This window comes from Leifsonia sp. EB41 (assembly GCF_041262565.1).
Classification (GTDB): Bacteria; Actinomycetota; Actinomycetes; order Actinomycetales; family Microbacteriaceae; genus Leifsonia.
In genome coordinates, this window is sequence record NZ_JBGCCJ010000001.1 from 677,216 (window position 1) to 734,628 (window position 57,413).

Here is a 57,413-nt window from a genome sequence, read left to right on the forward strand (position 1 = left end):
CGTATGACGCTCGCGCTCATCTGGGCGCAGGCCCACGAACGCGTGATCGGCGCCGGCGGCGTCATGCCCTGGCACCTGCCGGAGGACCTCAAGCACTTCCGCGCGCTGACCGACGGCGACCCGGTGGTCATGGGCCGCCGCACCTGGGAGTCCCTGCCCGAGCGCTTCCGGCCCCTCCCCGGCCGGGCGAACATCGTCGTGACACGCGATCCGCACTATGCGGCGACGGGCGCGACGGTCGTCCACTCCCTCGACGACGCGCTGAGCACCGCCGGGGCCGGCATCGTGTGGATCATGGGCGGCGCCCAGCTCTACACGCAGGCTCTGCCGCTCGCGGACCGCGTCGAGGTGACCGAGATCGACCTGACCGTCGCAGGCGACACGTTCGCGCCCGCTCTCGGCCCGGAGTGGCATGGCGACGCCGGCCCGTGGCTGGAGGCCGCGAGCGGGATGCGCTACCGCTTCGTCCGCTACGAGCGCTAGGTCAGCCCCGCCACCAGGTTCACGGTCGCCGCGACGATGACGGTGCCGAACACGTACGACAGGAGCGTGTGCCGCAGGATGGTCCGGCGGATGTACGAGGTGGTGATGTTCGTGTCGGAGACCTGGAACGTCATCCCGAGCGTGAACGAGAGGTACGCGAAGTCGCTGTACTGCGGCGGCTCGTCCTGGTTGAAGTCGACGCCGCCGTTCTTGCGGTAGTAGATCCGCGCGTACCGCAGCGTGTAGAGGGTGTGGACGAGCAGCCAGGACAGCGCGACGCTCACGATGGCGAGCAGCGCGACCGCGAGCTGGGCGCCGCCCTTCAGGCTCCGCGCCTCCACGAGGACCCACACGACCGCGAACAGGCTGGCCAGGGCCGTGAGGGTCAGGACCAGGTCCACCGTCCGCCGTCCCGGGTCCTCCAGCGTCGCGTGGCTGCGCGTGTCGTGCGCGTCCATGCGCCAGACCGTCGTCCAGATCCACACAACGTACACCAGGCAGGCCGCGGCCCAGCCGGTCAGGATCGCGTGGTGCACCACCTCGAAGAACGACAGGACGACCGCCACGACCACGCCCACCGCCAGGGCGATGTACAGCTTGATCCGGGTGTGCCCGCGTCCGCGCTTCAGTTCGTCCGTCACACAACGGATGTTCGCACGTCGCGCCAGGGCGTCAAGGCCAGCGCGCCGCTACGATCGGATTGTGACCACCGCTCCCGCACCTCTCGCCGATCTCGACACCGAAGCGCTCCGTGCCGCACACGCGGACTTCGCGCGCGCCTACGACGAGCTGAAGGCCGCCGGCCTCGCACTCGACATCACGCGCGGCAAGCCGTCCGCCGAGCAGCTCGACCTCTCGAACGACCTCCTGCACCTGCCGGACGGGGCCTACCGCGACGCCGCCGGGACGGACCTCCGCAACTACGGCGGCCCGAACGGCCTCCCCGAGCTGCGCGCGATCTTCGCGGACGCGCTGCGGGTGCCGGTCGCCCAGCTCCTCGCGCTCGGCAACTCCAGCCTCACGGTCATGCACGACACGGTCGCGCAGGCGCTGCTGCACGGCGTCCCCGGCGGAGACCTGCCCTGGGGCCACCAGCCGATCAGCTTCCTCGCCCCCGTGCCGGGCTACGACCGCCACTTCACGATCTGCGAGCGCTTCGGCATCCGCATGATCGCCGTGCCGATGAACGACGACGGTCCCGACATCGCGACCATCGAGACCCTGCTGGCAACCGACGACAGCATCAAGGGCATGTGGTGCGTGCCGGTGTACTCCAACCCGTCCGGCGCGGTCTACAGCGAGGAGGTCGCGCGTGCCCTGGTGTCGCTGCCCGCCGCCGCCGACTTCCGGCTGTTCTGGGACAACGCCTACGTCGTCCACCACCTGAGCGACGAGCGGCCGGAGCCGATCGACATCCTGGCGCTGGCCGCCGAGGCCGGCAACCCGGACCGCCCGCTGATCTTCGCCTCCACCTCCAAGGTCACGTACCCGGGAGCCGGCGTCGCGTTCATCGGCGCGTCGGAGGCCAACATCGCCTGGTTCCAGCACAACTCGGCCGCGCAGAGCATCGGCCCGGACAAGATCAACCAGCTCCGCCACGTGCAGCTCCTCCGGGACGCCGAGGGGCTGGCGGCGCACATGGAGAAGCACCGCGCCATCCTGGAGCCCAAGTTCGCCGCGGTCGACGAGGCCTTCCGGGCACGACTGGAGCCCTGGGGAGCCGGCTCCTGGAACGCACCGCACGGCGGCTACTTCGTCAGCCTGGACGTGCTCGACGGCTGCGCCAAGCGCGCCGTCCAGCTCGCCAAGGAGGCCGGAATCGCGGTGACGCCCGCTGGGGCGACCTTCCCGTACGGCGAGGACCCGCGCGACGCGAACATCCGCATCGCGCCGACGTTCCCGCCGCTCGCCGAGCTGCGCGCGGCTCTCGACGGACTCTGCACGGCCATCCTGCTCGCCGAGACCGAGGCGCTGCTGGCCGAGCGGAACTGACGTGACCGGGGTCGTCCGCCCGACGGGAACCGACGTGACCGGCTGGGTCGTGCGCCCGAGCGTGGAGGCCGACTGGACCGCCTACCGCGCGATCCGCCTGGAGATGCTGGAGGACACGCCCATCGCGTTCCTCGAAACGCTGGCCGCGGCCCGGATGCACCCCGACGAGCACTGGCGGCGGCGCGCGGCGAACACGTCTCCGAGCAGCAGGCTGTTCGCCGCGGTCGCGCCCGACGGCCGCTGGCTGGGGACGATGGGCGGCTTCCACGCCACCGGCTCCCCCGACCCGCACCTGGTCGGCGTCTACGTGACGCCCACCGCGCGCGGCCGGGACCAGGGCGTCACCGACGCGCTCCTCGACGCGGTGATCGACTGGTCACGCGCGCGCTCGGGCCGGCTTCTGCTGGAAGTCCACGAGCACAACGCCGCCGCCATCCGCTACTACCAGCGCCGCGGCTTCGCGTTCACCGGCCGCACGCAGCCCTACCCGCTCGACCGCACCGCCCTCGAACTCGAAATGGCCGCCGACCTCTAGTCGCGAACGGAGGACATCCAGCTCCCGCGCCGGCGCGCCGCCAGCCAACGGAGGAGATCGGGCGTGCGGAGGCCGGGAACTCCTCCGCTAGCAACGGCACCGGAGGCGCCGGGGTGTCGGCAACGGAGGAGTTCGGGCGTGCGGAGCGGCGGATGTCCTCCGTTAGCCGACATTTGGGCGGCCGGAGGGGCGGATGTCCTCCGTTAGCGGCGGAAGCGGAGGGCGAGCTCGGCGAGGAGGCGGGCGCCGTACCCGGTCGCGCCCTTGGAGCGCCAGGCGTCGTCGGCATCGGCGTGCATCGTGCCCGCGATGTCGAGGTGCGCCCACGGCGTCTCGCCGACGAACTCGCGTAGGAACAGCGCGGCCGTCGTCGCGCCCGCGTACGGGCCGCCGACGTTGGCGAGGTCGGCGATGTCGGAGTCCAGCAGCTTGCGGTAGGCGGTCTCCAGCGGGAGCTGCCAGACCTTCTCGTCGGCGCTGCGGGAGGCCGCCACGATCGTGTCGGCCAGCCCCTGCTCGGACGCGAACAGCGCCGCCCTGGCCGGCCCCAGCGCCAGCAGCGCCCCGCCGGTGAGGGTCGCGATGTCCACGACGGCGTCCGGCTCCTCCTCCGTGGCGAGGACGAGGCCGTCCATCAGAACCAGGCGCCCCTCGGCGTCGGTGTTCTTGACCTCCACGGTCGTGCCGCCGCGCGCGGTGAGCACGTCGCCCAGCTTGTACGCCGAGCCGGACGGCATGTTGTCCGTGCACATCAGGAACGCGGTGACCATCGTCGTGCAGCCCAGATCCTGGAGGCTGGACAGCGCACCGAAGATCGCGGCGGCGCCGCCCATGTCCATCTTCATCAGCAGGTGCATCGGGTCGGACGGCTTGAGGCTGATGCCGCCGGAGTCGTACATGATGCCCTTGCCGACGAACGCCAGGTGCCCGGTCGGGTCGCCGTTCGGGACGTAACGGAGCCGGATCATCCGCGGCTCCTCGGCGCTCCCTGCGTTGACGCCGAGCAGGCCGCCGCAGCCCAGGTCCACGAGCTGCTGCCGGTCGAAGACCTCCACTTCCAGCCCGAAGTCGCCGGCCAGCTCCAGGGCGAGCTCGCCGAAGTCGGTGGCGGTCAGGTGGCCGGGCGGGGTGTTGGCAAGGTCGCGGGCGATCGCGGCGCCGCGGGCGGTGACCGCACCGGCGGGGAGGCCGTCGGCCACGGCGGAGGACGGCGCCTCGTCGACGAGCAGTTCGAGCCGGGTGAGCTCCGTGACCGCCGGCGCCGACTTCAGCTCGGAGTACCGGTAGCGGCCGAGCAGCGCGCCCTCCGCCACGACCTGGCCGACGCGCTCGGGAGGGACGGCACCTGTCGCCGGCAGGCGCAGGCCGAGTGCGGCCGACGACGCCGCCGCGCGGGCAAAGTTGGCGGCGAGGTCGCGAACGGCATCCGCCGTCATGTCCTCCGGGTCGCCCGCGCCGACCGCGTAGAGCAGCGGCGCGGCCTCGGTCGGGATCAGGAGGGTCTGCCCGGCCTTGCCCTCGAACCCGGCGCGCGTGAGCGCGTCCCGGTCGAGGCCGAGGTCGGCGTCGACCGGCCCGTCCGTGCCCACCGCGATCCCGATCGCGTCGAGCCCGGGCGCAGTGGGCCCGGCCGCGAAGGAGGTCACGGCCTCGAAGCCGACGACGTGCTCCGGCCGGTACGACGGAACAGGGGTGAACGACGCCGGGATGAGCCTGCGCACCGCCGATGTCATCTCAGACCTCCCGAATCCGCTCTCGACCAGGTCGACCAGGGCGTCCACCGCGGCCTCCCCCTCGCTGTCCGGCGACGCGATGGAGGCCGTCGCGCCCGCGGTGAGCCCGAGCGACATCACGCCGAGGAGGCTCTTCGCGTCCTTGCCGTTCACGGTCACCTTCACCGGGAAGGTGTTGGCGAGCTTGACGAACTCGGCGGCCGGCCGGGCGTGCAGGCCCTGCGGGTTGCGCACGAGCACCTCGCGCGTGTAGCCGTCCGCGCCGCGCACGGCGGCGGTCGCCTGGGACGTGGAGGCCTCGGCGACCGGCGCCGTCTCCGCATCGTCCCACGCCGACCGAGCGCCCTCCACGGCGGCAGCGACCCCCGCGAGGTCGGCTCCGGTCTCCGCGGCGACGGCCGCCGCGACACCGCCCTCCACGAAGGGCCCGTCGACGACGCGCACGCGGGCGCGCTCGTCCTCCGGCAGCATGTCGAGCACGGTCTCCGCGGTCAGCAGCGCCGAGCCCAGGTCGCTGACGACCACGACGCCGGAGCCCTGGTCGGCCTCCCCCACCGCGGTCATCACCTTGCCGAAGCTGGTGCCGATCCCGTCGTCGTCCGTGCCGCCCGCCGCCAGCAGCGTCACCGACGGCGCCATCTGCCCCGCGAGGGCGACGGCGCCGGCGGCGAGCTGCGAGCTGTGCGAGACGAAGACGAGCCCGACGCGCTCATTCGAATCCGCGGTGCCGGTCATCCCGCCGCCTCTGCGGCGGCCCGCAGGATGAGCGCGGTCGACTGGGCGCCGGGGTCGCGGTGGCCGGCCGAGCGCTCGCCCAGGTAGCTCGCGCGGCCCTTGCGGGCCACCAGCGGGATGGTGGCGTCCGAGCCCTGCTCGGCCGCCGTGGCCGCCGCGTCGAGGATCGCGGCGGGGTCGGACCCCGCGGCGAGCGCGGCCGAGGCCGCGTCCACCGCGGGGGTCCAGGCGTCGATCATCGTCTTGTCGCCGGACTGCGCCTTGCCGCGGGACACGATGCCGTCGCGCGCCGCCGTCAGCAGCGCGACCAGGGTCGCCCCGTCGATCGGGTCCGCGTCGCCGACCGGCTCGGCCGCCTTGAGGAAGGCCGTGCCGTACAGCGGGCCGGAGGCGCCGCCGACCGTGGAGATCAGGGTCATCGCCACCGAGCGCAGCGCCGCGGACGGCGTCGTGTCGGCGGGCAGCTTCGACAGCGCGTCCACGGACGCGCGGAGGCCGCGGTCCATGTTCTCGCCGTGGTCGCCGTCGCCGATCTCCCGGTCGAGCGTGTTCAGCTCACCCTTGTGCTCGCCCACGGCCGTCGCCGCGCCCGAGACCCAGGAGGTGACCCAGTTCGTGTCCAGCGCCATCAGCGCATCCTTCCTCGTGTCGTTTCCGTCATCCGGTCAGTGGAGCGTACGCCCCGGCTCACACACCCCAGCGGAGCGCAGCGGTGTGCACCGGCGCGTCCCACAGGGCGGTCAGCTCGTCGTCCAGCTTCAGCACCGTGATCGAGGCGCCCTGCATCTCCAGCGAGGTGACGTAGTTCCCGACCAGCGACCGGCCGAGGACGATGCCCCTCTCGTCGAGGATCTCCGCCGCGCGCCGGAACAGGATGTAGAGCTCGGAGAGCGGCGTACCGCCCATGCCGTTGACGAACAGCAGCACGGTGTCGCCGGAGGAGAACGGCAGGTCGGTGAGGATGGCGTCCATCATCCGGTCCACCAGGCGGTCGGCCGGCTCGAGCTTGATCCGCTCGCGGCCCGGCTCGCCGTGGATGCCGACGCCGAACTCGATCTCGTCCTCCGGGAGCACGAAGCCGGGCTCGCCCGCGTGCGGGACGGTGCCGTCGGTGAGGGCGAGACCGATCGAGCGCACGTTGACGTTGACCTTCTCGGCCACCGCGGTGACGGCGTCGAGGTCGTCGCCCCGGTCGGCCGCCGCTCCGGCGATCTTCTCCACCAGCACCGTGCCGGCGACGCCGCGGCGACCCGCGGTGTAGAGGGAGTCCTGGACCGCGACGTCGTCGTTGGTGACGACGGCGCGCACCGTGATGCCCTCCGCACCCACCAGGTCGGCGGCCGTCTCGAAGTTCAGCACGTCGCCCGTGTAGTTCTTGACGATGTGGAGCACTCCGGCGCCGCCGTCCGCGGCCTTGGTGGCCTCGACGATCGGCATCGGCGTGGGCGAGGTGAAGACCTCACCGGGAACGGCGGCGTCCAGCATGCCCTTCCCCACGAAACCGGCGTGCAGCGGCTCGTGGCCACTGCCTCCACCGCTGACCAGGCCGACCTTGCCGCGCACCGGGCCGTCGGCCCGGGAGACGAAGCGGGGGTCCTGCGACACCGTCACGATGTCCGCGTGAGCCCGTCCGAACCCCGCGAGGGACTCGGTCACGACGTCGGGTACGTCGTTGATGAGCTTCTTCATCGAAAACCCTTCCTTCCACTTGCTGTCAGTGCGTCGCCTCGACCCATTCCTCGAGCTTCGCGGCCGCAGCCCCGGAGTCGATCGCCTGGGCGGCGACCGCCATGTGCGAACGGAACCGATCCAGGATGGACACCTGGACCCTCGACGGGTCGGACGCGAGCTCGAATGACACGAGCCCGGCCGCCGCGTTGAGCAGCACGATGTCGCGCACGGGGCCCTCCTGGCCCGCGAGCACGGCACGCACGACAGCCGCGTTGTACGCGGCGTCCTTCCCGAGCAGGTCCTCGATCCTGGCGCGCGGGATGCCCAGATCGCGCGGATCGATGTCGTGCTCGGTGACGAGGCCCCTGGAGACCTCCCAGACGTGGCTGTGACCGGTGGTCGACAGCTCGTCGAGGCCGTCGTCGCCGCGGAAGACCAGTGCGGTCGCGCCGCGGGTCTGGAACACGCCGACGATCAGCGGGATGCGGTCGAGCGTGGCGACTCCGACCGCGGACGCCTCGGGACGCGCCGGGTTGCACAGCGGCCCGAGGAAGTTGAACACGGTCGGCACGCCGAGCTGCGAGCGCACGGGCCCTGCGTTGGCGAAGCCCGGGTGGAACGCACTGGCGAACGCGAAGGTGATCCCGGTGCTCTTCAGCACCTCGGCCACCCGCTCCGGCGGCAGGGTCAGGTCGATGCCGAGTGCGGCAAGCACATCCGACGATCCGGACGACGAGCTCGCCGCCCGGTTGCCGTGCTTGATGACGGGCACTCCGGCGGCCGCGGCGACGATGGAGGCCGTGGTCGAGACGTTCACGGTGCCGAACCGGTCGCCCCCTGTCCCGACGATGTCGAGCGCCATCGGGTCGACGGGCAGCGGGACCGCGTGGTCGAGGATGGCGTCGCGGAAGCCGACGATCTCGTCCACGGTCTCGCCCTTCGCGCGCAGAGCGATGAGGAAAGCGGCGAGCTGGGCCTCCGTGGCCTCGCCCGACATGACCTGGTCCATCGCCCACGCCGCGTCCGCCACACTCAGGTCCTCGCGGGCCAGAAGGGAGGTGAGCACGGACGACCAGGACTGCTTTTCCGTCATACAGCGATCCTATGGGGAGGCGACACGCCACGGGGAGCCGCCCGTTTGTACCAGGTTCACGGCGGCACTTTCCTGAATCGAGGCATATTCGTGCCTTTCAGGTGAGAAAACCACGGCTTCTTTTCAGCCATAATGGGTTTTGTGACGAGCACCTCCATTTCCCCTGCAACGAGTGCGCCGGCGATCAACCGGCCCAATGTCGTGGCCGTCGGCACGATCGTCTGGCTCGGCTCCGAGGTGATGTTCTTCGCGGGTCTGTTCGCGATCTACTTCACGCTCAAGTCGACGTCGCCCGATCTGTGGGCCGCCGAGACGCAGCACTTGAACATCCCGTACGCGGCCGTGAACACCACGATCCTCGTGCTGAGCTCCGTGACCTGCCAGATGGGTGTGTTCGCCGCCGAGCGCCTCCAGCCGCGGCGCACGGGCGGTGTGCTGCAGTTCTGGAAGTGGGGCCTCGTCGAGTGGTTCGCGCTCTCGTACATCATGGGCGCCATCTTCGTCTCCGGCCAGGTGCTCGAGTACGCCACGCTCGTCTCCGAGGGCATCTCGCTCGACGCCAACGCCTACGGCTCCGCCTTCTATCTGACGACCGGCTTCCACGCCCTCCACGTCACCGGCGGCCTCATCGCCTTCCTGCTCGTCATCGGCCGCGCCTTCGCGGTCAAGACCTTCGGCCACAAAGAGGCCACGAGCGCCATCGTCGTGTCGTACTACTGGCACTTCGTCGACGTCGTGTGGATCGGACTGTTCGCGGTCATCTACATCATCCGATAGATCAACAGGAGCTGACCTCACCTCATGCGTCCCCGCGTCCCCGGCACTCAGAAGTCCCGCGCAGCAGCGCCATCGCGTAACGCGAAGGCCGCGCGCAAGACCGGTCGCCGACACCCGCTCGCCACCGTCGCCCTGCTCGCCATCGGCCTCGGCCTGACCGGCGGAGCCTACGCCGCGTTCACCACCACCACGGCCTCCGCCGACACCCCGCAGGTCCAGACGGCCTCGAAGTCGTCGGTCTCGCAGGGCGAGAAGCTCTTCCAAGCCAACTGCGCCACCTGCCACGGCATGAACGCCCAGGGCACGGTCAACGCGCCGTCCCTCATCGGCGTCGGCGCCGCCGCGGTCGACTTCCAGGTCGGCACCGGCCGCATGCCCATGCAGATGCAGGGCCCGCAGGCCCAGGAGAAGCCGGTCCAGTTCTCGAACGAAGAGGTCGCGGCCCTGGCCGACTACGTCGCCTCCCTCGCTCCCGGACCGTCCATCCCCGAGCAGAAGTACCTCGACGGCAAGGGCGACGCCGCCAACGGCGCCCAGCTCTTCCGGATCAACTGCGCGATGTGCCACAACGTCGCCGGCGCCGGTGGAGCACTCACCGAGGGCAAGTACGCCCCGCCGCTCACCGGTGTGAGCGCCAAGCACATCTACGAGGCCATGGTCACCGGCCCGCAGAACATGCCGGTGTTCAACGACCTGAACATCTCGCCCCAGGGCAAGGCCGACATCATCACGTACCTCAAGTACATCCAGAACAACCCGTCCCCGGGCGGCATCGAGCTCGGCTCGCTCGGCCCGGTGGCCGAGGGACTCTTCCTCTGGATCTTCGGTCTCGGCGCCATCGTGGCACTGACCGTGTGGATCACGGCGAAGTCCAACTGACCGTTCTGTCGTACTTGTAGAAGCACAGCGTAAGAAGGAGAACAATGGCACAGGACGAGAACGGCGGTCACGAGCTGACGCCCAGTTCGTCGGCCGTCGACGTGCACCGGACCGGCGACCCCGGTACGGCGATCGTCATCCGCGATGCCGTGGAGAACCCCGGCTTCCCGCCGCACCGGCAACGGGTGACGGACCTCGACCCCAAGAAGGAGCGGCGCGCCGAGCGCACCGTCTACACGCTGTTCTACCTGTCGATCGCGGGCTCCGTCTGGGCGGTCGCCGCCTACATGGCGTTCCCGATCAACGCCAGCGACCCGGGTTCGGTCCGCCTGAACAACCTGTTCATCGGCATCGGCATCACCCTCGCGCTCCTCGCGATCGGCATCGGCGCGGTGCACTGGGGCAAGGCCCTCATGCACGAGAAGGAGGGCGTCGACCTCCGTCACCCCGTGCGCGGCTCCGAGCAGACCACCGAGCGCGCTGCGGAGATCTTCCGCCAGGCCGACGAGGAGTCCGGCTTCAACCGCCGTGTCCTCATCCGCAACAGCCTCATCGGCGCGCTGATCGCCTTCCCGCTGCCCGGCATCATCCTCTTCCGCGGCCTGGCGCCGCAGGGCGTCGACCCGGCCGAGCTGCTGTCGCAGACCATGTGGGCCAAGGGCATCCGCCTCACCCGCGACCCGTCCGGCACCCCGATCAAGGCCTCCGACGTCACGCTCGGCAGCGCCTTCCACGTCATCCCCGAGGGTCTCAACGACGCCCCCGACATGCTGGAGCAGAAGGCCAAGGCGGCCGTCCTGCTCATGCGCCTCAAGCCCGAGGACCTGCACGTGTCCAAGGGCCGCGAGAACTGGAACTACGACGGCATCGTCGCCTACTCCAAGATCTGCACGCACGTGGGGTGCCCTGTGGCGCTCTACGAGCAGCAGACCCACCACCTGCTGTGCCCGTGCCACCAGTCGCAGTTCGACATCACGCACGAAGCGCAGGTCATCTTCGGACCGGCGAAGCGGCCACTGCCGCAGCTGCCGATCACCGTTGACGCCGAAGGCTATCTGGTCGCCCGCAGCGACTTCCACGAGCCCGTCGGCCCGAGTTTCTGGGAGCGTCATTGAGCACCTCGACCGCCGCAGCCCCTGCGGCACCCACCACGGCCAAGAGCGGCGGCTTCACCGCTGCCGCCGCCAACTACATCGAGGACCGCACCAGCATCTCGGGCGCGGTCAAGGAGTTCGGTCGGAAGATCTTCCCCGACCACTGGTCCTTCCTGCTCGGTGAGGTCGCCCTCTACAGCTTCATCGTCATCCTGCTGACCGGAACGTTCCTGACGTTCTTCTTCCAGGCGTCGATGGCGGAGGTCGTCTACAACGGCTCCTACGTTCCGCTCAAGGGCATCCACATGTCTGCGGCGATGGAGTCCACCCTCAACATCTCGTTCGAGGTGCGCGGCGGCCTGCTCGTGCGCCAGATCCACCACTGGGCGGCGCTGCTGTTCGTGGCCGCGATCGGCCTGCACATGCTCCGCATCTTCTTCACGGGCGCGTTCCGCAAGCCGCGCGAGCTGAACTGGGTGATCGGCTTCACGCTGTTCATCCTGGCGATGGCCGAGGGCTTCACCGGCTACTCGCTCCCCGACGACCTGCTCTCGGGCAACGGCCTCCGGATCATCGACGGCCTGGTCAAGGGCCTCCCCGTCGTCGGCACCTGGATCTCGTTCCTGCTCTTCGGCGGCGAGTTCCCCGGCACCGCGATCGTCGGACGCCTCTACACGCTGCACATCCTGCTGCTGCCCGCTCTGGTCGTGGCGTTCATCGCACTGCACCTCGTGTTCGTGGTCGTCCACAAGCACACGCAGTACGCTGCGCCGGGTCGCACCCAAGGCAACGTGGTCGGCTACCCGGTCCTCCCGGTGTACGCGGCGAAGGCCGGCGGCTTCTTCTTCATCGTGTTCGGTGTCGTCGCGGCCATGGCGTCGTTCTTCACGATCAACCCGATCTGGAACTACGGCCCGTACGACCCCTCCCCCGTGTCCGCCGGCACACAGCCGGACTGGTACATCGGCTTCGCGGACGGCGCGCTGCGTCTGGTCCCGCCGGGCTGGGAGTTCGTCTGGCTGAACCGCACCTGGTCGTTCAACATCATCGTCCCCGTCGCCATCCTCGGTCTCTTCATCGTGACCGTGATGATCTACCCCTTCATCGAGGCGTGGGTCACCGGCGACAAGCGCGAGCACCACATCCTGGACCGTCCGCGCAACGCGGCCACCCGCACGGCCATCGGCGCCGCCGGCGTGACCTTCTACGCGGTGTTCTGGGCTGCAGCCTCGTCGGACATCATCGCGACGCACTTCAAGCTCACGATGGAGGGCGTCATCCACACCCTCCAGGCGCTGCTCTTCGTCGGCCCGGTCGTGGCCTACTTCCTGACCAAGCGCATCTGCATCGCGCTGGCCAAGAAGGATCGCTCCATCGCCCTGCACGGCTACGAGACCGGCCGCATCGTGAAGCTCCCCGGTGGCGAGTTCATCGAGGTGCACGAGCAGCTCAGCGACTACGAGCGCTGGCGCCTGATCAGCTACGAGGCGTATGAGCCGCTGATGGTCCGCCCGAACAAGCGCGGCAAGATCACGGCCGGCACGCGCATGCGCGCCAGCCTCTCCCGCTGGTTCTTCGAGGACCGCCTGATCCCGCCGACCCGCACGGAGCTCGAGTCGGGCCACGGCCACCACTGATCCATCATGAGAGCGCCGGTGCAGTTTCTGCACCGGCGCTTTCGTGTATCCGCGTCCCCTCGTTCCCGACCCTTCCGGAGGCCGCTGTGCCAGACCTGACCCGCCTCGCGTCCTGGCTGCGCTGCCCCGTCTGCGGACAGGACCTGGAGCCGGTCGACCGCCTCACGTTGGGCTGCGCCGCGGGGCACCGTCACGACGTCAACAAACGCGGTTACGTGTCCCTCCTCGGCGGCGGGAGCAAGTTCGTCGGGGACACAGCTGAGATGCTCGACGCGCGCGACACGGTGCTGGAGGGCGGAGCGTACGCGCCGATCGCCCGGGCCTTGACGGCTGCCGTCCCATCGGCGGAGCGCGTGCTGGACGCGGGCGCCGGCACCGGCTACTACCTGCGGGCCGTACTCGCCGACTCCCCCGGCGCCGTCGGCCTGGCGATGGACCTCTCCCCCACAGCCGTCGCCCGGGCCGTGCGCTCGTCGCCGGACGTCGACGGCCTGGTGGCGGACACCTGGCGGCCGCTCCCGGTGCGCTCGCGCAGCGTGGACGCGGTGCTGGACGTGTTCGCGCCCCGCAACCTCCCCGAGTTCCACCGCGCCCTCCGCCCGGGCGGCACACTCACCGTCGTGGTGCCCCGCGCCGACCACCTCGCGTCGCTGCGGGCGGCGGGCACAATGCTCGACATCCCGTCGGACAAGGCGGAGGACGTCATCGTCGCCGCAGAGCCGCTGTACGCCCCGCTGACGCGCGAACACGTGTCCTACGAGCTAGCGCTCGACGACACCCTCCGGGGCGCCCTGGCCGGCATGGGCCCGTCCGCCCGCCACGCCGCGGCGGCTCCCGCAGCGACCGACGCGACCACCGTCTCCGTCGACGTCCTCACCTTCACCCCCCGCTGACCCGCGCCCGCGCGGGGCGCCGCGCGCCGACGAGGGGACGCAACACGCCGCCCTGCCGGCCGCGACGCGGCGTGTTGCGTCCCCTGGACGATCTAGCTGACAGGACATGCCGCCTGACACGCCCTCGAGGCGGCGTGTTCTGTCAGCTAGATGGCGGGGCGTCGAGGCGGGGCGTCGAGGCGGCGCGAAGTGGGGGCCGGAGGCGCGAGGCGGCGGAGAATGCGCCGCCTCGGGGAATGACGAAGGCCGCCTCCCGAGGGGAGACGGCCTGCGTGCAGTGCGCGCTCAGCGCGCGAAGTAGCCGCGGTAGTACTCGTAGACCCAGCCGACCAGGGAGACGATGCTGAAGGCCACACCGATGAAGCAGATCCAGAAGCCGACCGCGAGGCCGAGCATGACCAGTGCGGCGCCGGTCGCGAGGGCCACCGGCCACCAGCTCCACGGGGAGAAGTGGCCGAGCTCGGGGTCGCCGTCGTCGATGTTCGCGTCGAGGCGGTCCTCCGGCAGCTCGCCGCCCTGGGAGGAGTGCGAGCGGCCCACGTAGAACGCGATGAAGGCGGCCAGGATGGCGCTCAGCGTCAGCGCCACGGTGCCGACCCACTCGACCTTCATGTGCATCGGGTCGAGCAGGCTCCACAGCGTGTAGACGATCGCCGAGAGGATGAAGAAGACCGACAGGATCCAGAAGAGGATGGAATTGGCTCTCATGGGTTACTTCACCTTGTTGTCTGCGAGGTCGAACACAGGGGCGTCCGGCGCGTCCTTGCCGCCGCCGATGCCGATCGGGATGCCGGCCTCGGGGTGGTTGAGGTCGAACGCCGGCGACTCGGAGCGGATGCGCGGGATGGACGTGAAGTTGTGCCGCGGCGGCGGGCAGGAGGTCGCCCACTCGAGCGAGCGGCCGTAGCCCCACGGGTCGTTGACCGTGACCTTCGGGGCGTTGCGCGCCGTCAGGTAGACGTTCACGAAGAACGGGATCATCGAGATGGCCAGGATGCCGGCGCCGATCGACGAGACCTGGTTCATCCAGGTGAAGCCGTCGGCGGGCGAGTAGGTCGCGTACCGGCGGGGCATGCCCACGACGCCCAGCCAGTGCTGGATGAGGAACGTCGTGTGGAAGCCGATGAACAGCAGCCAGAAGTGCCACTTGCCGAGACGGTCGTTGAGCATCTTGCCCGTCCACTTCGGCCACCAGAAGTAGAAGCCGGCGAACATGGCGAACACGACCGTGCCGAACACGACGTAGTGGAAGTGCGCCACAACGAAGTAGGTGTCGGACACATGGAAGTCGAGCGGCGGCGACGCGAGGATGACGCCGGTGAGGCCACCGAAGGTGAAGGTGATCAGGAAGCCGATCGACCACAGCATCGGCGACTCGAAGGTCAGCGAGCCGCGCCACATCGTGCCGATCCAGTTGAAGATCTTCACGCCGGTCGGGACCGCGATGAGCATCGTCATCAGCGAGAACCAGGGCAGCAGCACCGAGCCGGTCACGTACATGTGGTGCGCCCACACGGTGACGGACAGGGCCGCGATGGAGATCGTCGCGTAGATGAGGGTCTTGTACCCGAAGATCGGCTTGCGGCTGAACACCGGGAAGATCTCGGACACGATGCCGAAGAACGGCAGCGCGATGATGTACACCTCGGGATGGCCGAAGAACCAGAACAGGTGCTGCCAGAGCAGCGCTCCGCCGTTCGCGGCGTCGTAGATGTGCGCGTCGAACACGCGGTCGGCAGCGAGGGCGAAGAGCGCGGCGGCGAGCACCGGGAAGGCCATCAGCACGAGGATCGAGGTGACCATCGCGTTCCAGGTGAAGATCGGCATGCGGAACATCGTCATGCCGGGCGCGCGCATCGTGATGATGGTCGTGATGAAGTTGACCGCGCCGAGGATGGTGCCGAAGCCGGAGAGGCCGAGGCCGAGCACCCAGAGGTTGCCGCCGATGCCTGGCGAGAACGTCGTGCTCGAGAGCGGCGCGTACGCGAACCAGCCGAACGACGCCGCACCCTGCGGGGTGAGGAAGCCGGCGACCGCGATCAGCGAGCCGAACGAGTAGAACCAGTACGCCAGCGCGTTCAGACGCGGGAAGGCCACGTCGGGGGCGCCGATCTGCAGCGGCATCAGCACGTTCACGAAGCCGGCGAAGAGCGGCGTCGCGAACATCAGCAGCATGATCGTGCCGTGCATCGTGAAGAGCTGGTTGTACTGCTCCTTGGTCTGCACCACCTCGAGTCCCGGCTCGAAGAGCTGGGCGCGGATGATGAGGGCCATCACGCCGCCGATGAGGAAGTAGATGAACGACGAGATCAGGTACATGTACCCGATCGTCTTGTGGTCCGTCGACGTGATGTAGTTCACGAGGATGTTGCCCTTGCGCTCCACACCGTTGGCGGTGAGGAGGGTGGGCTTCGGAGCGGGCGCGGTGGTCGCTCCGGGCGCCGGTGCTGTCGTCGTCATGCGTCTGTCCTACTCGTTGCCGGAATCACTCGTTGCCCGTGGTGGGGGCGCCCGTGCCGGGCAGGTTGTTGTTGCGGTCGTACTGGGACCCGAGCTGGCCCGTGAAGCCCTTGTCGCGGAGCGACTGGATGTGGGCGTCGTACTCGCTCTGCGACACGATCTTCACGTTGAAGAGCATCGCCGAGTGGTACTCGCCGCACAACTCCGCGCACTTGCCGACGAAGGTGCCTGTACGGCCGGTGGTGGAGAAGTACATGTAGTTGGTCTTGCCCGGGATGACGTCCTTCTTGTAGAGGAAGGCCGGCACCCAGAAGGAGTGGATCACGTCGCGCGAGTCGAGCTGGATCGTGATCTTCTTGTTCTCGGGCAGGTAGAGCGTGGGGATCTGGCTCTCCTGGACGGAGCCCGGCGTCGCGTTCGTGTCGCTCGGCTGCGCCTGGATCCCCGGGTCGTACACGTTGTCGGTGACGTAGTTGAAGTCCCACGCCCACTGCTTCGCGTAGACCTGGATCTTGAGGTCGGGGTGCGCGTACGGCTGCTCGATGGCGTTCTGGTCACGCGCCGTGAAGGCGAAGAAGCCGAGGACCAGGATGAGCGGCACGATCGTGTAGAAGATCTCGATCGGCATGTTGTACCGGAGCTGGACCGGCAGCCCGGTCTGTCCCTTGCGGCGGCGGTACACGACGACCGCCCAGAGGATCAGGCCCCAGACGATGATGCCGACGATGAGCAGAACGATCCAGCTGGTCACCCAGAGGCCGCTGATGCGGTCGGTGTGGTTGGTGACGGGCGGCTGGCCCTCGACGAAGCCCGGCAGGAATCCGTGGAGCTGGGCCTGCGTGCAGCCCGCGAGGACGATGGCAAGTGTCGCTGCGATCGGGATTGCAACCCATCGGAAACGGCGATTGTGACGCACCGGTGACCTTTCGAGAGACTCGGGGACAGTTCACATGCAACTGTATGTGGCGTTATCTACCCTACTCCGCCGGACACTCGGTTTCGAACACAAAGGGCCGCCCACAAGGGGCGGCCCAGAGCTGTTTTTTGTGTTATAGAACGCTCAGTGGAACGAGTCTCCACAGGCGCACGAGCCCGTCGCGTTGGGGTTGTCGATCGTGAATCCCTGCTTCTGGATGGTGTCCTCGAAGTCGATCGTCGCGCCGTCCAGGTAGGGCACGCTCATCTTGTCGACGATGACCTCCACGCCGTCGAAGTCGACGGTCGCGTCCCCGTCGAGCATGCGCTCGTCGAAGTAGAGCTGGTAGATCAGGCCCGAGCAGCCGCCGGGCTGGACGGCGACGCGCAGACGCAGGTCGTCGCGGCCCTCCTGCTCGAGCAGGCTCCTGACCTTGCCCGCTGCGTTGTCGGTCAGGCCGACGCCGTGGGCCTTGGTCGCGGTCAGCGTTGTGTCGGTCATTGGACTCCTCACACGTGTTTCAGGGATTCGATTGCGAAATCTGGGTCGATTGTACGTCCCATTCCCGCGAGAGTGCTCAGTTCCGGGCGTCCAGGCGCGCGAGCAGCAGCGCCTCGGCGAGAATCGCCCTCTTGAACACCCCGAGGTGGAGCGACTCGTTCGGGCTGTGGGCGCGGGTGTCGGGGTCCTCCACGCCGGTGACCAGGATCTGCGCCTCGGGGAACTCGCGCACGAGGTCGGCGATGAACGGGATGGACCCGCCGACGCCGGTCTCGACCGCTTCCGTGCCCCACGCGTCGGTCATGGCGCGCTTCGCCTCGGTCGCGGCCCAACCCGCGGTGTCGACCAGGAAGGCGTCCCCGGTGTCGACATCACTGATCTCCACGTGCGCGCCGAAGGGCGCGTGCGCGCGCAGGTGGCGCTCCAGGGCCTGGTAGGCCTCCGCGGCGCTCTGGCCGGGCGCGACTCTGGCGCTCAGCCGCACGGCGACGCTCGGCAGGAGGGTGTTGGAGGCGTCGACGACGCTGGGCGCGTCGATGCCGGTGATCGTGACGGTCGGCTGCGACCACATCCGGGACAGGATCGCGCCCGTGCCGATCGGGGTCACGCCCGGCAGCAGCGCGGCCTCCTCGCGGAACTGCTCCTCGCTCAGCGCGGGCGGCTCTGCCGCGTCGTCGTGCGAGCGCATGCCCTCGACCGCGACGGAGCCGTTCTCGTCGTGCAGCGTCGCCAGCAGCGCGACGAGCGCGAGCATGGCGTCGGGAGCCGCGCCGCCGTACATGCCGGAGTGCGACGCGTGCTCCAGCGTCGAGACCGTGAGCTTGAAGGTCACGTTGCCGCGCAGCGACACGGTGAGGGCGGGCGTGTCGATGTCGACGTTGTCGGAGTCCGCGACCACGATCACGTCGGCGGCCAGCGCCGCCTTGTTCTGCTCCAGGAAGTTCGCGAACGAGCGGGAGCCGAACTCCTCCTCGCCCTCGATGAAGACGGCGAGACCGAGGTCGAAGTCGGGTCCGAGCGTGTCCACGAGCGCGCGGACGCTGGCGACGTGCGCCATCACGCCGGCCTTGTCGTCGGCGGCGCCGCGGCCGTAGAGCCGGTCGCCGCGCACGGTCGGCTCGAACGGCGCGGTGTCCCAGTTCTCGGCGTCGCCCTGCGGCTGGACGTCGTGGTGGGCGTAGAGGAGGACGGTCGGGCGCCCGTTCTTCGCGGCGCGGGTCGCGAGCACGGCCGGCTGGCCGAGGGCCTCGCCTGCGCCGGTCGACGGCACGGAGATCGGCGCCTGCTTGACCTCGACGCTCTCGAAGGCGCCGGTGTCGCGCAGCAGCTCCGCCACGGCCTCCGCGCTCTTCCGGACGTTCCCGGGATCGTAGGCGGTCCACGAGACCGAGGGGATGCGCACGAGGCGCGAGAGCTCGGCGATGGTCGACGGGAGGCCGGTCTCGACGGAGGAGCGGATGCGCTCCTCCACCTCCGGCCGGTCCCCGGCTGCGGATCGGCCGGAAGGAGTCTGCTGGGTGTCTGTCATGCGGGTAATCTTAAAGGGACCCCACAAACGAAGGCGCAAGCGTTGGCGAAACGACAGAACCCGGCGGACGAGGCACAGGCGCCCGGCCCCGAGACCCCCGAACAGACCACGGCCCGGCTGCAGGGCAAGGGCGCCCCGACGCCCACCCGCCGCGAGCAGGAGGCCGCGCGCAAGCGGCCGCTCGTGCCGACCGACCGCAAGGAGGCGGCCAAGGCGGCACGTGCGCACCAGGCCGATGCGCGCGAGCGGGCACGCGTCGGCATGGCGGCGGGCGACGAGCGCTACCTCACCCAGCGCGACCGCGGGCCGCAGCGCCGGTTCGTGCGCGACTACGTCGACGCCCGGTTCAGCATCGGCGAGTTCCTCATCCCGGTCATGCTGATCGTGATCGTGCTCAGCTTCCTCCCGTACGCGTTCATGCAGGTCTGGGGCCTCGTGGCCCTGTGGGCCTTCTTCTTCGTCGCCGTTGTCGACGGCATCGTCCTCGGCCTCCTGGTGACCAGGAAGGTCGGCGACAAGTTCGGCAAGACCAAGGTGGAGCGCGGGCTCAAGTGGTACGCAGCCATGCGTGCGTTCCAGCTCCGCGTCATGCGCCTCCCGAAGCCGCAGGTCAAACGCGGCCAGTACCCCGCCTGACGTGACGATCGTCGCAGCGGCGGACGGCTCCGCCCTCGGTAATCCCGGCCCTGCCGGCTGGTCCTGGTACGTCGACGACGAGCGCTGGTCGGCCGGCGGCTGGCCGCACGGCACCAACAACATGGGCGAGCTCATGGCGGTCATCGACCTCCTGGAGTCGACCGCCCACGTGGACGACGACCTGCGCATCCTGTGCGACAGCCAGTACGTGATCAACTCGGTCACCAAGTGGATGCCGGGCTGGAAGCGCAAGGGCTGGCGCAAGTCCGACGGCGCGCCGGTGCTCAACCGCGAGCTGCTGGAGCGGCTGGACCGGGCGCTGCAGGGCCGGACCTACACGTTCGAGTGGGTCAAGGGCCACGCCGGGCATGACCTCAACGAGGCGGCGGACAAGCGCGCCCGCGCGGCGGCGACCGCCTACCGGGACGACGACGCGATCCCGATCGGGCCGGGCTGGCCGGGCGCGGCCGTGCACGAGCCGGCGCCTGCGCTGGCTGTGGCCGAGGCTGCCCCCGCGGCCCCTGCCGCCGTCGAGCTCGACCTGTTCGACGACCTGCTGTCCGCGACCGAGACCGACGAGGACGTGGTGACGCGGCTGGAGCGCGAGCTCGTTGAGCCGGCCGTCCGCTCGGACTCCGCCCGGGTCGCCGCGCTGCTGCACCCAGACTTCGAGGAGATCGGCCGCTCGGGCCGCCTGTGGGGCCGCGACGCGATCCTGGAGGCGCTGGCCGAGGAAGACGCCCCCGCCGCTGAGCTCGCGGTGCTCGGCGCCGAGCGGATCGGCGCGGACGCCATCCTGCTCACGGCGCGCACGGTGGACGACCGCGGCGCCAGCCTGCGCAGCTCGCTGTGGCTGCGCGTGGGAGGCCGCTGGCGCTTACGCTTCCACCAGGGCACGCCGGAGGCGTAGCAGCCCACGGTTGATCTGCCGGGCCCACAGCGGGCCGCGGTAGAGGAACGCGGTGTAGCCCTGCACGAGCGTGGCCCCGGCGTCGAGCCGCTGCTGGACGTCCTCCGCGGTCTCCACGCCGCCGACCGAGATCACGCACAGCTCGGCGGGGACGTGCGCACGGATCAGGCGCAGCACCTCCAGCGAGCGCGCGGCGAGCGGTGCGCCGGACAGGCCGCCGGCCCCTGCGGCCTCCACCACGGCAGGGTCGGTCACGAGGCCGTCGCGGGAGATCGTGGTGTTCGTCGCGATGATCCCGGCGAGGCCCCGCTCGACGGCGAGGCCGGCGATCTTCTCGACCTGCTCGTCGGTGAGGTCGGGCGCGATCTTGACCAGCAACGGGGTCTCCCCCGCGACCTGCTTGACGGCGGTGAGCAGCGGGGCGAGCAGTTCGAGCTCCTGGAGTCCGCGGAGGCCGGGTGTGTTCGGCGAGCTGACGTTGACGACGAGGTAGTCGGCGACCGGCGCGAGCGCGCGGGCGCTGGTCAGGTAGTCCTGGGTGGCGTCCTCCACGGCGACCACGCGGCTCTTGCCGATGTTCACGCCGAGCACGGGCCGGTGGCCGGCGCGGCGGACCTTCAGCAGCCGGTTGGCGGCATCCCCCGCACCGTGGTTGTTGAAGCCCATCCGGTTGATCACGGCGCGGTCCGGGATGAGGCGGAACAGCCGCGGCCGGTCGTTGCCGGGCTGTGGGAGGGCGGTGATGGTTCCGACCTCGACATGGCCGAAGCCGAGGTCGCCGAGGCCGACGACGGCCTCGCCGTCCTTGTCGAAGCCTGCGGCGACGCCGAACGGGGACGCGAACCGCAGGCCGAGCGCGTCCACCGCGAGCGAGGGGTCGGGCGCGGTGAACCGGCGGACCAAACCGCCGAGACCGAGCGCGGGAAGGGCCCGGATCACCAGGAAGGCGAGGTGGTGCGCGCGCTCCGGGTCGAGCTTCGACAGGATGAGGGAGAAGAGTGTGCGATACATGCCGGTTTGAGAATACCCGCGGTGGAGCTCAAAGGTGGCGCGGAGCGACACCGCGACCCCAGCGCCGAGGGAGCCTGCGACCGAGGTTCCCGGTCTTAGACTGCATCCGCCGGCTCGCCGTGGTGCTCGACGCGGAGCTGCTGGATGGCCTCCTCGAAGTCCTCCAGCGAGTCGAACGCCTGGTAGACGCTCGCGAAGCGCAGGTAGGCCACCTCGTCCAGCTCGCGCAGCTCGGGGAGGATGGCCAGCCCGATGTCGTTGGCCTCGATCTGGGAGGCGCCGGTCGAGCGGATCGTCTCCTCCACCTTCTGCGCGAGCACGGCGAGGTCGGAGTCGGTCACCGGCCGGCCCTGGCAGGCCTTGCGCACGCCGAGCACGATCTTCTCGCGGCTGAACGGCTCCACCACCCCGCTGCGCTTGATCACGCTGAGGCTCGCGGTCTCCGTCGTGGAGAACCGGCGACCGCACTCCGGGCACTGCCGGCGGCGCCGGATCGAGAGCCCGTCGTCGCTCGTGCGGGAGTCGATGACGCGGGAGTCCGGGTGGCGGCAGAAGGGGCAGAACATGAAAGGAATACTACCGGGGTATCGCGGGAGGACGCCCGGAATGGCCGCCCGTCCGGCTCACGCGAAGCGGATGGTGACCGCCTCGCCGTGCGCGGGCAAGTCCTCCGCCGACGACAGCGCGACGATCCGATCGGCGACCTCCCTCAGCGCGTCCCGGTCGTACCGGATGACCTGCTGCGGCCGCAGGAACGAGTACGCGCCGAGACCCGGCGAGAACCGCGCCTGACCGCCCGTCGGGAGGACATGGTTCGATCCGGCGAGGTAGTCGCCGAGGCTGACCGGGGCGCTCGGGCCGACGAAGATCGCGCCGGCGTTCTGGATGAGCGCGAGCAGGGCGTCCGGGTCGGCGGTCTGCAACTCGAGGTGCTCCGGGCCGTACGCATTGCTGAACGCGGCCGCCGCTGCGAGGTCGTCCACGAGCACGAGCGCCGACTGCTGGCCGGCCAGCGCCGTGCGCACCCGCTCGGCGTGCTTGGTGGCGGCGGCGAGGGTTTCCAGCTCGGCCGCGACCCGCTCGGCGAACGCCGGGCTGTCGGTGACGAGCAGGGAGGCCGCGGCCTCGTCGTGCTCGGCCTGGCTGATCAGGTCGGCGGCGACGAAGCGGGGATCAGCGGTGTCGTCGGCGATCACGAGGATCTCGGTGGTCCCGGCCTCCGAGTCGATGCCGGCCTGGCCGCGGACGACGCGCTTGGCCGCCGCGACGTAGATGTTGCCTGGACCGGTGATGACCTGGACCGGGTCGAGGCCGATGTCCTCCACGCCCCAGGCGAGCGCGCCGATCGCACCGGCGCCGCCCATCGCGTAGACCTCGTCGATGCCGAGCAGTCCGGCCGCGCCGAGGATGACGGGGTGCACCGCGCCGCCGAACGCGCGCTGCGGCGGGCTGGCGAGCGCCACGGAGGCGACGCCCGCGACCTGCGCAGGGACGGCGTTCATGACGACGCTCGACGGGTAGACGGCCTTGCCGCCGGGGACGTACAGCCCCGCGCGCTCCACCGGCTGCCAGCGCTGCACGATGGTCGCGCCCGCCCCGATCCGGGTCTCGGCGGGCGGAGGGACCTGCGCGGCGGTCGCCTCGCGGACGCGGACGACGGCCTCCTCCAGGGCTGCGCGCACGTCGGCCGGCAGCGCAGCGACGGCCGCGGCGATCTCCGAGGCCGGCACGCGCACCGACGCGGGCGCGCCGCCGTCGAACGTCGCCGCCTGCTCCGCGAGGGCGGCCGCTCCCCTGGCCCGGACGTCGTCGATCAGCTCGGTCGCGACGCGCACGGCGACCTGGATGTCCACGACGGGACGGGGGACGAGGCGCTCGAAAGCGGCCCGGGTAGGCTGGACTCCGCGGAGATCGATGGTCTGCATCATGACCGCTCAAGCCTATCCGCACCACCCGCTCCGCTCAGCCCCGAACGCTGGTGCGGAATTCCTCACCCCGATCGGCGCTTGATAACTGCGTATGACTGACGCGACTCCCGACCTCTCCGCCTTCCGGCAGGCGTTCCGCCGGCACGCCGCCGGTGTGGCGATCATCACCGCGCAGACCGGCGACGGCACGCCGGTGGGGTTCACCGCGACCTCGCTCGCCTCGCTGTCCGCCGTCCCGCCGTTGGCGACGTTCAACATGGCGCTGTCGGCGTCGAGCTGGCCGGCGATCGCGGAGACCGACCGGGTGATCATCCACATGCTCGGCGTGCGGAACAAGGGCGTCGCGGAGATCCTCTCGGACGACAACACGCGCCGGTTCCTCGGCGACCACTGGCGCCGCGGGCCGTACGGCCTCCCGGTCATCAACGACGTGACCGCCTGGATGGTCGGCCGGATCGTCGACCGCTTCCCCGTCCACAACAGCGCGGTGGTCGTCGTGCAGATCGAGGAGGGCGAGCTCGGCGCCCCCGACGAGCCGCTGCTGTACCACGAGCGCCGCTACCACCGCCCCAGCGAACTGGACTGACCCCCGCTCATTCGTGCCGAATGTGCACAATGGCGCCGCCAAAGGCGACATTCGGCACGAATGTGAGCGCAGCTACACCAAGCAGTTGGGGCCGAGGAGGCCTTTGAGCTCGCCGTAGAGGTCCGGCGACACCTTCACGGGCCTCGGGACCTCGAACACCCGCGCGACCTGGCCCTTGACCAAGCGCAGGCGCACCTCGCTGTCACCGGGATGCCGCGACAGCACCTCGGCGAGCGAAGCCACGGTGTCGGTCGTCGCTCGCTGGTCGGCCATCGTGATCATGAGGGTGCCGATGTCGTCGGCCTGGCCGAGGTCGGGCACCATCAGGCTGAACGCGTGCAGGTTCATCCCGTCGTCGCGCATACTGACGCGCCCGCGCACGACGACGATCGAGTCGCCCTGCATCATCGGCGAGAACTCCGTGTACGCCTTGCCCATGAACATGACGGTCATCTCGCCGCCGAAGTCCTCGACCTGGATCATGCCGTACTGGTTGCCGGACGCCTTCGCCACGCGGTGCTGGACGCTCGTGACGAGCCCGGCGATGACGACGGTGTCGCCGTCCTGCACGCTGTCGGAGGAGAGCAGCTCAGCGATCGACGTGCTCGCGAGCTTGGCGAGCTGCAGCTCCAGCCCGGCCAGCGGGTGGTCGGAGACGTAGAGCCCGAGCATCTCGCGCTCGAACGCGAGCTTGTCGCGCTTCACCCACTCGGGGCGGTCGGGGATGTGGTGCTGCGTCTGGTTCTGCTCGTCCTCGCCCCAGAGGCTGTCGAAGTCGAAGCCGACGTCGCCGTTCGCCTCGCTGCGCTTGATCTTGACCGCGGACTCCACCGCGTCCTCGTGCACCTCCACGAGCGCGCGCCTGGTGTGCCCGAGCGAGTCGAACGCGCCCGCCTTGATGAGCGACTCGACCGTGCGCTTGTTGGCGGCGTGGACCGGGACCTTGCTGAGGAAGTCGTGGAACGACTCGAACCGGCCCTTCTCCTCGCGGGCCGCCCGCACGCCGTCCACGACGTTCGCGCCGACATTGCGGACCGCGCCCATGCCGAAGCGGATGTCGGTGCCGACGGCGGCGAAGTACAGGTTGGACTCGTTGACGTCCGGCGGGAGCACCTTGATGCCCATCCGGCGGCACTCGTTGAGGTAGAGCGCCATCTTGTCCTTGGAGTCGCCGACGCTGGTGAGCAGCGCGGCCATGTACTCGGCCGGGTAGTGCGCCTTGAGGTATGCCGTCCAGTAGGAGATCACGCCGTAGGCGGCCGAGTGCGCTTTGTTGAACGCGTAGTCGGAGAACGGCAGCAGGATCTCCCACAGCTTGCCGACGGCGGCCATCGAGAAGCCGCGGTCGACCATGCCCTGCGAGAAGCCCTCGAACTGCTTGTCCAGCTCGGACTTCTTCTTCTTGCCCATCGCGCGGCGCAGGATGTCGGCCTGCCCGAGCGAGAACCCGGCGACCTTCTGCGCGATGGCCATGACCTGCTCCTGATAGATGATCAGGCCGTAGCTGGTCGAGAGGATCTCCGCCAGCGGCTCCGCCAGCTCCGGGTGGATCGGCGTGATGTCCTGCAGCTTGTTCTTGCGCAGCGCATAGTTCGTGTGCGAGTTCGCGCCCATCGGACCCGGGCGGTACAGCGCGATGAGCGCCGAGATGTCCTCGAAGTTGTCCGGCTTCATCAGGCGCAGCAGCGAGCGCATCGGGCCGCCGTCGAGCTGGAACACGCCGAGGGTGTCGCCGCGCGACAGCAGCTCGTAGGCGCCGCGGTCGTCGAGCTCCAGCTCTTCGAGCACGAGGTTCTCGCCGCGGTTGTCGCGGATGTTGTCGAGCGCGTCGTTGATGATCGTGAGGTTGCGCAGCCCGAGGAAGTCCATCTTGATCAGGCCGAGCGACTCGCAGGCCGGATAGTCGAACTGGGTGACGATCTGGCCGTCCTGCTCGCGCTTCATGATCGGGATGACGTCGATCAGCGGGTCGGACGACATGATGACGCCCGCCGCGTGCACACCCCACTGGCGCTTGAGGTTCTCGAGGCCGAGCGCGGTGTCGAAGACCGTCTTGGCTTCCGGGTCGCTCTCGACGACCGCGCGGATGTCGACGGCCTCCTTGAAGCGCGGGTGCTCCTTGTCGAAGATGCCGGTGAGCGGGATGTCCTTGCCCATGACGGGCGGAGGCATCGCCTTGGTGAGCTTCTCGCCCATCGAGAACGGGAAGCCGAGCACGCGACCGGAGTCCTTCAGCGCCTGCTTGGCCTTGATGGTGCCGTAGGTGACGATCTGCGCGACACGCTCCGAGCCGTACTTCTCGGTCACGTACTTGATGACCTCGCCGCGGCGGCGGTCGTCGAAGTCGACGTCGAAGTCGGGCATGGAGACGCGGTCGGGGTTGAGGAAGCGCTCGAAGATCAGGCCGTGCCGCAGCGGGTCGAGGTCGGTGATCCGCATGGCGTAGGCGGCCATCGAGCCGGCGCCGGAGCCGCGGCCGGGGCCGACGCGGATGCCGTTGTTCTTCGACCAGTTGATGAAGTCGGCGACGACGAGGAAGTAGCCGGGGAAGCCCATCTGCGAGATGACGCCGATCTCGTAGTCGGCCTGCTTGCGGACGTCCTCGGTGATCCCGCCCGGGTAGCGCTCGTGGAGGCCCTTCTCGACCTCCTTGACGAACCAGCTCTGCTCGGTCTCGCCCTCCGGCACCGGGAAGCGCGGCATGTAGTTGGCGGCGGTGTCGAACTTCACGTCGACCCGCTCGGCGATCGCCAGCGTGTTGTCGCAGGCGTCCGGGTGGTCGCGGAAGAGCTGCCGCATCTCCTCCGGCGTCTTGAGGTAGAACTCGTCGGCGTCGAACTTGAAGCGGTTGGGGTCGTCCAGCGTCGAGCCGGACTGCACGCAGAGCAGTGCCGCATGGCTCTTGGCGTCGGCCGCGTGCGTGTAGTGGAGGTCGTTGGTGGCCACCAGCGGGAGGCCGAGCTCCTTGGCGAGCCGGATCAGGTCGCTCATGATCCGGCGCTCGATGCCGAGCCCGTGGTCCATGATCTCGGCGAAGAAGTTCTCCGGGCCGAAGATGTCGCGGAACTCCGCGGCGGCCTTCTTGGCCTCCTCGTACTGCCCGAGCCGGAGGCGGGTCTGGACCTCGCCGGACGGGCAGCCCGTGGTGGCGATGATGCCCTTCGAGTAGCGGTTCAGCAGCTCGCGGTCCATGCGCGGCTTGAAGTAGTAGCCCTCGGTGGAGGCGTACGACGAGAGCCGGAAGAGGTTGTGCATGCCCTCGGTCGTCGCCGCGAGCATCGTCATGTGCGTGTACGCGCCGGAGCCCGACACGTCGTCGCCGCCGCCGTCACCCCAGCGCACGCGGGTCTTGTCGGTGCGGTGGGTGCGCGGGGTCAGGTAGGCCTCGGTGCCGATGATCGGCTTGATCCCGGCGTCCGTCGCCGTGCGCCAGAAGTCGAACGCGCCGAACATGTTGCCGTGGTCGGTGATCGCGACGGCCGGCATGCCCTGCTCGACGGCCGCCTCGATGAGCGGCTTGACGCGTGCGGCCCCGTCGAGCATCGAGTACTCGCTGTGGACGTGGAGGTGGACGAAGGAGTCGGTCGGCACTATTGCTCCGGGTCGAGGTGAGGGCTTAAGACTACGTCGGACCTACGACGCTCGGAGCACGTCCAGAGCGTGTTGCAGATCCTCCGGGTAGGTCGTGGTGAAGGTCACCCACTCCCCCGTCGCCGGGTGGTCGAAGGCGAGCTGGACGGCGTGCAGCCACTGCCGGGTGAGCCCCAGCCGCGCGGACAGCGCGGGGTCGGCGCCGTACATCGCGTCGCCGGCGCACGGGTGGCGCTGGGCCGCCATGTGCACGCGGATCTGGTGGGTGCGCCCGGTCTCCAGGTGGATCTCCAGCAGACTCGCGGCCGGGAACGCCTCGATGGTCTCGTAGTGCGTCACGGACGGCTTGCCGCCGGCGACGACGGCGAACTTCCAGTCGCTGCGGGGATGCCGCCCGATCGGCGCGTCGATGGTGCCGGTGAGCGGGTCGGGGTGGCCCTGGACGACCGCGTGGTAGATCTTCTCCACGGTGCGGTCGTGGAAGGCGCGCTTGAGCACGGTGTAGGCGTGCTCGGACTTCGCCACGACCATCAGGCCGCTGGTGCCGGCGTCGAGGCGGTGCACGATCCCGGCGCGCTCGGCGGCGCCGGAGGTCGAGATGCGGAAGCCTGCGGCGGCCAGGGCGCCGAGGACCGTCGGGCCCTCCCAGCCGACCGACGGATGCGCAGCGACCCCGACCGGCTTGTCGATGACCACGATGTCGTCGTCGTCGTGCACGATGGTCAGTTCGGGCACCGCGATCGGCACGATGCGGGCCTCCTCGCGCGGCTGCCAGGAGACCTCGAGCCAGGAGCCGGCGGAGAGCCGGTCGGACTTGCCGGCCTCGCGGCCGTCGACCGTCACGCCGCCGGCCTCGGCCACCTCGGCGGCGAAGCTGCGCGAGAAGCCGAGGAGCTTGGCGAGGCCCGCGTCGACGCGGGAGCCTTCGAGGCCGTCCGGGACGGGGAGGCTGCGCGACTCCATCAGGGCTGCGGGTTCCGGGGCTCGTGAGCCTCGGGGCTCGGCTCGGCCTCGACGGTGTCGCCCACCTCGCCGTCCTCGTCCTCCTCCTCCTCGGCGGGCGCCTGGCCGTCGAGGCCGACACCGCGCAGCGTGAGGATGAGGAACAGCACCATGCTGGAGACGATGGCGACGTCCGCGAGGTTGAAGATGGCCGGCAGCAGCGGGATCTGCAGGAAGTCCACGACGTGCCCGACGCCGAAGCCAGGCTCGCGGAACAGCCGGTCGGTCAGGTTGCCGAGCAGGCCGCCGAGCAGCAGGCCGAAGAGGATGGCCCACGCCGTCGAGCGGATGCGCGGCGCGTACCAGATGACGAAGCCGAGCACGCCGACGCCGACGATCGAGAAGATCCAGGTCGACCCGCTGCCGATGGAGAAGGCCGCGCCCGGGTTCTTGACGAAGTGGAGCTGGAGGAGCTGTCCGAGGAGCTGGACCTGCTGGCCCTCGTAGAGGTTCGAGACGACCAGGACCTTGGCGATCTGGTCCAGGAGGTACACGCAGAGCGCGACCACCGCCAGGATCACCAAGGCCCTGATGCTGACCTTGGCCCTCGAGGGGCTAGCCTCCAAAGCCCGGGAAGACCGGAGGCTGGGCGCCCTGGTCCTGGCCGTCGGAGGAGCCCGCGGGCACCGGGGTGGGGGCGTTGCCGCCGAAGGAGGACGACTGGCTGTCGAGGTCGCGGAGCTGGCCTTCGATGTAGCCCTTCAGGCCCTGGCGGTAGTCGCGCTCGAAGCCGCGGAGCTCGTCGATGCGGCGCTCGAGGCCCGCACGCTCCTGGTCGAGGGCGCTGATCTGGGCGCGCTGCTTGGACTCGGCCTCTGCGACGATCCGAGCGGCGGTGGCGTGCCCCTCCGCGATCAGCGCGTCGCGCTTCTCCACGCCCTCGCGGACGTGCTCCTCGTGCAGGCGGCGCGCGAGCTGGAGGAGGTTGTTGGTCGCGTTCGGGTCGTTCGCGTCGGTGGCGCCGGCGGCGAAGCCCGCTGCGGCGCCCGCGGCGGCGGCAGGAGCGGCCGGAGCCTGCTGGGCCTGCGCGGCCTGCTGCTGCGCGGCGGCCAGGCGCTGCTTGAGGTCGTCGTTCTCCTGCTGGAGGCGCTGCACCTCGCCGTTGTCGGCGGCGGCGGGCGCGGGAGCCGCGGCCTGACCGGAGCCGCCGCTGCGCTGCAGCTCTGCGATGCGCGAGTCGGCGGCCACGAGGCGCTGCTTGAGCTCGTCGCTCTCCTGGGTCAGTCGTCGGAGCTCGACGACGACCTCGTCGAGGAAGTCGTCGACCTCGTCCTGATCGTAGCCCTCACGGAATTTCGTCGGTTGAAACCGCTTGTTGACCACATCTTCCGGAGTCAGCGCCATGAGAAGCCACCTTAGATCTAAAAAGGACGAACAATGAGTGCGTTCAGCCAACGCTAGCAAAGTGCACGGCCGCCGCGCACTCCGCCGCACCCGTGGTGCGTCGGCCTCGACCACACTACAACGGCAGCCCAGCCCGACCCCAACCGACGCTCGCAGTGCGTCAGGTGAAACTCAGGGTCACGTAGAGGCCGATGATGACGACCAGCATGGTGAGGCTCCAGCCGAAGTCGATCGCGACCGGCCCCATCGACAGCGGAGGGATGATGCGGCGGAAGAACCGGATCGGCGGGTCGGTGACCACGTAGGTCGACTCGGCGAGCACGAGACCGAAGCCGCGCGGGCGCCATTGCCGCGCGAACGTGCGCACCAGGTCCAGCACGAACCGGGCCCAGAGGACGAAGAAGTAGATCAGCAGGACGTAGTAGAGCACGTTCGCGATGATCGAGACGACAAGCACCCCTCCAGTATGAACGACCGCGTATGCACGAAAGCGCACCGCCCTGCCGGACGGTGCGCTTTCGAAGGAACGATCAGGCCTGCGCGAAGAAGGAGGCGTCGACGTCGGCGTCCTGGCCGCCGTGCTCGCCGGAGACGACGACGTGCGACGGCGAGAGCAGGAACACCTTCGGGGTCACCCGCTCGATCTTGCCGTACAGGCCCTGCGAGAGACCGCTGGCGAAGTCGATGAGGCGGCGGGCGTCGCCCTCGCTCATCTGCGACAGGTTGATGATCACCGGGATGCCCTCGCGGAAGGACTCGGCGATCGCCTGGGCGTCGCGGTACTGACGGGGGTGGACTGTGAGGATCTCGTTCATTTCCTGTACCGAAACATTCCGTGCGGTGGACGATTTGCGCAGCGGGGTCACCGGTGCGCGGCCGGCCACGGGAGCGACCGGTGCAGGGTGCGGGACGGGCTGGACGGGCGACGGGGCCGGAGCCTCACGGCGCGGCTGCTGCACCGGCTGGTGCTGCACCTGCTCGTGCTCGTCGAACTCCAGCTCTTCGTCGGCGAGGCCGAGGTAGACCATCGTCTTCTTCAGCGGGTTGGCCATGCGCTTCCTCCGTGTAGACCGGTGCGCCGACGCCTCGCACGCACTGAATGAACCTTCTTCTCTTTCGAGATTAACGAAGGCTCGGCCGATTCCCGGTAATGGCGGTGCCGATGCGAAGGTGTGTCGCACCGGCGGCGATGGCCTCGCGGTAGTCCTGGGACATCCCTGCGGAGATGGCGGTGGCCTCCGGAGCGAGTCCGCGGACCCGCTCGCTGGCGAGGCGGACGCGCTCGAACGCGCGCGACGGCTCCTCGTCCAGCGGGGCTACCGCCATGACGCCGAGCAGGCGGAGGCCGGGCGTCGCGAGCACATGCTCGACCAGCGGCTCCAGGTCGCGGTCGGCCACGCCGCCACGGCCCGGGTCGTCGGTGAGGTTGAGCTGGACGAACACGTCCACGTCGGGCGCGTCGTCGAGCTTCAGGGCGTCGACCAGTGCGATCCGGTCGAGCGAGTGGATGACGGCCGCGTAGCGCCGCACCTGCCGCGCCTTCTTGCTCTGGAGCTGGCCGACGAAGTGCCAGCGCAGGTCGAGATCGGCGAGCTCCGCCGCCTTCTCCTGCGCCTCCTGGTGGCGGTTCTCCCCCACGTCGCGCACGCCGAGAGCGGCGAGCTCGCGGACGAGCGACGCCGGGTGGAACTTGGTCACCACGATCGTCGTCAGCTCGTCCGAGGAGCGGCCGGCGGCCCGGGCGGCGTCGGCGACGCCCTCCCGGACCGCGGCGAGCCGCTCCGCGAGCGGGCTACTTGAGGAAGTCGGGGATGTCGAGGTCGTCATTCTCGTCGTCGAACGCCGGGTCCTTCTGCGTAGTCTCGTTCACCGGGGTCTCGCCGGTCGCGTGCCACTCGGCGGCCGCGGCCTCCGGCTCGGCGTGCTCGACCGTCGCGGACGAGGTGATCGCGGGCTCCTCGGAGCCGGCCTCCACGTAGGTCGATCGGCGCGCGTCCGCGGCCGAGGCCTGGACCGACTTCGGCTCGCCGCCGTCGAACCCGGCCGCGATGACCGTGACGCGGACCTCGTCGCCGAGGGTGTCGTCGATGACCGCGCCGAAGATGATGTTGGCCTCGGGGTGGACGGCCTCCTGCACCAGGCGGGCGGCGTCGTTGATCTCGAAGATGCCGAGGTTCGATCCGCCCTGGATGGAGAGCAGAACGCCGTGGGCGCCGTCGATGGAGGCCTCCAGCAGCGGGGAGGCGACCGCCAGCTCCGCGGCCTTGATGGCCCTGTCCGCGCCGCGCGAGGAGCCGATGCCCATGAGCGCGGAGCCCGCGCCCTGCATGACCGACTTGACGTCGGCGAAGTCGAGGTTGATGAGCCCGGGGGTGGTGATCAGGTCGGTGATGCCCTGCACACCGGCGAGGAGCACCTGGTCGGCGGTGGAGAACGCCTCCAGCATGCTGATGCCGCGGTCGCTGATCTCCAGCAGCCGGTCGTTCGGCACGACGATGAGGGTGTCGACCTCTTCCTTGAGCCGCTGCACGCCGGACTCGGCCTGCTGCTGGCGGCGCTTGCCCTCGAAGGAGAACGGCTTGGTGACGACACCGATGGTCAGGGCGCCGATCGACTTGGCGATGCGGGCCACGACGGGCGCGCCGCCGGTTCCGGTGCCGCCGCCCTCTCCCGCGGTCACGAAGACCATGTCGGCGCCGGCGAGCGCCTCCTCGATCTCCTCCGCGTGGTCCTCCGCCGCACGGCGGCCGACCTCGGGGTCGGCTCCGGCGCCGAGGCCGCGGGTGATCTCCCGGCCCACGTCGAGCTTCACGTCGGCGTCGCTCATCAGCAGCGCCTGGGCGTCCGTGTTGATGGCGATGAACTCGACGCCGCGAAGGCCGAGCTCGATCATCCGGTTGACGGCGTTGACGCCGCCGCCGCCGATGCCGACGACCTTGATCACGGCGAGGTAGTTCTGGTTTGCTGTCACGTCCGGCCTCCACGGGAACCTTCAACCTCAACTCGAGGCTTAAAGTTATGCTGAGTATGCAATTCTCGATTTCGACGCTAAGGCCGCAGGGGCCGCTCCCGCCGCAGTTCGCAGGCGTGTCGGCAAATGCGCCGTCAACCTGGTCATCCTGTCGTCACGCTGTGCGGTGACGAGACGTCGAAACGACTCGCCTTGGGCGCACCCTTGAGCAGCGCTGCGAGGTCCGCGGACTTGAGCGCTGAGTCCTCCGCGCTCCCCCAGACCACGGTCGCGCCGCCCTCGCGCAGGGTGAACGACACGTCGTCCTTCGTCTTCGCCGAGATGGTGTCCACGCGGCTCAGCACATCGGCGGGCAGCGACGACAGCACGGCGGCCGCTGCTGCGAAGCCGGAGTCGGCGTTCGCGTCGGCCGCGGCCCCCGTCGCGGCGATGATCGGATAGCCCGCAGGCCGCGTCGCGCTGGAGGAAATGGGCACCTTCGCCGCGTCCACGAGGACGAAGGCCGACCCGTGCTGGACCGCGCCGATCGCCTGGCGCTCGACGATGCGCACCACGAGGGTGTCCGGCGGGTGGCTCTCCAGCGTGTAGCTGCGGATGAGCGGGAAGGCGGCCAGGTCGCTGGAGATCGCGGCCTGGTCGAGCAGCGCGAGCGGCTTTCCGACCTGGTCGCCGAGCTTGGCCGAGATCGCGCCGGCGTCGAGCCGGGATGCCCCGACGACCTGGATGTGCCGGAGCGCGAGCAGCGGCGAGAGGCCGACCAGGATCACGCCGAGCACGAGGGCGACAGCGACGCCCGCCGCGCCGAGCCAGGCCATCCTGCGGCGGCGCGAGCGCTTCGTGAACCGGCGCACCTCGCCGCGCTCCACCCGCCGGCGTTCGGCACGGGCGGCGCGGAGGGCCTTGGAGATCTCGCGGTTGCTCGGCACGCGCTCGGTGAGCGGGAGGCGGTCGGTCGCGCGGGACGGGCGGAGCCCGTGCTCGGGGATCGGCTCCTGCGTGCGCACGATCGGGATCGGCTCGGTGATCGTCCCGACCGGTGACGCGGATGGCGCACGGCCCGGTTCAGGGCGCGCAGGTGACGCGGTCTCCGGCGCGGAGGGCGCAGGGGCGTCGTTCTGCCGTGCCGCCGACCGGTCGAACCCCGCTGGACGCTTCACCGCGGCTACTCCCGGACGCGGCGGAGCGAGTCGAGGAGCTGCGGGACGATCCGGTAGACGTCGCCGCAGCCGAGGGTGATGACGAAGTCTCCGTCGCGCGCGATCCGCGCGGTGTGGTCGGCGGCCTCCTGCCAGTCGGCGATGAACGCGACGTGCTCGGGATGCCGGAACCGGTCGGCGACCAGCGCGCCGGTCACCCCGGGCTCCGGGTCCTCGCGCGCGCCGTAGACGTCGAGCACGACGGTCTCGTCGGCGTAGGTCTCCAGGGTCTCGGCGAACTCCTGCGCGAACAGGCGGGTGCGGCTGTAGAGGTGCGGCTGGTGGACCGCGATGATGCGGCCCTCGCCGACGACCGTGCGCGCGGCCGACAGCGCGGCGGCGACCTCGGTCGGGTGGTGGGCGTAGTCGTCGTAGACGCTCACGCCGCCGACGTTGCCGTGCAGCTCGAAGCGGCGCTCGGTGCCGCCGAACTCCGCGATGGAGGCGAGCGCGGCGGCGGGGTCGAAGCCGAGGCCGGTCAGCACGGCGAACGCTCCGGCGGCGTTGATCGCGTTGTGCCGTCCGGGGACGCGCAGACGCGCCGAGTACTCGGCGCCCGCGTAGGTCAGCGTGAACGCGACGGGGCCGTCGGTGTCGACCGAGTGGACGCGCACGTCGGCGTCCTCCGCCTCACCGAAGGTGACGACGCGCTTGTCCGGCGCGACCTCCACCAGCCGGCGGTGGACGTGCTTCGCGCCCGCGTCGTCGGAGGAGACGACGACGAGCTCGTCCGCCTCCCTGGCAAAGGTCACGAAGGCGTCCTCGAACGCCTCCAGCGAGCCGTAGTGGTCGAGGTGGTCCGGGTCGACGTTGGTGATCAGCGCGACCGCCGTGTCGTAGAGCAGGAAGGAGCCGTCCGACTCGTCGGCCTCCACGACGAACAGCTCGCCGCTGCCGGTCTGCGAGCTCTTGCCGAGCGAGGCGATGACGCCGCCGTTGACGAAGCTCGGGTCCTCGCCGAGGCCGAGCAGTCCGGTGACGATCATGCCGGTCGACGTGGTCTTGCCGTGCGCGCCGGCGACCGCGACGAGGCGCTTCTTGTTGATCAGCCAGGCCAGCGCCTGCGAGCGGTGCAGTACAGGGATGCCGTTGGCGAGCGCGAGCTGGTACTCCGGGTTGTCCTGCCAGAGCGCGCCGGTGACCACGAGGGTGTCGGCGTCGCCGACGTTCGCCGCGTCGTGGCCGATCGCGACGGTGGCGCCGAGGGCGCGCAGCGCGTCGACGTTCGCCGAATGGCGCACGTCGGAGCCGGTGACCGTGTGGCCGGACTCCAGGAACAGGCGCGCGATGCCGCTCATGCCCGAGCCGCCGATGCCGACGAAGTGGAGGCTGCCCAGCTCGTCGGGGATGGTCGCGTTCAGGTCGGGTTTGATCGTCACAGGTGCTGCTTTCGGTCCACGAGTCGAGTTGACAGGTTACAGGCTACGCGGCGAACCTCAGGATCCGGTCAGGGCGCTCCGGATCAGGGCGACCATGCGGTCGGAGCCGTCGCGCACGCCCGTGACCGCGGCTTTGCGCGCCATCTCGGCCACGGCCGCGCGGTCGGCGAGCAGCGGGAGCAGCCGCCCGTCGACCCAGGAGGGCAGGAAGTCCGCGTCGTCCACGAGGATGCCGCCGCCGGCCTCCACGACGCCCGCCGCGTTGAAGCGCTGCTCGCCGTTGCCGATCGGGAAGGGCACGTAGACGGCCGGGACACCGAGGCCCGCGAACTCGCAGACGGTCGCGGCGCCCGCACGGGCGACAGCGAAGTCGGTCAGTGCGAAGGCGAGGTCCATGCGGTCGCAGTAGTCGAGCAGCCGGTAGTGCTCGATGCCGGGATCGGTCAGCTCGCCGCGGCCGCCCTGGATGTGGAGCACCTGCCAGCCGGCGGCGGTGAGCTGCGCGGCGCGGTCGGCGATGGTGCCGTTGAGCCGACGCGCGCCGAGCGAGCCTCCGGTGACCAGGAGGGTCGGGCGGTCGGCGGATAGTCCGAACTCGGCGAGGGCGGCCGGGCGGGCGGCCTCCCTGTCGAGCTGCTCGATCTCGCGGCGCAGCGGCATCCCGACGAACCGCGCGTGCCGCAGCGGCGTGCCCTCGAACGCGACGCCGACCCACGGGGTGGATCGCGCGCCGAGCCGGTTCGCGAGCCCCGGCCGCGCGTTCGCCTCGTGCAGCGCGTATGGCACGTGCGCGCTCCGGGCGGCCGAGTAGGCGGGCGCGGCCGCGTAGCCGCCGAAGCCCACCACGACGTCGATGCCGCGCTCGCGGATCAGGTCGGTGACCGAGCGCACCGCGCGCCGGTACTCACCGGGGAAGCGCAGCGCAGCGCCGTTCGGGCGGCGCGGGAACGGCAGCTTCGGGATGGTGGCGAGCTCGTAGCCGCGGGCCGGGACGAGCCGTGCCTCCAGCCCCTCCTTGGTGCCGAGGACCACGACCTCCGCGGACGGGTCGTCGCGGCGCAGGCGGTCGGCGACGGCGAGCAGCGGGTTGACGTGGCCGGCGGTCCCACCACCGGCCAGGAGGTAGCGGCTCACAGGGCGCTGGCGCGACGGGCGTCGCGGGCGTTCTGGCGGGCGAAGGACATCACGATGCCGATTGCGATCATGGAACTGATCATCGCAGTCCCTCCCGCAGAGATCAGTGGGAGCGGCACGCCGAGCACCGGGATGACGCCGAGCACGACGGCGATGTTCACGAACGCCTGGAAGATCAGCCACACCATGATCGCCGCGGTCGTGACGCGCGGGAAGGTATCCGTCGAGGCGTGGATGATCCGCAGGAACACGATCGCGAGCATCACGAACAGCAGGAGCACCACGACGGCCCCGATCAGGCCGAGCTCCTCGCCGATGATGGCGAAGATGAAGTCCGTGTCGGCGGCGGGCAGCCACGACCACTTCGAGTGCGAGTTGCCGAGGCCGACGCCGAACACGCCGCCGGAGGCCAGCGCGTAGAAGCCGTTGTCGATCTGCCAGTTGACGTCCGGGTTCGCGGCGCTCGTGCCGCCGAAGAGCGCGGCGATGCGCCCCATCCGGCTGGCGCTCGACATCGCCACCACGACGGCGACGATGGCGACGCCGACGAGTCCCGTGAACAGGTAGCGCAGCCGTACGCCGGCGAAGTAGAGGCCGCCGAGGACGAACGCCGACATGACGATCGTCGTACCGAGGTCGCCGCCGAGCACGACGACGCCGATGGCGCCGCCCGCGATCGGGAGCACCGGCAGCGCGACGTGCCGCCAGTCGTCGAGGAGGTCCTGCTTGCGGGCCAGGACGACGCCCAGCCAGATGACGAGCGCGATCTTGATCGCCTCCGACGGCTGGCCGACGAACCCTCCGACGCGGATCCAGTTGCGGTTGCCGCCGATCTCCACACCGAGCGGTGTCACCAGCACCAGGAACTGCAGGAAACACGCCGCGCCGAGGATGAACCAGATCGACCGCTTCCAGAAGTTCATCGGGATGCGCGAGACGATGAACATCAGCGGGAGCCCGATGAGCGCGTACATGCCCTGCGACCAGAACCGCGAGAAGAAGTTGTCGGTGTCGTTGTGGGACTCGACGGCGGACGACGAGAGCACCATGACCAGCCCGAACACGACCATGAAGAGCGTGATGCCGAGCAGCAGGAAGTAGTCGGAGGACTCGCTGTTCATCGCCCGGCCGAGCGAGATGCGGGTGGAGAAGCCGCGGGAGTCCGCGGGCTGCCCGGACTGTCCCGGCTGCTCCGGCTGATCGCGCGGGTCAGGCCCCCGGCGGACGCGAGGCGGGCTCGTCGTCATCCGCCTCACCTCCAAAGAACTCGTTGACGGCCGCCTGGAAGAGACGTCCGCGCTCGGCGTAATCGGTGAACTGGTCCATCGACGCCGCCGCCGGTGCGAGCAGGACGGTGTCCCCCTCGCGGGCGAGACCGCCGGCCAGCCGGACCGCCAGCGGCATGACACCCTCAGTCTCGTCGGCCTCCACCTCGAGCACCGGCAGCCCGGGGGCGTGTCGCTCGAATGCGGCCAGCAGGGCGGCTCGGTCGACCCCGATCAGGACCGCCCCGCGCAGCCGTTCGGCGTGCGCGGACACGAGCTGGTCGATGTCGACGCCCTTGAGGAGGCCGCCGACCACCCACACCACGGACGGGTACGCGCGCAACGACGCGTCGGCGGCGTGCGGGTTGGTGGCCTTGGAGTCGTCCACCCAGCTCACGCCGGCCTCCACCCGCACCAGCTCGATGCGGTGGGCGTCGAGGCGGAACGCGGTGAGCACGTCGCGGATGACCTGCGGCTCGACGCCGTAGGAGCGGGCGAGGGCGCTGGCGGCGAGGATGTTGGCGACGACGTGCGGGGCGGCGAGGCCGGCCTCCGCGAGCTCGTCGAGAGTGGTCAGCTCGATGGCGCTGTTGCGGCGGTCCTCAAGGAAGGCGCGGTCGCAGAGGATGCCGTCCACGATGCCGAAATCGCTCGGGCCGGGGATGTCGAGGCCGAAGCCGATGGCGCGGGCGCCCTCGATCACCTCGGCCTCCTCGACCATGCGCAGGGTGTTCTGGTCGGCGCGGTTGTAGACGCAGGCGACCTGGGCGTTGTCGTAGACCTTGGCCTTGGCGGCGATGTACGCCTCCATCGAGCCGTGCCAGTCGAGGTGGTCGTCGGCGATGTTCAGGCAGGCGGCCGAGTACGGCGAGAGCACGCCGCCGCGGTTCCGGTTGACCCAGTGGAGCTGGTAGCTCGACAGCTCCACGACGAGCACGTCGAAGCCCTGCGGGTCGCGGATGGCATCGAGCACCGGCACGCCGATGTTGCCGCACGGCGCGACGCGGGAGCCGCCGGCGAGCAGCATGGTCGCGGTGAGCTGGACGGTCGTGGTCTTGCCGTTGGTGCCGGTGACGCAGATCCAGTCGGCGGGGCTGTTGCCCGATCCGGGAGGGGCTACCTTGTCGCGGAGCCGCCAGGCCAGCTCGATGTCGCCCCAGACCGGGAGGTCGCCCCGGTCGGCCCAGAGCAGCAGCGGGTGGTCCCAGTGGAAGCCGGGCGAGACGACGATGAGCTCGGGGTCGAACTCCACGAGCCGCGCCGGCGGCGCGCTGAGGTCCGGCTCCTCCAGCAGCTCGGCGCCGATGACCTCCAGCAGCATGGCGCGCTCGGCGTCGGCGCGGGAGGCGACCACCAGCACCTGCGCGCCCAGCTCGGCGAGCGTGTCGGCGACGGAGAAGCCGGTGACGCCGAGGCCGAACACCGCGACCCGCAGCCCCGACCAGTCGTGATGCCAGCTGGTGAGCGCCTCCAGGCGCTCCCGGGATCCGGTCACGTCGCGAGCCACTCGAGGTAGAACGACCCGACGCCGGCCGCGACGAGGAGGCCGCCGATGATCCAGAACCGGACGACGACCGTCACCTCCGCCCAGCCTTTCAGCTCGAAGTGGTGGTGGATCGGGCTCATCAGGAAGATGCGCCTGCCGCGGGTGATCTTGAAGTACGCCCGTTGGACGATCACCGAGCCCGCCTCGATCACGAACAGGCCGCCGATGAGGACGAGCAGCAGCTCGGTGCGGCTGAGGATCGCGAGCGCCGCGACCGCGCCGCCGAGGGCGAGCGAACCGGTGTCGCCGAGGAAGATCTGTGCGGGCGAGGTGTTCCACCAGAGGAACCCGACCACGGCGCCCACGATCGCCGTCGCGACGATCGCCAGGTCGAACGGATCGCGCACGTCGTAGCACTTGGCGAGGTTCTCGGGATTGAGGTTGGGGCTCGCGCACGACTGGATCGACTGCCAGAACCCGATGATGATGTACGCGCCGATGGCGAGGATGCTCGCGCCGGACGCCAGCCCGTCGAGGCCGTCGGTCACGTTCACGCCGTTGGAGGTCGCGGCGACGAGGAAGTTGATCCAGATCAGGTAGAGGCCGTAGCCGACCAGCACGCCGATCACGCCGAACTTGGTGATCGAGCCGAAGTCGATCGGCAGATCGCGGATGAACGAGACGCTCATCGTCGCGGGCGTGTAGCCGCGCCCGTCCGGGAACCGGACGGCCAGGAAGGCCCAGACCGTGGCCACGATGACCTGCCCGGCAACCTTCGCCCAGCCGGTCAGGCCGAGACTGCGCTCCCTGCGGGTCTTGAGGAAGTCGTCCACGAACCCGACCACACCGAGGCCGACCATGAGGAACAGCACCAGGAGGGCGGACACGCTCGTCTCGTCGCCCGTCAGCAGCAGCGCGGTGAAGTAGCCGAACAGCGTGCCGAGGATGACGACGATGCCGCCCATCGTGGCCGTGCCGCGCTTGGCGTGGTGGCTCTGCGGCCCGTCGTCGCGGATGAACTGGCCCCACTGGAGCCGCCGGAAGAGCCGGATGAAGAGCGGCGTCAGGAACAGCGTGAACGCCATCGACAGCGCGCCGGAGGTCAGAAGGGCTCTCACGAGAAGAATTCTCCCAGTCGGTCGCCGAGGAAGCGCAGCCCCGCCGAGTTGGAGGATTTGACGAGCACCGTGTCCCCGGAGCGGAGCGCACCGCTGAGGTGGTCGAACGCCGCGTCCTGGGTCTCGAAGTACAGGGACTCCCCGTCCCACGAGCCCTCGTTGATGGCAGTGATGTGCATGCGCCGCGCGGACGGCCCGACGATGATGAGCTGGTCGATGCCCAACCGGACGGCGAGGAGGCCGATCCGGTCGTGCTCCTCGCCGGAGAACTCGCCCAGCTCGCTCATCTCGCCGAGGACGGCGATGGTGCGCTCCCCCGGCTCGGCGATCTGGGCCAGCGTCTTGATGGCGGCGGACATCGAGTCGGGGCTCGCGTTGTACGCGTCGTTGATGACGGTGACGCCGCGGGCGCCGCCCATGACCTCCATCCGCCAGCGCTCGGCGCGCTGGACGGTCTCCAGGGCGCTCACGATCGTGTCGATGTCCACACCGAGGGTGTACGCGGCGGCCGCGGCGGCCAGCGCGTTCATGACGTGGTGCTCGCCGAGCACGCGGAACTGCACGGGACGCGACTCCCCCGCGCCCTCGCCGCCGTCGGCCGGCGGGAGGTGCAGCACGAACGACGTGCCGCGCGCGGTCGAGCGCACGTCGGTGGCCCGCACCGACGCGCGGTCGTCCAGGCCGAACCACAGGACGCGGGCGAGGGTCTTGTCCGCCATCGAGGCGACGCGCGGGTCGTCCAGGTTGAGGACGGCGACGTCGGACTCCAGGAGGTCGCTGACCATCTCGGTCTTGGCCGCGAGGGTCTTCTCGATGCCGCCGAACTCGCCGGCGTGCGCGAGGCCCACCTTGAGGACGATGCCGATGTCCGGCCGGGCCATCCGCACCAGCCGGGTGATCTCGCCGATGCCGCTCGCGCCCATCTCGGCGACGAGGTACTGCGTCTCCTCGGTGACCTCCAGCATCGTGACCGGCGCGCCGACCTCGTTGTTGAACGACGCCCGCGGGGCGATGGTCGGCCCGAGCTGCTCCAGGATGGCGCGCAGCAGGTTCTTGGTGGTCGTCTTGCCGTTGGAGCCGGTGACGCCGACGATCCTCAGCGTTCCGAGCGCGCGGACGCGGGCGATCACCTCGGTGGCGAGGTCGCCGAGAGCCACGACGGTGTCGGGCACCAGGAGCTGCGGAACCGGCAGGTCGAGGGCGTGGTCGACGACCAGGAGGGCCGCGCCGGCCTCGACGGCCTGTGGGGCGAAGAGGTGGCCGTCCGTCGTCTCGCCGGGCTTGGCGAAGAAGATCGTGCCGGGCACGATCTCCCGGGAGTCGGTGGTGGAGAGCCCCGTCACGACGGTCTCCGGAGTCGCTCCGGTGTCGTCGAGCAGGAGCTCGCCGCGGGTCGCGGCGGCGACCTCGGCGAGGGTGAGGGCGATCATCAGAGCCACCCGGCCTCTCGCAGCGCGAGCCTGGCGTCGTCGCGGGCCGAGTACGGGAGGCGCTTTCCGGCGACCTCCTGGTAGTCCTCGTGCCCGGGGCCCGCGTAGAGCACCACGTCGCCGTCGCCGGCGAGCGAGAGCGCCGTGCGGAAGGCGGCGCGCGGGTCGGCGACTTCGTAGAGCTCGGCGTCCGGCACGGCGGCGCGGGCGCCGTCGAGCAGCGCGGCGCGGATCAGGGCCGGGTCCTCCGAGCGCGGGTGGAAGTCGGTGATGACCACCGCGTCGGCGCCGCGCGCGGCGATCGCGCCCATGTCGGCACGCTTGGTGGTGTCGCGGTCGCCGTCGGCGCCGAAGACCATGACGATCCGGCCGTCGGTGACCCGGCGCAGCGCGCCCAGCAGCGACAGGAAGGCGTCGGGCGTGTGCCCGTAGTCGATGAAGACGACGGGGCCGCGGTCGCCGGAGAGGCGCTCGGTGCGTCCGGGGACGTAGGCGTCGATCCCGCCGTCGCGCTCCAGCGCCGCGCCGATGGCGTCGAGGTCGTAGCCGGACTCCACCAGCATGACGATCGCGAGGGCCGCGTTGGCGGCGTTGTAGGCGCCGAGCAGCGGGACGCTGGTCTCCAGGCGGCGCCCGTCCGGGCCGGCGAGCTCGAAGACCGTCTCCTCGATGGTCTCCTCGATCACGGTCAGCGTCCAGTCGGCGTCGACGCCCGGCACGCTCGCGAGCGTGGAGACCGGGATGCGGGACTGCTCGACCAGCGAACGGCCCCACTCGGAGTCGACCGTGACGACGCCGCGGCGTGCGCGGTCCGGCTGGAAGAGCTCCAGCTTGGCCGCGAAGTAGTCGTCCATCGCGGCGTAGTCGTCGAGGTGGTCGTGGCTGAGGTTGGTGAAGCCGACGACGTCGAACTCGATGCCGTCGACGCGGTGCCGGCTGAGCGCCTGCGCGGAGACCTCGACCGCGACGGCGCGGACGCCCTCCTCGCGCATCCGGGCGAGCAGCGCGTGCAGCTCGCTGGCCTCCGGGGTGGTCAGCTTGCTGGTGATCGCGTGCTCGCCGATGCGGCGCTCGGCAGTCGAGGACAGCCCGGCGACGACGCCGAGCTGGCCCAGGATGCCGTAGAGCAGGTAGACGACGCTGGTCTTGCCGTTGGTGCCGGTGACGCCGAACAGCGTGGCCGCGTTCTCGTCGGTGCGATAGACCCATCTCGCCACCGCGCCGAGGGCGGCGCGCGGGTCGGGCGTCACGATGACGGGGACTCCCGCGTCGGCGGCGAGCTCCGCGCCCGCTGCGTCGGTCAGGACCGCGACGGCTCCCGCTTCCACGGCGGCGGCGGCGTAGCTCGCGCCGTGCGCGTTCTTGCCCGGCACGCCGACGTACAGGTCGCCCGGCTCGACCGCCGAGCTCGCGAGGGCTGCTCCGGTCACCTCGACGGCGTCGAGGTCTCCCCGGACATCCAGCCCGAACTCCGCGACCAACTGGGCAAGCGGGCGGGCGACGGGATGCTCGGGGCGCAGGGAGGAGGGCGCCGGTCCTGTCACGGGGCTCACTTTCAGTCGGGGGTTCGTGGATCGCGAGACGGTCGGGGCGACGGCGTCTCGGTCGGGGTTCAGTAGTAGGGCGGGTAGTCTGCCGGGCTCGACGTCGACGGCTTCACCCGGTAGGTCTTCAGCACCTGGCTCATGATCGTGTGGAACAGCGGAGCGGCAGCAGCCGACGAAGTAATGGTAGTCGGGAACCCGAGGTTGACCGAAACGACGTACTGCGGATCGTCCACCGGAGCGACCCCCATCACCGACACGTAGTACGACGGCAGATACCCGCCCTTGCCGTCCGGCTGCTGGGCCGTACCGGTCTTCGCGGCGACGTTGTAGCCGGGGATCTTGAGCTGCTTCGAGAGCTCGCCCTGGGTGGTGACCGACTCCAGCATTCCGAGCGTCGTGCTGGCCGCGCTGGGCGACACGACCTTCACCGGGGTCGGCTTCGGGACATCGGTGACGGTGCCGTCCGCCTGCTTGCAGCCCTCGACCATCGTCAGCGGGATGCGGGTGCCGCCGTTGGCCAGCGCCTGGTAGGCGCTCACCATCTGGAGCTGGGTCGTCGAGACGCCCTGGCCGAACATCGTGGCGTACTTGGTCTGGTCGTCCCAGGACGACACCGGGTGCAGGAGGCCGGAGGACTGGCCGGGGTACGGGAGGCCGGTGTCGTCGCCGATCCCGAACTTCTTGAGGTAGTCGTACCTGGTCTGGTCGGCGAGCGCGCGGCCGAGCTGCGACATGCCCGTGTTCGAGGAGTTCATCAGCACGCCCGTGAGGGTCAGCCGCTCCGGCGCGTGGTATCCCGAGTCGTGCAGGTCGGCGCCGTTGCCCGACTTCCACTCGTACGGTGCCAGCACCTGGCTGGTCGGCGACGCCTTGCCCTGGTCGATGAGCATGGCGGCGGTGAGCGCCTTGAAGGTGGAGCCGGGCTCGCGCGGGTCGGTGAGCGACTGGAGGCGCCAGTACGACGGGTCGGTGGCGTCGATGTTGTTGGGGTCGAGCGCGGGCCACTGGGCGATCGCCTTGATCTTGCCGGTCTTCGCCTCCGCCACGGTCACGAAGCCGAACTTCGATCCGGTCGCCGTGACCTGCTGGGCCAGCGTCTGCTCGGCGAACCACTGCAGGTCGCTGTCGACCGTGAGCTCGAGCGTGCCGCCGTCCTTCGCCTTCTGCTGAACCACCGTGCTGCCCGGGATGGCGACCCCGTCCGCGCCACGCTGGTAGGTCTCCAGCCCGTTCTTGCCGGCCAGGCAGCCGTTCTCGCTGTCCTCCAGGCCGCCGTTGCCGCCCTGCGAGACGTAGCCGATCAGGTTGCCGGCCACGGCGCCGTTCGGGTAGCTGCGCGCCTGCGTCTTGCCGAAGGTGAGCCACGGGTACGGCAGCTTGTCGAGCTTGTCGAAGGTGGTCACGTCCATGCCCGACTTGATGAGCACGTACTTGGACTTCGGGTCGGCCTTCAGCGCGTCGTCGAACAGCTTCACGACGGCATCGCCGCCCTGGCCGGTGATCGCGCCGATCTTGGCGGCGGCCTCCACCATCTTGTCGCGGCCGCCCGCGACCGCGTCGGACGGCGAGGCCTGCGCGGTGTACGTGTAGATCGTCGTCGCAAGGATCTTGCCGCTCGCGTCGACGATGTCGCCGCGGTTGCCGTAGAGGGTGTTGGAGTCCTCCTTGGCGTTGACCGACGCCTTCTGCAGGGCGTCGGCGCGGACCACCTGGATGTCGACCAGCTTGCCGCCGAGGATGGCGACGAACGCGGCGACCGCCACGACGGTGAGGGCTGTGCGCCTCCGCAGCATCTTCCTGTTGATCACGCCCCGCGTCCGTCCCGTCGCGTCGTCAGTGCGTCACCGGTGTCGGCAACGCTCCCTGCAACGGTACGGACGGCTTCGCCGGAGTCGTGGATGCCGCACCCGCGCTTGCGGAACTCCCAGCTTGCGCGGCCCCCGCGGCGGCCGCGGGAGCGCCGGTCACGGTCTGCCCCGGCGCCGCCGCGAGCGGCACGCCGTTGAGCTGCGAGTTCGGGACCAGGTTACCCTGGCCTCCGGTCACGGTGCCGGCCGCGCCGGTCGCCGCGATGGGCGCGCCGAGGACCGCGCCGTCGGAGAGGCGCAGGTAGGCGGGGTTGCTGTTGCTCACCATGCCGAGCGCGTTGGCGTTGGCGGCGAGGTTCTGCGGCGACGTCAGCCGGTTGAGGTCCTCCGAGGCGGCCTGGTAGCTGCGCTGGAGCTGCGTCTGCTGGGTCTGCAGCGAGCTGAGCTGGTAGGCGCCCTGGGAGACCCCGATGCTGAGCAGGAGCTGCGCGACCACGATCACGAGCAGCGACGACACCGCGGTGATGGCGTACACGGTGCGCGGACGCGCACGGCGCTGGCTGCGGGTCGACACCACCTCGAGGTGGGAGCGGCGCTCACGTGCCGGCTGCTCCGGCCTGTCGAGCAGCGGCGCTGGCGCGTCCAGCTTGGGCGCGGTCGCCGCCGTGGACGCCGGAACGTGCCAGCTCATCGTCGGCCGCCTGCGGACCCCCGTCCCTATGGTGTTGCTGCTCACGAGTCCCTCCTCACTCGTTCGGCCGCGCGCAGGCGCACCGGAGTGGCCCTCGGGTTCGCGGCCTTCTCCTCGTCGTCCGCCAGCTCCGCGCCCCGGATCAGCAGCTTCAGCTGAGGCCGGTGCTCCGGCAGCTCGACGGGAAGCCCCGCCGGTGCGCTGGAGCGCGACCGCGTCTGCAGCTCGCGCTTGACGATGCGGTCCTCCAGCGACTGGTACGCCTCCACGACGATGCGGCCGCCCACCGCCAGCGCGTCGATCGCGGCAGGGATGGCGCGCTCCAGCACGGCCAGTTCCTGGTTCACCTCGATGCGCAGCGCCTGGAAGACGCGCTTGGCGGGATGCCCCTGCCGCTGAATCGCGACGGGCGTGGCCTTCTGCAGGATGTCGACGAGTTGGCCGGAACGGACGATCGGCGCGTTCTGCCGCTCCTCCACGATGCGGCGGGCGTAGCGGGCGGCGAGCTTCTCCTCGCCGTAGTCGCGGAAGATGCGGCGCAGGTCCGCCTCGGAGTAGGTGGCGAGCACGACCTCGGCCGTGAGGTCGCTGGTGCCGTCCATGCGCATGTCGAGCGGCGCGTCCTTGGAGTACGAGAAGCCGCGCTCGACGCGGTCGAGCTGCAGCGACGAGACGCCGAGGTCGAACAGCACGCCGTCGATCTCGTCGAACCCGAGCCCCTCGATGGCGTCACGGATGCCGTCGTACACGGTGTGGACGAGGTGCACTCGGTCGCCGAACCGGGCGAGCCGCTCTCCGGCGATGGCAAGCGCCTCCTGGTCGCGGTCGAGGCCGACCAGGGTGACCTCGGGGAAGCGCTCCAGCACGCCGGCCGAGTGGCCGCCCATGCCGAGCGTGGCGTCCACGAAGACGGCGCCCGGCTTCTGGAGGGCGGGGCCGAGCAGCTCGATGCAGCGTTCGAGGAGGACGGGGGTGTGGATGTCGTCTGTCATGTCCGCACCCGGGAGGATCGGCTCCTGGTTCCGGATCCCCATCCATTCCGACCTGCCACCGGGGAAGTGGTGTCAGGGCGTATGGCTGGGAGTCCGGCGCCAGGCGCTAGAACAGTCCCGGGATCACCTCCTCCTCCGTGTTCGCGAATGCTGCCTCCTGCTCGGCGAGGTACGTCTCCCACGCCTCCGCGTCCCAGATCTCGGCGCGGCTGCCCGCGCCGATCACGACCAGGTCCCTGTCGAGACCCGCGTACGTCCGCAACGAGGTCGGGACGGTGACCCGGTTCTGCTTGTCCGGGACCTCCGCGCTCGCCCCCGAGAGGAAGACGCGCAGGTAGTCGCGGGCCTGCTTGCTGGTCACCGGCGCCTGCCGGATCTTCTCGTGGAGCGATTCGAACTCGCGCTGCGAGAAGACGTAGACGCAGTGCTCCTGACCGCGGGTCAGGACGAGACCGGACGCGAGCTCATCCCGGAACTTGGCCGGCAGGATGATGCGCCCCTTCTCGTCCAGCTTGGGGGCATAGGTGCCGAGGAACATCGGTGCCACCCCCCACTCTCCCGGCCACGGTTGCGGTGTGTCTCCACTTTACTCCACTCCCATCCACAAAATCTGCCCAATCGGGAATTTTGCCCCGTTTAGGGGTGTTTGAGGCGCGGAATCACGCGGTAGAAGGCAGTGGAGGGAAATGGAGGGTGAATGCACTCCCGGGGAGTGCAGAACGCACGAAAAAGGGCCGATCCGAAGATCGGCCCGAAAGGCGGGTGCGGAGTGGAGTGCGGTGGAGGGGCTACTGCTGCCCGTCCTGGCGCTTGTCCCAGCGGTCGTTCATGCGGTCCATGAAGCCGGGCTGGCCACGGGTCGGCTTGCCGGACGAGCCGGCGGCCGCCGCGTCGGGATCGATCGCCACGCGCTTGCCCGGCGCGATGGCCAGGAGCACGCCGCCGAACATCACCACGAATCCGAGGATCCCGACGATGGGGAGCTGGACGAAGACGCCGGTCACGAGGACCGCCACGCCGATGACGGCGACCAGGATTCCGAGGACGATCGACCGGTACGCGGGGCGAGCCCGCTTGCCTCCGACCTTCGCGACGAAGTCCGCGTCATTCTGGTAGAGACTGCGTTCCATCTCTTCGAGGAGGCGCTGCTCATGTTCTGAAAGCGGCATCCGGATCCCCCTCTTTCTAGCGGGTTCTAGGCGTTGTGTGGCCGATTGTAGCCGCACCACTCTGACTAGGCTATACGTGTGTCTGAAAGCATCCGATTCGTCGACCTCATCCAGTCAAGAATCGATGGGTTCTTCGATGCACGTGCATCCATTCTCGTCTCCATAGCCGACGAACTCGCCCCGATCGCGGCTTTTTCGAGGGATTTTCTCAGCGGCGGGAAGCGTTTCCGGGCGCTGTTCTGCTTCTGGGGCTGGCAGGCGGTGCGGACGGCGGCCGACGAACCGGGTGAAAGCCCGGCGGTGACCGCGGGCGGCCCGCTCGATGCGGTCGTCTCCGTGGCCTCGGCGCTCGAGCTGTTCCACGCCGCCGCACTCGTGCACGACGACCTCATCGACAACTCCGACACCCGCCGTGGCGCCCCCTCTGCGCACCGCCGCTTCGAGCGGCTGCACGACCAGGAGGGCTGGCAGGGCTCGGGGGCGACGTTCGGCACCGGAGCGGCGACGCTTCTCGGCGACTACCTGCTCATCCTCAGCGACGAGCTCTTCGACGAAGGCATGACACAGACCGTGAGCGCGTCGGCGCGGCGGTCGGCACGGGCCGAGTTCAACCGGATGCGGCTCGACGTCACCGCCGGCCAGTACCTCGACATCTTCGAAGAGATCGGCTGGGCAGGGCGCCCGGACGCCGACCAGCTCGCCAGGGCCGAGCGCGTCATCGTCTACAAGTCGGCCAAGTACTCCATCGAGTCGCCGCTGCTGATCGGCGCCAGCCTCGCCGGCGCGACCGTCGGCCAGCTCGACGCGCTCCGCCGCGTCGGCCTCCCGCTCGGCATCGCGTACCAGCTCCGCGACGACCTCCTCGGTGTCTTCGGCGACGCGGAGGTCACCGGCAAGCCCAGCGGCGACGACCTGCGCGAGGGCAAGCGCACCGTGCTCATCGCGCTCACCAGACAGGCCGTCCCCGCCGGCGCGCGTGCGACCCTGGACGAGCTGCTCGGCGATCCCGACCTGACGCCGCAGCAGGTCCAGACCCTCCAGATGACGATCCGGGACTCCGGCGCCGTCGAGAAGGTGGAGCGCATGATCGCGGACAACGTCGCGAGCGCGATCGAGGCCCTCGACGAGGCGCCGATCGGCCCGGCGGCGCGCGCCCAGCTGCGCGAACTCGCGGTGACGGTCACCCGCCGGGCGTCCTGACCGGAGGTCCGGTCAGGCCAGCGCGATCAGGCCGGCGCGATCAGGCCAGCGCCTGGGCGACGCGGCGCACCTCGGCCTTGCGGCCGGCGCGCAGGGCCTCGATGGGGGCGGTGCCGAGGCTCTCCTCGTCGGCGAGCAGCCAGTCCACCGCCTCGTCGTCGTCGAAGCCGTTGTCCGCGAGCACCATGAGCGTGCCGTGCAGCTCGCCGAGCGGCTCGCCGTCTCGGAGGAACAGCGCGGGGACCTTGAGGACGCCGTTGATGCGCTTCGCCGCGAGATGACGGTCCTCGATGAGGCGGCGGACACGGCTGACGCCGAGTCCGAGCTGCTCCACGAGGTCGGGGATGGTGAGCCACTCTGTGGCCTGGACCTGCTCGTTCACACAGACAAGCGTGCCATGTCCGGGGCCAGATCACACGATCGAGTGAATGTTACGGTTGTGTTAACTGTTGTCACAGCAGCCACACTGGTTGACTCCTTACTCACTGTGTGCCAGCGTGGACAACGGCTTTGCCACTCATAAGGGGGTCGACCATGTCTCTGAGCGAGAGCACCAACCGGCGGATGCTGGGCACGGTGCCGATCGCGATCGCCGGCTCCATCGCGGTGACGCTGAATCTCCTCGCCCCCGCGCAGGCCGCCGTCGGCGAGGTGCGCGACCGGGCGCCGGAGAAGAGCGATGCCACCGGTCCCCGGAACACGATCCGCGCCGCCGCAGCCCAGGAGGCCGCCACGACCTCCCCCGCCCAGGTCGAGATCGCGGCCGCGCCCGCCAGCTACCGCGTGCAGACCGGCGACACCGTCTCCGGCATCGCCGCCCGCTTCGGCATGTCCACCGCCGCCGTGCTCGCGCTCAACGGGCTGAGCTGGAAGAGCCTGATCTTCCCCGGCCAGGTGCTCGCGCTGAGCGGCGCGCTGAGCGGCGCGCCGAAGCCCGCGGCGCCGGCCCCGGCTGCGCCCGCTCCGGCAGCGGCCCCTGCGCCGTCCCGGACGGCGTACACCGTCGCGCGCGGCGACACGGTCAGCGGCATCGCGGCCAAGTTCGGCCTCCGCACCTCCGCCGTCCTCGCCGCCAACGGCCTGAGCGGCGCGAGCATCATCTACCCGGGACAGAAGCTCGCCATCCCGGGGATGACCACGGCGGCGGTGAACACCCCGATCGCGGCGCCCGCCCCGATCCCGGCGCCCGCAGCGGTCGTCAGCGCGCCGGCTCCGGCGCCGGCGCCGGTCATCCAGCCGGGCCAGGTGGTCGCGCTCAGCGACGAGATGCGGGTGAACGCGCAGCTGATCATCCGCATCGGGCGCCAGGAGGGCGTCCCGGCCCAGGGCATCGTCATCGCTCTCGCAGCGGCAGCCCAGGAGTCCGGGCTGAAGAACGTGCGCTACGGCGACCGCGACTCCCTCGGCCTGTTCCAGCAGCGGCCGAGCACCGGCTGGGGCACCGCAGCCCAGGTGCTCGACCCCACCCGCGCGACCCTGGCCTTCTACGGCGGGGCGAACAACCCCAACAAGGGCCACACGCGCGGCCTCCTCGACATCCCCGGCTGGTCGTCGATGACCGTCGCGCAGGCCGCCCAGGCGGTGCAGATCTCGGCCTTCCCGACCGCCTACGCCAAGTGGGAGACGTCGGCACGCGCGTGGCTGGCGCAACTCGGCTGACGGGCGCGACGCGCCGAAGGTCACAGCCGGGTCACAGCCCCGGCGCACACCGGTGTTTTGCAGGTTTCGCGACCGCCCCGTTCCCTAGACTCGATCCGTGACCACGAGCCAGACAGACCCGATGATCGGCCGTCTTGTCGACGGCCGCTATCAGGTGCGCTCGCGGATCGCCCGGGGCGGCATGGCGACGGTGTACCTCGCCACCGATCTGCGGCTGGAACGACGCGTCGCGATCAAGGTCATGCACGGCCACCTCGCCGACGACAACACCTTCAAGAGCCGCTTCGTGCAGGAGGCCCGCTCCGCCGCCCGGCTCGCCCACCCCAACGTGGTCAACGTCTTCGACCAGGGCCAGGACTCCGACATGGCGTACCTGGTCATGGAGTACCTGCCCGGCATCACGCTGCGCGACCTGCTCAAGGACTACGGCAAGCTGACGCCGGAGCAGACCATCGACATCATGGAGGCCGTGCTCAGCGGCCTCGCCGCCGCGCACAAGGCCGGCATCGTGCACCGCGACCTGAAGCCCGAGAACGTGCTGCTGGCCGACGACGGCCGGATCAAGATCGGCGACTTCGGCCTCGCGCGCGCCGCGAGCGCCAACACGGCGACCGGGCAGGCGCTCCTCGGCACGATCGCCTACCTCTCCCCCGAGCTCGTCACCCGCGGCGTCGCCGACGCCCGCAGCGACATCTACGCGCTCGGCATCATGATGTACGAGATGCTCACCGGCACGCAGCCGTTCCACGGCGAGCAGCCGATGCAGATCGCGTACCAGCACGCGAACGACGCCGTCCCGGCGCCGAGCAGCGCCAATCCGGCCGTCCCGCCGGAGCTGGACGAGCTGGTGCTGTGGGCGACCGAGAAGGACCCGGACCGCCGGCCCACGGACGCCCGCGAGATGCTCGACCGGCTCATGGAGGCCGAGAAGTCGATCCGTGGCGACGTGGTGATGCAGCCCACGATGGTGCTGTCCCCCGCCTTCGACATCGCCGACGGCGACACCCAGATCATCAACCCCGCCATCCGGCAGCAGGTCGCGTCGAGCACGCCGACCGCGACGGACACGCTGACCCAGGCCGCCCGGCGCCGCCGCGGCAAGGGCTGGTGGCTCTTCGCCCTCGTGCTGGTGCTGGCGGCGGTCGCCGGCGGGACCGGCTGGTACTTCGGCTCCGGACCCGGCTCGTTCGTGACGGTGCCGAACGTCGTCTCGCAGGCGCCGGCCGCGGCCGCCACCACGCTGACGAACCTGGGCTTCAAGACCGTTCAGGCGCAGGAGTACAGCATCACGATCCCCACCGGGCAGGTGTCCAGCACCGATCCGAAGGCCGGCGCGTCGGCCAACCGCGGCAGCACCATCACGATCCGCGTCTCCCAGGGCCCGAAGCCGGTCACCATCCCCGCCCTCGCCGGCGCGAGCCTCGACGCGGCGAAGACCGCGATCACGGGGACCGGAGCGAAGGTCGGCGACGTCGCGCAGCAGTTCGACGCCAAAGTCCCTGCGAATACCGTCATCTCCGCGACCCGTGCCTCCGACGGCAGCGACATCTCCGGTGGCGGCGGCTACTTCCAGGCTGCGGCGGTGAACCTCGTCGTGTCGGTCGGTCCGATCCCGGACGTCACAGGCAAATCGGTGTCGTCCGCGACGGCCGCGCTCGAGAAGGTCGGCCTGCACGCCACCGCCGGGCCGCAGAGCTACAGCGACACGATCGACAAGAACGACGTGATCTCGGCCCAGGCGCAGAGCCAGCCGGTGCGCCCGGGCGACACGCTGGCGCTCGAGACGTCCCGCGGGCCCGCCCCGGTGCCGGTGCCCGACGTGGTCGGCCAGACCTGGGACAAGGCGAAGGCGGCCCTCCAGGCGGCGGGCTTCCAGCTCAACTACAGCCCGGCGGCCGACCTCCTGCCCGGCGGCTTCGTGGTCTCGAAGGTCTCACCCTCCCCCGGAACCGAAGCCCCCAAGGGCTCGACCATCACCGTCAACTTCGCCGGCTTCTGACCCCTACCCAAACGCCGAGGGCACAGACGCCGAGGGGCACGTAAACGCCCCTAAAACCGGGTTTTAGGGGCGTTTACGTGCCCCTCGACGGGACTTCGCGAGGGGTCAGCCTTGGCTGAGCTCCTCGGCGACGAGGAAGGCGAGCTCCAGCGACTGCATGTGGTTCAGTCGCGGGTCGCACAGCGACTCGTAGCGAGTCGCGAGGGTCTCCTCGTCGATGTGCTCCGAGCCGCCCAGGCATTCCGTGACGTCGTCGCCGGTGAGCTCGACGTGGATGCCGCCCGGGTGCGTGCCCGCGGCGCGGTGCGCCTCGAAGAAGCCCTGGACCTCGTCCACGACGTCGTCGAAGCGGCGCGTCTTGTAGCCGTTCGGCGTCGTCAGGCCGTTGCCGTGCATCGGGTCGGTGACCCACAGCGGGTTGGCGTCGGAGCGCTTCACAGCCTCCAGCAGCGGCGGCAGGGCGTCGCGGATCTTGCCTGCGCCCATCCGGGTGATGAAGGTCAGCCGGCCGGGCTCGCGGTTCGGGTCGAGCTTGTCGATGAGCTCCAGCATCGTTTCCGCCGTGGTCGCCGGGCCCAGCTTGACGCCGATCGGGTTGCGGACGCGGGACAGGAAGTCCACGTGCGCGCCGTCGAGGTCGCGGGTGCGCTCGCCGATCCAGACGAAGTGCGCCGACGTGTTGTACGGCGTGCCGGTGCGCGAGTCGATGCGGGTCATCGGCCGCTCGTAGTCCATCAGCAGCCCTTCGTGGCTGCTGTAGAACTCGACGCGGGTCAGCTCGTCGAAGTCCGCGCCCGCGGCCTCCATGAACTTGATGGCGCGGTCGATCTCGCGGGCCAGGCCTTCGTAGCGCTGGTTGGCCGGGTTCGCCGCGAAGCCCCTGTTCCAGCTGTGCACCTCGCGCAGGTCGGCGAAGCCACCCTGGGTGAACGCCCGGATCAGGTTCAGCGTGGAGGCGGCCGTGTGGTAGCCCTGGATCAGCCGGCGCGGGTCGGCAGCGCGCGACTCCGGCGTGAAGTCGTAGCCGTTGACGATGTCGCCGCGGTAGGCCGGCAGCGTCACATCGCCGCGGGTCTCGGTGTCGCTGGAGCGCGGCTTGGCGAACTGCCCGGCCATCCGGCCCATCTTGATGACGGGGACCGACGCGCCGTAGGTCAGCACGACCGCCATCTGCAGCACCGTCTTGACGCGGTTGCGGATCTGGTCGGCCGTCGCTCCCGCGAACGTCTCGGCGCAGTCGCCGCCCTGCAGCAGGAACGCCTTGCCCTCGGCCGCACGGGCGAGCCGGGTACGGAGCTGATCCACCTCGCCGGCGAACACCAGCGGGGGCAGCGTCGCGATCTCCGCGGACGCCGCTGCGGCAGCCTCCGCGTCGGGCCACTGCGGCTGCTGCTTGATCGGGAGCGTGCGCCAATAGTCCAGGCCCTCGATCACGGAGTCGTCAGCTTTCACGACGGGATCTGTGGTCTGCAGCACTGTTCTGTTTCCGCTCGGTCGGGTGGATTGGGATAACCGAGCCTATCGCGCCGGACGGGCCTCCGGCGCCGAGGGAGCGGATTGTGACGGGACCGCGACCGGCGGCGGGGAGGCCGGGTCGGCGGCGAGCGCCGCGCGCTTCTCCTTGACCGTGCTGGCGTAGACGTCGACGTACTCCTGCGCGCCCAGGCCGTGCAGCGCGTACATGATCTCGTCGGTGACCGAGCGGAGGATGAAGCGGTCGCCCTCCATGCCCTCGAACCGGGAGAAGTCGAGCGGCTCCCCGATGACGATGCCGATCCGGCCGATCCGCGGGATGCGGCGGCCGATGGGCATGATCTCGGCGGTGTCGATCATCGCGACGGGCACGACGGGGACGCCGGCCTCCAGGATCATCCGCGCGACGCCGGTGCGCCCGCGGTACAGCTTGCCGTCGGGGCTGCGGGTGCCCTCCGGGTAGATGCCGAGGATCTCGCCGCGCGCCAGGACCGCGAGGCCGGTGTTGAGCGAGGCCTCGGAGGCCTTGCCCCCCGAGCGGTCGATGGGGAGCTGGCCGGTGGCGTTCATGAACGCTTTGGTCGCCCAGCCCTTCAGGCCGCGCCGGGTGAAGTAGTCGCTCTTGGCGAGGAAGGAGACGTGCCGGTCGACGACGATCGGCAGGAAGATCGAGTCGATGAACGACAGGTGGTTGCTGGCGAGGATGACCGCGCCGTCGGCGGGAACGTTCTCGAGGCCGACGACCCACGGGCGGAAGATGCCACGGAGCAACGGCCCCGCGATCAGGTTCTTCATCAGCCAGTAGAACATCGATCGAAAGCCTAGTGCCCTGCTCGGCCCAATGGGAGGACCGGCGCAGGCGAGGACCGGCTCAGAGCGCGGCGTGCAGGCGGGCGAGGTCGGCCGCGCCGACCACCCCGGCGTCGTTGACCAGCTCTGCGATCTTGAACTCCGGCTCCGGGTGGTAGCCGCGTGCAGGGAGGTTCTCCAGGTACGCCTGCCGGATCGGCTCCAGCAGCAGCTCCCCCGCCTGCGCGACGCCGCCGCCGAAGACGAACAGCTGCGGGTCGAGGACCGCGCCGAGGCTCGCGCAGGCCTGGCCGAGCCAGTCGCCGAGCTGGCGGAGGGCGGCGAGAGCGCCGGGATCCCCGGCCATGATGAGCCCGGAGATGTCGGAGCCGGTCAGCTCGCCGGTGCGGGTGCGGACGTCCGCGAGCGACTGCCCGATGCCGCCGGCGTCGGCGAGCTCGTTGGCCATCCGCTGCAGCGCCCGGCCGGAGCCGTACTGCTCGATGCAGCCGTGCGCGCCGCAGCCGCAGGGCAGGCCGCCCGGGACCACGCGCATGTGACCGATCTCCGCTCCGGCGCCGAAGCCGCCGCGGAACAGCCGGTCGTTGCTGACGATCGCGCCGCCGACGCCGGTGCCGATGGTGAGGATCACCATGTCGCTGACCAGGCGGCCTGCGCCGTAGCGGAACTCCGCCCAGCCCGCCGCGTTGGCGTCGTTCTCGATGAGCACGGGGAGGTCGATGCGCTTCTCGAGCTTCTCCCGGAACGGCTCGTGCCGCCAGTTGATGTTCGGGGCGTAGTACACGGTCGACTGTGCCGCGTCGATGAAGCCGGCGGCGGCGACGCCGGCGCCCGCGATCTCCTCCGGCCCGTCCGACAGCCGCTCGATCATCGCGACGACGGCGTTCTCGATCTCCTCCGGGCGGCTCGCGTCGGTCGGCACGCGGTCCTCGCGGACGATCGTGCCGAGCTCGTCGACGACCGCTCCGGCGATCTTGGTCCCGCCGATGTCGATTCCGATGGCATGCACAGGCGGGCCCCTTCCGGATGGGCGTGGGTCGGGCGAAGGTGGAGGGAGCGGACCGGGCTGTCTCGGAAGACTCCCTGCCGCACCATCTAGAGTGTAATCAACCACTGCGAGCCGGAGCGATTCGGCCCGGACCCCCGCCCGCCCGGTATCGAGGGAGCTACCGTGAACCAGTTCGAAACGCCCGTCGTCGTCCCCGCCGACCCGGAGGCCAACGCGACGGACCTGCTCGTGCAGCGGGTCGCCGCCACCCCGGACGCGCCGCTGTTCAGCCTCCCGGACGGCGACGGCTGGAAGGACGTGACCGCAGCCGAGTTCCACCGCCAGGTCGTCGCGCTCGCCAAGGGCCTGGTCGCCGCCGGCATCCAGCCGGGCGACATGATCGGCCTGATGTGCAAGACCCGCTACGAGTGGACGCTGATCGACTTCGCCACCTGGTTCGCCGGGGCCGTGCTCGTGCCGATCTATGAGACATCGTCGCCCGCGCAGGTGCAGTGGAACATGTCCGACTCCGGCGCGAAGGCCGTCATCCTGGAGACCGCGGAGATGTTCTCCCGGTTCGACGAGGTGCACGCCGACCTGCCGCTCATCCAGGACGTCTGGCAGCTCCACCTGGGCGACCTGGACAAGCTCGTCGCCGCCGGCGTGGATGTTCCGGACGCCGAGATCGAGCGGCGCAGGAACCTGGCCCGCGGCGAGGACATCGGCACCCTGATCTACACCTCCGGCTCGACCGGCCGCCCCAAGGGCTGCGTGCTCACCCACTCCAACTTCGTGGAGCTGTCGCGCAATGCCACCGAAGCGCTCGGCGAAGTCCTGGAGGGCGCCTCCACCCTGCTCTTCATCACGACGGCGCACGTGTTCGCCCGGTTCATCGCGGCGCTCTGCGTCACCGCGGGCGTGAAGGTGGGCCACCAGGCCGACACCAAGCAGCTCCTGCCCGCGCTCGCGAGCTTCAAGCCGACCTTCCTGCTCGCGGTCCCGCGCGTGTTCGAGAAGGTCTACAACTCGGCCGAGCAGAAGGCGGAGGCCGGCGGCCGCGGCAAGATCTTCCGCGCGGCCGCCGAGGTCGCCGTCGAGCATTCCAAGGCCGTCGAGGCCGGCTCGGTGCCGTTCGGCCTCAAGCTCAAGTTCGCGCTCTACGA

53 protein-coding genes and 1 pseudogene (2 of these 54 running past the window's edge) are annotated in these 57,413 nt (G+C 70.3%); 16 read left to right on the plus strand and 38 right to left on the minus strand.

The annotated features are described in order from the left end of the window. Positions 1–7, plus strand: partial view of a thymidylate synthase gene (locus tag ABH923_RS03280; RefSeq protein WP_370053937.1) — the end only. The gene continues 803 nt to the left of window position 1, outside the view; the window shows 7 of its 810 coding nt (coding positions 804–810); its start codon lies beyond the left edge, outside the window; it ends in the stop codon at positions 5–7. Further along, positions 4–483: a dihydrofolate reductase gene (locus ABH923_RS03285; protein ID WP_370053939.1), complete on the plus strand. Its 480-nt coding sequence runs from the start codon at positions 4–6 to the stop codon at positions 481–483. The genes ABH923_RS03280 and ABH923_RS03285 overlap by 4 nt, the downstream gene beginning before the upstream one ends. On the opposite strand, the gene ABH923_RS03290 is transcribed toward ABH923_RS03285, so the two are convergent. Next, positions 480–1,124: a DUF1345 domain-containing protein gene (locus ABH923_RS03290; RefSeq protein WP_370053940.1), complete on the minus strand. Its 645-nt coding sequence runs from the start codon at positions 1,122–1,124 to the stop codon at positions 480–482. The two genes, ABH923_RS03285 and ABH923_RS03290, sit on opposite strands and share 4 nt — an antisense overlap. A 61-nt stretch (positions 1,125–1,185) precedes the next feature. Here ABH923_RS03290 and ABH923_RS03295 point away from each other — a divergent pair, with 61 nt between their 5' ends. Continuing rightward, positions 1,186–2,475 (plus strand): aminotransferase class I/II-fold pyridoxal phosphate-dependent enzyme, encoded by a 1,290-nt coding sequence (locus ABH923_RS03295; protein WP_370053942.1) that lies wholly within the window; start codon positions 1,186–1,188, stop codon positions 2,473–2,475. A gap of 1 nt (position 2,476) precedes the next feature. Then, a complete protein-coding gene (locus tag ABH923_RS03300; RefSeq protein ID WP_370053944.1) occupies positions 2,477–3,010 on the plus strand; it encodes a GNAT family N-acetyltransferase in 534 nt (177 codons plus the stop codon). 203 nt (positions 3,011–3,213) lie between these two features. Here the strand turns inward: ABH923_RS03300 and ABH923_RS03305 are convergent, their stop codons facing one another. From ABH923_RS03305 to trpD, 4 genes are read right to left on the minus strand one after another with little or no spacing between them, the layout of a single operon-like run. Then, a complete protein-coding gene (locus ABH923_RS03305; protein ID WP_370053946.1) occupies positions 3,214–5,478 on the minus strand; it encodes a leucyl aminopeptidase in 2,265 nt (754 codons plus the stop codon). Next, positions 5,475–6,107: a dihydroxyacetone kinase subunit DhaL gene (dhaL, locus tag ABH923_RS03310; protein ID WP_370053948.1), complete on the minus strand. Its 633-nt coding sequence runs from the start codon at positions 6,105–6,107 to the stop codon at positions 5,475–5,477. Before dhaL ends, ABH923_RS03305 begins: the two co-directional genes overlap by 4 nt. Positions 6,108–6,165: 58 nt before the next feature. Then, positions 6,166–7,167: a dihydroxyacetone kinase subunit DhaK gene (gene dhaK / locus ABH923_RS03315; protein WP_370053949.1), complete on the minus strand. Its 1,002-nt coding sequence runs from the start codon at positions 7,165–7,167 to the stop codon at positions 6,166–6,168. Positions 7,168–7,192: 25 nt separating this feature from the next. Continuing rightward, on the minus strand, positions 7,193–8,242 hold the full coding sequence (gene trpD / locus ABH923_RS03320; protein WP_370053951.1) for an anthranilate phosphoribosyltransferase: 1,050 nt from the start codon (positions 8,240–8,242) through the stop codon (positions 7,193–7,195). A gap of 132 nt (positions 8,243–8,374) precedes the next feature. Between trpD and ABH923_RS03325 the strand changes: the two genes are divergently transcribed. The 5 genes from ABH923_RS03325 to ABH923_RS03345 all read left to right on the plus strand — a co-directional run bounded on the left by ABH923_RS03325 (position 8,375) and on the right by ABH923_RS03345 (position 13,522). Further along, positions 8,375–9,019, plus strand: coding sequence for a heme-copper oxidase subunit III (locus tag ABH923_RS03325; protein ID WP_370053953.1), 645 nt, complete (start codon positions 8,375–8,377; stop codon positions 9,017–9,019). Between the two features lie 24 nt (positions 9,020–9,043). Beyond that, entirely contained in the window at positions 9,044–9,898 is an 855-nt protein-coding gene (locus tag ABH923_RS03330) for a c-type cytochrome (RefSeq protein WP_370053955.1), read from the plus strand. A gap of 44 nt (positions 9,899–9,942) precedes the next feature. Next, positions 9,943–11,013, plus strand: coding sequence for a Rieske 2Fe-2S domain-containing protein (locus tag ABH923_RS03335; RefSeq protein ID WP_370053957.1), 1,071 nt, complete (start codon positions 9,943–9,945; stop codon positions 11,011–11,013). After that, positions 11,010–12,629, plus strand: coding sequence for a cytochrome bc complex cytochrome b subunit (locus ABH923_RS03340; protein WP_370053958.1), 1,620 nt, complete (start codon positions 11,010–11,012; stop codon positions 12,627–12,629). The genes ABH923_RS03335 and ABH923_RS03340 overlap by 4 nt, the downstream gene beginning before the upstream one ends. Positions 12,630–12,715: 86 nt before the next feature. Beyond that, on the plus strand, positions 12,716–13,522 hold the full coding sequence (locus ABH923_RS03345; protein WP_370053960.1) for a methyltransferase domain-containing protein: 807 nt from the start codon (positions 12,716–12,718) through the stop codon (positions 13,520–13,522). Positions 13,523–13,807: 285 nt separating this feature from the next. On the opposite strand, the gene ABH923_RS03350 is transcribed toward ABH923_RS03345, so the two are convergent. From ABH923_RS03350 to ABH923_RS03370, 5 genes are all read right to left on the minus strand, one after another. Then, complete coding sequence (locus ABH923_RS03350) at positions 13,808–14,230, minus strand: cytochrome c oxidase subunit 4 (RefSeq protein ID WP_370053961.1); 423 nt, start codon at positions 14,228–14,230, stop codon at positions 13,808–13,810. 3 nt (positions 14,231–14,233) lie between these two features. Next, complete coding sequence (gene ctaD, locus ABH923_RS03355) at positions 14,234–15,982, minus strand: cytochrome c oxidase subunit I (protein WP_370053962.1); 1,749 nt, start codon at positions 15,980–15,982, stop codon at positions 14,234–14,236. 25 nt (positions 15,983–16,007) lie between these two features. Next, complete coding sequence (coxB, locus tag ABH923_RS03360) at positions 16,008–16,898, minus strand: cytochrome c oxidase subunit II (protein WP_370053964.1); 891 nt, start codon at positions 16,896–16,898, stop codon at positions 16,008–16,010. A gap of 144 nt (positions 16,899–17,042) precedes the next feature. Then, positions 17,043–17,399 (minus strand): iron-sulfur cluster insertion protein ErpA, encoded by a 357-nt coding sequence (erpA, locus tag ABH923_RS03365; RefSeq protein ID WP_345834712.1) that lies wholly within the window; start codon positions 17,397–17,399, stop codon positions 17,043–17,045. A gap of 76 nt (positions 17,400–17,475) precedes the next feature. Continuing rightward, a complete protein-coding gene (locus ABH923_RS03370; RefSeq protein WP_370053966.1) occupies positions 17,476–18,927 on the minus strand; it encodes a dipeptidase in 1,452 nt (483 codons plus the stop codon). Positions 18,928–18,969: 42 nt separating this feature from the next. Here ABH923_RS03370 and ABH923_RS03375 point away from each other — a divergent pair, with 42 nt between their 5' ends. Beyond that, positions 18,970–19,563 carry a DUF3043 domain-containing protein gene (locus ABH923_RS03375; protein WP_370053968.1) on the plus strand — a complete coding sequence of 198 codons (594 nt, stop codon included), beginning with the start codon at positions 18,970–18,972 and terminating at the stop codon, positions 19,561–19,563. A gap of 1 nt (position 19,564) precedes the next feature. After that, positions 19,565–20,473, plus strand: coding sequence for an RNase H family protein (locus ABH923_RS03380; RefSeq protein ID WP_370053969.1), 909 nt, complete (start codon positions 19,565–19,567; stop codon positions 20,471–20,473). Here ABH923_RS03380 and ABH923_RS03385 read toward each other — a convergent pair. The 3 genes from ABH923_RS03385 to hisD all read right to left on the minus strand — a co-directional run bounded on the left by ABH923_RS03385 (position 20,441) and on the right by hisD (position 23,412). Beyond that, positions 20,441–21,484 carry a quinone-dependent dihydroorotate dehydrogenase gene (locus ABH923_RS03385; RefSeq protein ID WP_370053970.1) on the minus strand — a complete coding sequence of 348 codons (1,044 nt, stop codon included), beginning with the start codon at positions 21,482–21,484 and terminating at the stop codon, positions 20,441–20,443. The genes ABH923_RS03380 and ABH923_RS03385 overlap by 33 nt on opposite strands. A gap of 95 nt (positions 21,485–21,579) precedes the next feature. Beyond that, on the minus strand, positions 21,580–22,050 hold the full coding sequence (gene nrdR, locus ABH923_RS03390) for a transcriptional regulator NrdR (RefSeq protein ID WP_370053972.1): 471 nt from the start codon (positions 22,048–22,050) through the stop codon (positions 21,580–21,582). A 57-nt stretch (positions 22,051–22,107) separates the two neighbouring features. Next, positions 22,108–23,412, minus strand: a complete 1,305-nt coding sequence (hisD, locus tag ABH923_RS03395) for a histidinol dehydrogenase (RefSeq protein ID WP_370053973.1) — start codon at positions 23,410–23,412, stop codon at positions 22,108–22,110. A 91-nt stretch (positions 23,413–23,503) separates the two neighbouring features. Between hisD and ABH923_RS03400 the strand changes: the two genes are divergently transcribed. Next, positions 23,504–23,998 (plus strand): flavin reductase family protein, encoded by a 495-nt coding sequence (locus ABH923_RS03400; protein ID WP_370053974.1) that lies wholly within the window; start codon positions 23,504–23,506, stop codon positions 23,996–23,998. 72 nt (positions 23,999–24,070) lie between these two features. Here ABH923_RS03400 and dnaE read toward each other — a convergent pair whose 3' ends face one another. The 21 genes and pseudogenes from dnaE to ABH923_RS03505 all read right to left on the minus strand — a co-directional run bounded on the left by dnaE (position 24,071) and on the right by ABH923_RS03505 (position 48,121). Next, positions 24,071–27,541: a DNA polymerase III subunit alpha gene (dnaE, locus tag ABH923_RS03405; protein ID WP_370057276.1), complete on the minus strand. Its 3,471-nt coding sequence runs from the start codon at positions 27,539–27,541 to the stop codon at positions 24,071–24,073. Between the two features lie 90 nt (positions 27,542–27,631). Further along, positions 27,632–28,552 carry an RluA family pseudouridine synthase gene (locus ABH923_RS03410; protein WP_370053976.1) on the minus strand — a complete coding sequence of 307 codons (921 nt, stop codon included), beginning with the start codon at positions 28,550–28,552 and terminating at the stop codon, positions 27,632–27,634. Next, positions 28,552–29,112, minus strand: coding sequence for a signal peptidase II (gene lspA, locus ABH923_RS03415; RefSeq protein WP_370057277.1), 561 nt, complete (start codon positions 29,110–29,112; stop codon positions 28,552–28,554). The genes ABH923_RS03410 and lspA overlap by 1 nt, the downstream gene beginning before the upstream one ends. Before the next feature lie 34 nt (positions 29,113–29,146). Next, positions 29,147–29,935: a DivIVA domain-containing protein gene (locus ABH923_RS03420; RefSeq protein ID WP_370053978.1), complete on the minus strand. Its 789-nt coding sequence runs from the start codon at positions 29,933–29,935 to the stop codon at positions 29,147–29,149. A gap of 160 nt (positions 29,936–30,095) precedes the next feature. Next, complete coding sequence (locus ABH923_RS03425; protein WP_179605620.1) at positions 30,096–30,392, minus strand: YggT family protein; 297 nt, start codon at positions 30,390–30,392, stop codon at positions 30,096–30,098. A gap of 73 nt (positions 30,393–30,465) precedes the next feature. Then, positions 30,466–30,987 carry a cell division protein SepF gene (locus ABH923_RS03430; protein WP_370053980.1) on the minus strand — a complete coding sequence of 174 codons (522 nt, stop codon included), beginning with the start codon at positions 30,985–30,987 and terminating at the stop codon, positions 30,466–30,468. A gap of 70 nt (positions 30,988–31,057) precedes the next feature. Beyond that, positions 31,058–31,762 carry a YggS family pyridoxal phosphate-dependent enzyme gene (locus ABH923_RS03435; protein WP_370053982.1) on the minus strand — a complete coding sequence of 235 codons (705 nt, stop codon included), beginning with the start codon at positions 31,760–31,762 and terminating at the stop codon, positions 31,058–31,060. Further along, positions 31,728–32,906 carry a cell division protein FtsZ gene (gene ftsZ / locus ABH923_RS03440; RefSeq protein WP_370053984.1) on the minus strand — a complete coding sequence of 393 codons (1,179 nt, stop codon included), beginning with the start codon at positions 32,904–32,906 and terminating at the stop codon, positions 31,728–31,730. Before ftsZ ends, ABH923_RS03435 begins: the two co-directional genes overlap by 35 nt. A gap of 143 nt (positions 32,907–33,049) precedes the next feature. Further along, positions 33,050–34,063: an FtsQ-type POTRA domain-containing protein gene (locus ABH923_RS03445; protein ID WP_370053986.1), complete on the minus strand. Its 1,014-nt coding sequence runs from the start codon at positions 34,061–34,063 to the stop codon at positions 33,050–33,052. Then, positions 33,969–35,481, minus strand: a pseudogene (gene murC / locus ABH923_RS03450) (UDP-N-acetylmuramate--L-alanine ligase). Before murC ends, ABH923_RS03445 begins: the two are co-directional and overlap by 95 nt. A 57-nt stretch (positions 35,482–35,538) precedes the next feature. After that, positions 35,539–36,615, minus strand: a complete 1,077-nt coding sequence (locus ABH923_RS03455; RefSeq protein ID WP_370053987.1) for a glycosyltransferase — start codon at positions 36,613–36,615, stop codon at positions 35,539–35,541. Continuing rightward, on the minus strand, positions 36,612–37,862 hold the full coding sequence (ftsW, locus tag ABH923_RS03460; protein WP_370053989.1) for a putative lipid II flippase FtsW: 1,251 nt from the start codon (positions 37,860–37,862) through the stop codon (positions 36,612–36,614). The genes ABH923_RS03455 and ftsW overlap by 4 nt, the downstream gene beginning before the upstream one ends. Then, complete coding sequence (gene murD / locus ABH923_RS03465) at positions 37,825–39,375, minus strand: UDP-N-acetylmuramoyl-L-alanine--D-glutamate ligase (protein WP_370053991.1); 1,551 nt, start codon at positions 39,373–39,375, stop codon at positions 37,825–37,827. The genes ftsW and murD overlap by 38 nt, the downstream gene beginning before the upstream one ends. After that, on the minus strand, positions 39,372–40,484 hold the full coding sequence (gene mraY / locus ABH923_RS03470; RefSeq protein WP_370053993.1) for a phospho-N-acetylmuramoyl-pentapeptide-transferase: 1,113 nt from the start codon (positions 40,482–40,484) through the stop codon (positions 39,372–39,374). Before mraY ends, murD begins: the two co-directional genes overlap by 4 nt. Further along, entirely contained in the window at positions 40,481–41,914 is a 1,434-nt protein-coding gene (gene murF / locus ABH923_RS03475; RefSeq protein ID WP_370053994.1) for a UDP-N-acetylmuramoyl-tripeptide--D-alanyl-D-alanine ligase, read from the minus strand. The genes mraY and murF overlap by 4 nt, the downstream gene beginning before the upstream one ends. Further along, a complete protein-coding gene (locus tag ABH923_RS03480) occupies positions 41,914–43,458 on the minus strand; it encodes a Mur ligase family protein (RefSeq protein ID WP_370053995.1) in 1,545 nt (514 codons plus the stop codon). The genes murF and ABH923_RS03480 overlap by 1 nt, the downstream gene beginning before the upstream one ends. A 68-nt stretch (positions 43,459–43,526) precedes the next feature. Continuing rightward, positions 43,527–45,269: a peptidoglycan D,D-transpeptidase FtsI family protein gene (locus ABH923_RS03485; RefSeq protein WP_370053996.1), complete on the minus strand. Its 1,743-nt coding sequence runs from the start codon at positions 45,267–45,269 to the stop codon at positions 43,527–43,529. A gap of 25 nt (positions 45,270–45,294) precedes the next feature. After that, positions 45,295–46,005: a hypothetical protein gene (locus ABH923_RS03490; RefSeq protein ID WP_370053997.1), complete on the minus strand. Its 711-nt coding sequence runs from the start codon at positions 46,003–46,005 to the stop codon at positions 45,295–45,297. Continuing rightward, entirely contained in the window at positions 46,002–46,952 is a 951-nt protein-coding gene (gene rsmH, locus ABH923_RS03495) for a 16S rRNA (cytosine(1402)-N(4))-methyltransferase RsmH (protein ID WP_370053998.1), read from the minus strand. The genes ABH923_RS03490 and rsmH overlap by 4 nt, the downstream gene beginning before the upstream one ends. A 106-nt stretch (positions 46,953–47,058) precedes the next feature. Then, a complete protein-coding gene (gene mraZ / locus ABH923_RS03500) occupies positions 47,059–47,490 on the minus strand; it encodes a division/cell wall cluster transcriptional repressor MraZ (protein ID WP_370057278.1) in 432 nt (143 codons plus the stop codon). Positions 47,491–47,740: 250 nt separating this feature from the next. After that, the gene (locus ABH923_RS03505; RefSeq protein ID WP_179605608.1) at positions 47,741–48,121 is read right to left on the minus strand and encodes a DUF3040 domain-containing protein; all 381 of its coding nucleotides are present in this window, start codon (positions 48,119–48,121) and stop codon (positions 47,741–47,743) included. 78 nt (positions 48,122–48,199) lie between these two features. Here ABH923_RS03505 and ABH923_RS03510 point away from each other — a divergent pair, with 78 nt between their 5' ends. Then, positions 48,200–49,321 (plus strand): polyprenyl synthetase family protein, encoded by a 1,122-nt coding sequence (locus ABH923_RS03510; RefSeq protein ID WP_370053999.1) that lies wholly within the window; start codon positions 48,200–48,202, stop codon positions 49,319–49,321. 40 nt (positions 49,322–49,361) lie between these two features. On the opposite strand, the gene ABH923_RS03515 is transcribed toward ABH923_RS03510, so the two are convergent. Beyond that, entirely contained in the window at positions 49,362–49,703 is a 342-nt protein-coding gene (locus tag ABH923_RS03515; RefSeq protein ID WP_370054000.1) for an Rv2175c family DNA-binding protein, read from the minus strand. A gap of 152 nt (positions 49,704–49,855) precedes the next feature. Between ABH923_RS03515 and ABH923_RS03520 the strand changes: the two genes are divergently transcribed. Next, the gene (locus tag ABH923_RS03520; protein ID WP_370054001.1) at positions 49,856–50,980 is read left to right on the plus strand and encodes a LysM peptidoglycan-binding domain-containing protein; all 1,125 of its coding nucleotides are present in this window, start codon (positions 49,856–49,858) and stop codon (positions 50,978–50,980) included. Positions 50,981–51,077: 97 nt separating this feature from the next. After that, positions 51,078–52,979, plus strand: a complete 1,902-nt coding sequence (gene pknB, locus ABH923_RS03525; protein WP_370054002.1) for a Stk1 family PASTA domain-containing Ser/Thr kinase — start codon at positions 51,078–51,080, stop codon at positions 52,977–52,979. Positions 52,980–53,084: 105 nt separating this feature from the next. On the opposite strand, the gene ABH923_RS03530 is transcribed toward pknB, so the two are convergent. The 3 genes from ABH923_RS03530 to ABH923_RS03540 form a co-directional block, all read right to left on the minus strand. Then, positions 53,085–54,413 carry a class II 3-deoxy-7-phosphoheptulonate synthase gene (locus ABH923_RS03530; RefSeq protein WP_370057280.1) on the minus strand — a complete coding sequence of 443 codons (1,329 nt, stop codon included), beginning with the start codon at positions 54,411–54,413 and terminating at the stop codon, positions 53,085–53,087. An 84-nt stretch (positions 54,414–54,497) separates the two neighbouring features. After that, positions 54,498–55,262: a lysophospholipid acyltransferase family protein gene (locus ABH923_RS03535; RefSeq protein ID WP_370054003.1), complete on the minus strand. Its 765-nt coding sequence runs from the start codon at positions 55,260–55,262 to the stop codon at positions 54,498–54,500. 61 nt (positions 55,263–55,323) lie between these two features. Further along, positions 55,324–56,271 (minus strand): ROK family glucokinase, encoded by a 948-nt coding sequence (locus tag ABH923_RS03540; protein WP_370054004.1) that lies wholly within the window; start codon positions 56,269–56,271, stop codon positions 55,324–55,326. A gap of 162 nt (positions 56,272–56,433) precedes the next feature. Between ABH923_RS03540 and ABH923_RS03545 the strand changes: the two genes are divergently transcribed. Continuing rightward, a protein-coding gene (locus ABH923_RS03545; RefSeq protein ID WP_370054005.1) for a long-chain fatty acid--CoA ligase crosses the window boundary here: on the plus strand, positions 56,434–57,413 show its 5' portion. 841 nt of this gene lie beyond the right edge of the window; only the first 980 of its 1,821 coding nucleotides appear in the window; it begins with the start codon at positions 56,434–56,436; the stop codon falls past the right edge of the window.

Bases quoted from the DNA above. Each gene is read 5' to 3' on its own strand.
- ABH923_RS03285 (WP_370053939.1), top strand. From the start codon at position 4: ATGACGCTCGCGCTCATCTGGGCGCAGGCCCACGAACGCGTGATCGGC.
- ABH923_RS03305 (WP_370053946.1), bottom strand. From the start codon at position 5,478: ATGACCGGCACCGCGGATTCGAATGAGCGCGTCGGGCTCGTCTTCGTC.
- dhaL (WP_370053948.1), bottom strand. From the start codon at position 6,107: ATGGCGCTGGACACGAACTGGGTCACCTCCTGGGTCTCGGGCGCGGCG.
- dhaK (WP_370053949.1), bottom strand. From the start codon at position 7,167: ATGAAGAAGCTCATCAACGACGTACCCGACGTCGTGACCGAGTCCCTC.
- trpD (WP_370053951.1), bottom strand. From the start codon at position 8,242: ATGACGGAAAAGCAGTCCTGGTCGTCCGTGCTCACCTCCCTTCTGGCC.
- ABH923_RS03325 (WP_370053953.1), top strand. From the start codon at position 8,375: ATGGGTTTTGTGACGAGCACCTCCATTTCCCCTGCAACGAGTGCGCCG.
- ABH923_RS03330 (WP_370053955.1), top strand. From the start codon at position 9,044: ATGCGTCCCCGCGTCCCCGGCACTCAGAAGTCCCGCGCAGCAGCGCCA.
- ABH923_RS03335 (WP_370053957.1), top strand. From the start codon at position 9,943: ATGGCACAGGACGAGAACGGCGGTCACGAGCTGACGCCCAGTTCGTCG.
- ABH923_RS03350 (WP_370053961.1), bottom strand. From the start codon at position 14,230: ATGAGAGCCAATTCCATCCTCTTCTGGATCCTGTCGGTCTTCTTCATC.
- ctaD (WP_370053962.1), bottom strand. From the start codon at position 15,982: ATGACGACGACAGCACCGGCGCCCGGAGCGACCACCGCGCCCGCTCCG.
- erpA (WP_345834712.1), bottom strand. From the start codon at position 17,399: ATGACCGACACAACGCTGACCGCGACCAAGGCCCACGGCGTCGGCCTG.
- ABH923_RS03370 (WP_370053966.1), bottom strand. From the start codon at position 18,927: ATGACAGACACCCAGCAGACTCCTTCCGGCCGATCCGCAGCCGGGGAC.
- ABH923_RS03385 (WP_370053970.1), bottom strand. From the start codon at position 21,484: ATGTATCGCACACTCTTCTCCCTCATCCTGTCGAAGCTCGACCCGGAG.
- nrdR (WP_370053972.1), bottom strand. From the start codon at position 22,050: ATGTTCTGCCCCTTCTGCCGCCACCCGGACTCCCGCGTCATCGACTCC.
- hisD (WP_370053973.1), bottom strand. From the start codon at position 23,412: ATGATGCAGACCATCGATCTCCGCGGAGTCCAGCCTACCCGGGCCGCT.
- ABH923_RS03400 (WP_370053974.1), top strand. From the start codon at position 23,504: ATGACTGACGCGACTCCCGACCTCTCCGCCTTCCGGCAGGCGTTCCGC.
- dnaE (WP_370057276.1), bottom strand. From the start codon at position 27,541: ATGCTCGACGGGGCCGCACGCGTCAAGCCGCTCATCGAGGCGGCCGTC.
- ABH923_RS03410 (WP_370053976.1), bottom strand. From the start codon at position 28,552: ATGGAGTCGCGCAGCCTCCCCGTCCCGGACGGCCTCGAAGGCTCCCGC.
- ABH923_RS03420 (WP_370053978.1), bottom strand. From the start codon at position 29,935: ATGGCGCTGACTCCGGAAGATGTGGTCAACAAGCGGTTTCAACCGACG.
- ABH923_RS03430 (WP_370053980.1), bottom strand. From the start codon at position 30,987: ATGGCCAACCCGCTGAAGAAGACGATGGTCTACCTCGGCCTCGCCGAC.
- ABH923_RS03435 (WP_370053982.1), bottom strand. From the start codon at position 31,762: ATGACGACCTCGACATCCCCGACTTCCTCAAGTAGCCCGCTCGCGGAG.
- ftsW (WP_370053989.1), bottom strand. From the start codon at position 37,862: ATGACGACGAGCCCGCCTCGCGTCCGCCGGGGGCCTGACCCGCGCGAT.
- murF (WP_370053994.1), bottom strand. From the start codon at position 41,914: ATGATCGCCCTCACCCTCGCCGAGGTCGCCGCCGCGACCCGCGGCGAG.
- rsmH (WP_370053998.1), bottom strand. From the start codon at position 46,952: ATGACAGACGACATCCACACCCCCGTCCTCCTCGAACGCTGCATCGAG.
- mraZ (WP_370057278.1), bottom strand. From the start codon at position 47,490: ATGTTCCTCGGCACCTATGCCCCCAAGCTGGACGAGAAGGGGCGCATC.
- ABH923_RS03505 (WP_179605608.1), bottom strand. From the start codon at position 48,121: ATGCCGCTTTCAGAACATGAGCAGCGCCTCCTCGAAGAGATGGAACGC.
- ABH923_RS03520 (WP_370054001.1), top strand. From the start codon at position 49,856: ATGTCTCTGAGCGAGAGCACCAACCGGCGGATGCTGGGCACGGTGCCG.
- ABH923_RS03535 (WP_370054003.1), bottom strand. From the start codon at position 55,262: ATGTTCTACTGGCTGATGAAGAACCTGATCGCGGGGCCGTTGCTCCGT.